General features: G+C 59.3%; 44 protein-coding genes and 2 tRNA genes (2 of these 46 cut by a window edge). 15 read left to right on the top strand and 31 right to left on the bottom strand.

What is annotated here, in order from left to right:
• Positions 1-299, bottom strand: the beginning of a protein-coding gene (rnc, locus tag OQH67_RS03515; protein WP_215434658.1) for a ribonuclease III. The gene continues 397 nt to the left of window position 1, outside the view; only the first 299 of its 696 coding nucleotides appear in the window; the start codon lies at positions 297-299; its stop codon lies off the left edge, out of view.
• 162 nt (positions 300-461) lie between these two features.
• Here rnc and OQH67_RS03510 point away from each other — a divergent pair, with 162 nt between their 5' ends.
• Positions 462-965 (top strand): flavin reductase family protein, encoded by a 504-nt coding sequence (locus tag OQH67_RS03510; protein WP_215434669.1) that lies wholly within the window; start codon positions 462-464, stop codon positions 963-965.
• A 55-nt stretch (positions 966-1,020) separates the two neighbouring features.
• On the opposite strand, the gene recF is transcribed toward OQH67_RS03510, so the two are convergent.
• From recF to cmk, 3 genes are read right to left on the bottom strand one after another with little or no spacing between them, the layout of a single operon-like run.
• A complete protein-coding gene (gene recF, locus OQH67_RS03505; protein ID WP_215434672.1) occupies positions 1,021-2,082 on the bottom strand; it encodes a DNA replication/repair protein RecF in 1,062 nt (353 codons plus the stop codon).
• A gap of 25 nt (positions 2,083-2,107) precedes the next feature.
• Positions 2,108-2,719 carry a lysophospholipid acyltransferase family protein gene (locus tag OQH67_RS03500; protein WP_067571919.1) on the bottom strand — a complete coding sequence of 204 codons (612 nt, stop codon included), beginning with the start codon at positions 2,717-2,719 and terminating at the stop codon, positions 2,108-2,110.
• Positions 2,716-3,357: a (d)CMP kinase gene (gene cmk, locus OQH67_RS03495; RefSeq protein ID WP_067571909.1), complete on the bottom strand. Its 642-nt coding sequence runs from the start codon at positions 3,355-3,357 to the stop codon at positions 2,716-2,718. Before cmk ends, OQH67_RS03500 begins: the two co-directional genes overlap by 4 nt.
• Positions 3,358-3,495: 138 nt before the next feature.
• Here cmk and OQH67_RS03490 point away from each other — a divergent pair, with 138 nt between their 5' ends.
• Positions 3,496-5,337 (top strand): bifunctional lysophospholipid acyltransferase family protein/GNAT family N-acetyltransferase, encoded by a 1,842-nt coding sequence (locus tag OQH67_RS03490; RefSeq protein ID WP_215434675.1) that lies wholly within the window; start codon positions 3,496-3,498, stop codon positions 5,335-5,337.
• A 56-nt stretch (positions 5,338-5,393) separates the two neighbouring features.
• On the opposite strand, the gene OQH67_RS03485 is transcribed toward OQH67_RS03490, so the two are convergent.
• On the bottom strand, positions 5,394-6,290 hold the full coding sequence (locus tag OQH67_RS03485; RefSeq protein ID WP_215434679.1) for a thiamine-phosphate kinase: 897 nt from the start codon (positions 6,288-6,290) through the stop codon (positions 5,394-5,396).
• A complete protein-coding gene (locus tag OQH67_RS03480; RefSeq protein WP_215434684.1) occupies positions 6,280-7,143 on the bottom strand; it encodes a CPBP family intramembrane glutamic endopeptidase in 864 nt (287 codons plus the stop codon). Before OQH67_RS03480 ends, OQH67_RS03485 begins: the two co-directional genes overlap by 11 nt.
• Before the next feature lie 204 nt (positions 7,144-7,347).
• Here OQH67_RS03480 and OQH67_RS03475 point away from each other — a divergent pair, with 204 nt between their 5' ends.
• From OQH67_RS03475 to hflX, 4 genes are all read left to right on the top strand, one after another.
• Complete coding sequence (locus OQH67_RS03475) at positions 7,348-8,730, top strand: ROK family protein (RefSeq protein ID WP_215434688.1); 1,383 nt, start codon at positions 7,348-7,350, stop codon at positions 8,728-8,730.
• 164 nt (positions 8,731-8,894) lie between these two features.
• Positions 8,895-11,480, top strand: a complete 2,586-nt coding sequence (locus OQH67_RS03470) for a serine/threonine-protein kinase (protein WP_215434692.1) — start codon at positions 8,895-8,897, stop codon at positions 11,478-11,480.
• 111 nt (positions 11,481-11,591) lie between these two features.
• Positions 11,592-11,723: a hypothetical protein gene (locus OQH67_RS03465; protein WP_257227008.1), complete on the top strand. Its 132-nt coding sequence runs from the start codon at positions 11,592-11,594 to the stop codon at positions 11,721-11,723.
• Positions 11,724-11,732: 9 nt separating this feature from the next.
• Positions 11,733-13,058: a GTPase HflX gene (gene hflX / locus OQH67_RS03460; RefSeq protein ID WP_215434695.1), complete on the top strand. Its 1,326-nt coding sequence runs from the start codon at positions 11,733-11,735 to the stop codon at positions 13,056-13,058.
• Positions 13,059-13,296: 238 nt separating this feature from the next.
• Here the strand turns inward: hflX and OQH67_RS03455 are convergent, their stop codons facing one another.
• The 3 genes from OQH67_RS03455 to OQH67_RS03445 form a co-directional block, all read right to left on the bottom strand.
• Positions 13,297-13,860 carry a Maf family protein gene (locus OQH67_RS03455; protein WP_215434697.1) on the bottom strand — a complete coding sequence of 188 codons (564 nt, stop codon included), beginning with the start codon at positions 13,858-13,860 and terminating at the stop codon, positions 13,297-13,299.
• Positions 13,861-13,910: 50 nt separating this feature from the next.
• Positions 13,911-15,491, bottom strand: coding sequence for a pyridoxal-phosphate dependent enzyme (locus OQH67_RS03450; protein ID WP_251828175.1), 1,581 nt, complete (start codon positions 15,489-15,491; stop codon positions 13,911-13,913).
• A 207-nt stretch (positions 15,492-15,698) separates the two neighbouring features.
• Positions 15,699-15,776: transfer RNA gene (locus OQH67_RS03445), tRNA-Asp, on the bottom strand.
• Positions 15,777-16,336: 560 nt separating this feature from the next.
• Here OQH67_RS03445 and OQH67_RS03440 point away from each other — a divergent pair.
• Complete coding sequence (locus OQH67_RS03440; RefSeq protein ID WP_215458882.1) at positions 16,337-23,065, top strand: autotransporter-associated beta strand repeat-containing protein; 6,729 nt, start codon at positions 16,337-16,339, stop codon at positions 23,063-23,065.
• A 247-nt stretch (positions 23,066-23,312) separates the two neighbouring features.
• Here OQH67_RS03440 and OQH67_RS03435 read toward each other — a convergent pair whose 3' ends face one another.
• Positions 23,313-23,882, bottom strand: coding sequence for a YdeI/OmpD-associated family protein (locus OQH67_RS03435; protein WP_215435659.1), 570 nt, complete (start codon positions 23,880-23,882; stop codon positions 23,313-23,315).
• 229 nt (positions 23,883-24,111) lie between these two features.
• On the opposite strand from OQH67_RS03435, the gene OQH67_RS03430 reads away from it, so the two are divergent.
• Positions 24,112-24,864, top strand: coding sequence for a L,D-transpeptidase family protein (locus tag OQH67_RS03430; RefSeq protein ID WP_215435660.1), 753 nt, complete (start codon positions 24,112-24,114; stop codon positions 24,862-24,864).
• A gap of 266 nt (positions 24,865-25,130) precedes the next feature.
• Here the strand turns inward: OQH67_RS03430 and OQH67_RS03425 are convergent, their stop codons facing one another.
• Positions 25,131-26,012, bottom strand: coding sequence for a diaminopimelate dehydrogenase (locus OQH67_RS03425; protein ID WP_215435661.1), 882 nt, complete (start codon positions 26,010-26,012; stop codon positions 25,131-25,133).
• A 203-nt stretch (positions 26,013-26,215) separates the two neighbouring features.
• Between OQH67_RS03425 and OQH67_RS03420 the strand changes: the two genes are divergently transcribed.
• On the top strand, positions 26,216-26,362 hold the full coding sequence (locus tag OQH67_RS03420; protein WP_231863900.1) for an entericidin: 147 nt from the start codon (positions 26,216-26,218) through the stop codon (positions 26,360-26,362).
• A 159-nt stretch (positions 26,363-26,521) separates the two neighbouring features.
• On the opposite strand, the gene OQH67_RS03415 is transcribed toward OQH67_RS03420, so the two are convergent.
• The 11 genes from OQH67_RS03415 to OQH67_RS03365 form a co-directional block, all read right to left on the bottom strand.
• Positions 26,522-26,671: an entericidin gene (locus OQH67_RS03415; protein WP_082770100.1), complete on the bottom strand. Its 150-nt coding sequence runs from the start codon at positions 26,669-26,671 to the stop codon at positions 26,522-26,524.
• Between the two features lie 207 nt (positions 26,672-26,878).
• Positions 26,879-27,481: a DUF4126 domain-containing protein gene (locus OQH67_RS03410; RefSeq protein WP_215435662.1), complete on the bottom strand. Its 603-nt coding sequence runs from the start codon at positions 27,479-27,481 to the stop codon at positions 26,879-26,881.
• A gap of 7 nt (positions 27,482-27,488) precedes the next feature.
• Positions 27,489-28,988 carry a flotillin family protein gene (locus OQH67_RS03405; protein ID WP_215435663.1) on the bottom strand — a complete coding sequence of 500 codons (1,500 nt, stop codon included), beginning with the start codon at positions 28,986-28,988 and terminating at the stop codon, positions 27,489-27,491.
• 33 nt (positions 28,989-29,021) lie between these two features.
• Positions 29,022-29,555, bottom strand: coding sequence for a hypothetical protein (locus OQH67_RS03400; RefSeq protein ID WP_215435664.1), 534 nt, complete (start codon positions 29,553-29,555; stop codon positions 29,022-29,024).
• A gap of 129 nt (positions 29,556-29,684) precedes the next feature.
• A complete protein-coding gene (locus OQH67_RS03395; protein ID WP_215435665.1) occupies positions 29,685-34,112 on the bottom strand; it encodes a M16 family metallopeptidase in 4,428 nt (1,475 codons plus the stop codon).
• A 107-nt stretch (positions 34,113-34,219) separates the two neighbouring features.
• On the bottom strand, positions 34,220-35,425 hold the full coding sequence (lpxK, locus tag OQH67_RS03390) for a tetraacyldisaccharide 4'-kinase (RefSeq protein ID WP_215435666.1): 1,206 nt from the start codon (positions 35,423-35,425) through the stop codon (positions 34,220-34,222).
• Between the two features lie 30 nt (positions 35,426-35,455).
• Positions 35,456-36,175: a zinc ribbon domain-containing protein gene (locus OQH67_RS03385; RefSeq protein WP_215458883.1), complete on the bottom strand. Its 720-nt coding sequence runs from the start codon at positions 36,173-36,175 to the stop codon at positions 35,456-35,458.
• 118 nt (positions 36,176-36,293) lie between these two features.
• Positions 36,294-36,650 carry a hypothetical protein gene (locus OQH67_RS03380; RefSeq protein WP_215435668.1) on the bottom strand — a complete coding sequence of 119 codons (357 nt, stop codon included), beginning with the start codon at positions 36,648-36,650 and terminating at the stop codon, positions 36,294-36,296.
• 69 nt (positions 36,651-36,719) lie between these two features.
• Positions 36,720-37,517, bottom strand: coding sequence for a carbohydrate porin (locus OQH67_RS03375; RefSeq protein ID WP_265145637.1), 798 nt, complete (start codon positions 37,515-37,517; stop codon positions 36,720-36,722).
• 2 nt (positions 37,518-37,519) lie between these two features.
• Complete coding sequence (locus tag OQH67_RS03370; protein WP_265145636.1) at positions 37,520-38,026, bottom strand: hypothetical protein; 507 nt, start codon at positions 38,024-38,026, stop codon at positions 37,520-37,522.
• A gap of 203 nt (positions 38,027-38,229) precedes the next feature.
• On the bottom strand, positions 38,230-39,288 hold the full coding sequence (locus tag OQH67_RS03365; RefSeq protein ID WP_215435670.1) for a ribonuclease D: 1,059 nt from the start codon (positions 39,286-39,288) through the stop codon (positions 38,230-38,232).
• Positions 39,289-39,413: 125 nt separating this feature from the next.
• On the opposite strand from OQH67_RS03365, the gene OQH67_RS03360 reads away from it, so the two are divergent.
• Complete coding sequence (locus OQH67_RS03360; RefSeq protein WP_215435671.1) at positions 39,414-39,743, top strand: hypothetical protein; 330 nt, start codon at positions 39,414-39,416, stop codon at positions 39,741-39,743.
• Between the two features lie 514 nt (positions 39,744-40,257).
• Here OQH67_RS03360 and OQH67_RS03355 read toward each other — a convergent pair.
• Entirely contained in the window at positions 40,258-40,614 is a 357-nt protein-coding gene (locus tag OQH67_RS03355) for a hypothetical protein (protein ID WP_215435672.1), read from the bottom strand.
• A gap of 46 nt (positions 40,615-40,660) precedes the next feature.
• Here OQH67_RS03355 and OQH67_RS03350 point away from each other — a divergent pair, with 46 nt between their 5' ends.
• Entirely contained in the window at positions 40,661-47,191 is a 6,531-nt protein-coding gene (locus tag OQH67_RS03350) for an autotransporter-associated beta strand repeat-containing protein (RefSeq protein ID WP_215435673.1), read from the top strand.
• Between the two features lie 125 nt (positions 47,192-47,316).
• Here OQH67_RS03350 and mazG read toward each other — a convergent pair whose 3' ends face one another.
• On the bottom strand, positions 47,317-48,126 hold the full coding sequence (gene mazG, locus OQH67_RS03345) for a nucleoside triphosphate pyrophosphohydrolase (RefSeq protein WP_215435674.1): 810 nt from the start codon (positions 48,124-48,126) through the stop codon (positions 47,317-47,319).
• An 87-nt stretch (positions 48,127-48,213) separates the two neighbouring features.
• Here mazG and OQH67_RS03340 point away from each other — a divergent pair, with 87 nt between their 5' ends.
• The 4 genes from OQH67_RS03340 (at position 48,214) to OQH67_RS03325 (ending at position 49,930) form a co-directional block, all read left to right on the top strand.
• Positions 48,214-48,513: a hypothetical protein gene (locus OQH67_RS03340; RefSeq protein ID WP_067571009.1), complete on the top strand. Its 300-nt coding sequence runs from the start codon at positions 48,214-48,216 to the stop codon at positions 48,511-48,513.
• On the top strand, positions 48,497-49,297 hold the full coding sequence (locus OQH67_RS03335) for a ComFC family protein (RefSeq protein ID WP_306511677.1): 801 nt from the start codon (positions 48,497-48,499) through the stop codon (positions 49,295-49,297). The genes OQH67_RS03340 and OQH67_RS03335 overlap by 17 nt, the downstream gene beginning before the upstream one ends.
• Positions 49,298-49,344: 47 nt before the next feature.
• A complete protein-coding gene (locus OQH67_RS03330) occupies positions 49,345-49,767 on the top strand; it encodes an acyl-CoA thioesterase (RefSeq protein WP_265145635.1) in 423 nt (140 codons plus the stop codon).
• An 87-nt stretch (positions 49,768-49,854) separates the two neighbouring features.
• Positions 49,855-49,930: transfer RNA gene (locus tag OQH67_RS03325), tRNA-Lys, on the top strand.
• A gap of 131 nt (positions 49,931-50,061) precedes the next feature.
• On the opposite strand, the gene OQH67_RS03320 is transcribed toward OQH67_RS03325, so the two are convergent.
• From OQH67_RS03320 to OQH67_RS03290, 7 genes are all read right to left on the bottom strand, one after another.
• Positions 50,062-50,964 carry a hypothetical protein gene (locus OQH67_RS03320; protein WP_215435676.1) on the bottom strand — a complete coding sequence of 301 codons (903 nt, stop codon included), beginning with the start codon at positions 50,962-50,964 and terminating at the stop codon, positions 50,062-50,064.
• Positions 50,965-51,227: 263 nt separating this feature from the next.
• A complete protein-coding gene (locus OQH67_RS03315) occupies positions 51,228-51,380 on the bottom strand; it encodes a hypothetical protein (RefSeq protein WP_215435677.1) in 153 nt (50 codons plus the stop codon).
• 698 nt (positions 51,381-52,078) lie between these two features.
• Entirely contained in the window at positions 52,079-53,665 is a 1,587-nt protein-coding gene (locus OQH67_RS03310) for a sulfatase-like hydrolase/transferase (protein ID WP_215458885.1), read from the bottom strand.
• Positions 53,666-53,943: 278 nt separating this feature from the next.
• Positions 53,944-54,516, bottom strand: coding sequence for a hypothetical protein (locus tag OQH67_RS03305; RefSeq protein WP_147549687.1), 573 nt, complete (start codon positions 54,514-54,516; stop codon positions 53,944-53,946).
• A gap of 162 nt (positions 54,517-54,678) precedes the next feature.
• Positions 54,679-55,362, bottom strand: a complete 684-nt coding sequence (locus tag OQH67_RS03300; protein WP_215435679.1) for a type II secretion system protein — start codon at positions 55,360-55,362, stop codon at positions 54,679-54,681.
• A 507-nt stretch (positions 55,363-55,869) separates the two neighbouring features.
• Positions 55,870-56,634 carry a triose-phosphate isomerase gene (gene tpiA / locus OQH67_RS03295; protein ID WP_215435680.1) on the bottom strand — a complete coding sequence of 255 codons (765 nt, stop codon included), beginning with the start codon at positions 56,632-56,634 and terminating at the stop codon, positions 55,870-55,872.
• A 52-nt stretch (positions 56,635-56,686) separates the two neighbouring features.
• A protein-coding gene (locus tag OQH67_RS03290) for a transcription antitermination factor NusB (RefSeq protein ID WP_215435681.1) crosses the window boundary here: on the bottom strand, positions 56,687-57,671 show its 3' portion. Its footprint extends 254 nt past the window's final position; 985 of the gene's 1,239 nt are visible here — the last part of the coding sequence; its start codon lies off the right edge, out of view — the gene reads right to left on this strand; its stop codon occupies positions 56,687-56,689.

Here is a 57,671-nt window from a genome sequence, read left to right as displayed (position 1 = left end):
TTGCCCAGGGTGATGTATTTGTCCAGTTCCAGGATGAATCCGTATTTGCCCAGATTGGCGCGGCTGACGGTGCGGGCCCGCAGCTGGGTCAGCACCCCCTCCGGAGCCTGGGGAAGGTGAAGGTAAAGATATTGCGTGACGGCCAGTTGCAGAATGGCGTCTCCCAGGAATTCCAGGCGTTCGTACGTGAGGCGCGTTTCCGGCCTGCTGTCCGTGCTGGGGTGGGTCAGTGCCTGCCTGAGCAGGTCGGGATTTTTAAAGCGGTAGCCCAGCTTGTCTTCCAGCGCAGCGTAATTCATTGGGAAAATGCTAGGGCCGCTCCACGGGAAAAGCAATTCCAAACAGGCTCATTTCCGGGATTTGGAGGGAGGGGGCGCTCCGCGTCATTCAGGCCGCGGCGCGGCTTTGACATATGAATGCCGGGGTGTAGGATGGAAGCGGCACAGATAATGATGAACACCATGAAAAAGATTGATCCAAAGGAAATTCGGGATAATGCCGTGCAGTTGATCGGGCACGACTGGATGCTGGTGACCGCAGGGACGCCGGAACATTTCAACATGATGACGGCAAGCTGGGGCGGCCTGGGTTTCATGTGGAAGAGGCCCGTAGCATTCGTCGTGATCCGCCCGCAGAGGTACACGTTCGGTTTTATCGAGAAGGGGGAGGAGTTCACCCTGTCCTTTTTCAGCCATGAATATCATAAGGCGCTGAGCGTTTGTGGAACCACGAGCGGCCGGGATACGGACAAGGTAGCCGCTTCCGGCCTGACGCCGTATGTTACGGAGAACGGCAACGTGAGCTTTGGGGAAGCCAGGCTGGTGCTGGAATGCCGCAAGCTGTATGCGGAGGCCCTGAAACCGGAATGCTTTCTGGACAAGGCCATTGCCTCGGAATGGTATGCGGCGGGAGATTTCCACAAGATGTACATTGTGGAGATACTGAATGCCTGGGTAGAGGAATAGCGCCGTTGGCGCGGTTTTCCGCCTGCCATTTCGGGTGTGGTACCGTCGGGGAAATTCAGCTCTGAACGGGCCTGAGGGTGGAGTTTTCCAGCTGGAAGGCCGGAAGAGGGCAGGGCGTGTTGTGCAGCCAGTCCAGGTGCGTGGTGGTGATGAGGCTCTGCGCGTCTGCGGGCAGGGCCTGGAGGAAGGCAATCCGGCGCGTAGGGTCCAGTTCTCCGAAGACGTCGTCAATGAGGTGGATGGGCGTGTGTCCCGTTTCTTCCGTAAGCAGGGATGACTGCGCCAGCTTCAGGGAAATGGCTATGGTCCGCTGCTGCCCTTCCGAGGCGAATTGGGCGGCGCTTCTGCCGTTGAGCGTGATTTCCAGGTCGTCCCGGTGCGGGCCGTTCTGGGTCTGGCCATACCGGATGTCCCGGTCCAGCCCGGCGCACATCCGTTCGTACAGGTCTCCTTCCTCCGCCGCCCGGTAGGCCGCCCCTACCTGTTCCTCCCTGCCGCCGATGCGGCGGTACGCCATGATGATGTGGGGCAGGAGAAGTTCCAGAAGGCTGGCGCGCAGGCTTCTCAATTCCGTGCCGTACAGGGCGAGCTGCCGCGTATAGGCGTCTATCTGGAGCCTGTCCCGGCTTTTGTGCTTGAGCAGATGGTTGCGCGTTTTCAGCGCCCTTCTGTAGCTGAACAGGGCCGTCCGGTAGCCGGGGTGCCACTGGGTGCCCAGAAAGTCCATGTATTTCCGCCGCGCATCGGCTCCGGCCCGTACCAGGGAGAGGTCGTCGTTGCCCATCCAGACGACGGGATAGCTGTCCGCCAGGTAGCTGCGCTGGTCCCTGCGCGGTTCCCCGTTCACCTGGAGGTCCGGGGCATCCGGAGCCCACAGGATGCGCCGGATTTGTCCCGGCAGTTCCCCCCGGATGCCGAAGGACTGCCTGCCGTGGGCCGCTAGGGGACCGGGGCGCGCCGTACGCGGGGATTGCAGGCGCAACAGGAAGCAGACCGCCTCCAGCAGGCTGGTTTTTCCCTGGGCATTGTTTCCCAGAATAACGGCTCCCTGCTGGGGTATTTGCCAGGAAAAGCTGCCGTAGCAGCGGAAGTCTATCAGTTTCAGCCTGGAGAGCATGGCCGGCGGGAGTCCGGGGAAGGGATTATTCCGTGGGAAGGGCCCGGATGGCATCCATCATTTTGTCCGTCAAATGCTGGTATGCCGCCTTGCCCTTGGCATTGAGTTCCGCCGGGGTGAAGGGAACGGGGTCTCCCACCGTCACGGTGACGGGGTGGATTCTGGGGAATGAGGAGCCGATGGGGAAGGACTCAAAGGCTCCGCTGATGCGCAGGGGCTGCACGGGGACTTTCGTTTTGCTCAGGATGAGGCCGATGCCGCCCATGCCGTCGTGGATTTCCCCGTCCGGCGTCCGGGAGCCCTCCGGAAACACGAGGACGCGCTTGCCGGATTTCAGCAGGCGGATGACGTGCTTGAGGCTGGCGGCGTCCGGGTTTTCCTGGTCGATGGGAATGGCCTGGCACAGGGGGAGCGCCCATTTGAAGATGCCTTTGAACAGGGTTTTGCGGGCAAAGAAATAGATGCCTTCCTCATAGGAGATGCCCAGCATGGGCGGGTCCAGAAAGCTCTGGTGGTTGCTGACGATCAGCACGGGGCCGTCCTCAATGAGCTTCTCCCTGTTGACGACCTTCCAGGAGAAGAAGGCCTTGGAGATGCTTTTGAACAGCGTGTAGAAAACCCAGTAGAAGGAGTTCATCTGGCGGAGAGTTTTTGTTGGATGTTGTCTGTAATGAAGTTGACGACCTGGTCAATGCTCATGTCGGACGTGTCCACCAGCAGGGCGTCCTGCGCCTGCGCCAGCGGCGCGGTGGCGCGGGAGGAGTCCTTGCGGTCCCGTTCCGCGATGGAGTCCGTCAGCCCTTCCGCGGCGCGGCGCGCGGCGCGGACTTCTTCCGAGGCGGTGACGAAGTACTTGAACGGCGTGTCTGGGAAGACCACGGTGCCTATGTCCCGGCCTTCCATGACCACGGGCTCCTGGCGATTGTAATCCCTCTGGCGGTTCACCAGCAGGGAGCGGACTTCCGGAATGGCGGCGATGGTGGATACGTGGTCGTTGACCTCCTGCCGGGTGAGTTCCTCTGTCAGGGGGGAGCCGTTGCAGAGGACGATGGAGCGGCTTCCGTCCTTGCCGAAGGAGAGGGGAACGGAGGGCAGGGCGGCCAGCACGGCGTCCGTGTCCGCCGGGTCTATCCCCTGTTCCAGCATGTACCAGGTGACGGCCCGGTACATGGCCCCCGTGTTGATGAAGGTGTAGCCGAGGCGGTCCGCAATGAGTTTGGCGACGGTGGATTTACCGGAAGCAGCGGGACCGTCAATGGCAATGGCTGGGTGCATGAGTGTTTTTTGTGTTGGAAATGGGGGCGGAAGCTGTACGGATTGTAGCTGCCGCCCCCGCGGAAATCAAGACTGCGTTCCGGACGGCATGGGAAAAAGAGTTTCACTTTTTCCCGTAAATCCGTTATACAGCAGGGCATGGGCCGGCTCAAGCACCCGAAGATGGTGGATATCAAAGACATTTTGGACGAAAATACGCGTCTCCCTTCCCTGGTGGCGGCGTCCGCTGAAAAGTTGCTGGGTCTGGAACGTTTGAACAGGGCGTACGACAAGATCGTCCGCGACAAGGAGTCCGGATCCCCGGAAAACTTCTTCCAGCTGGCTGCCAGGCATTTGAACCTCAAGTTGCAGCTGAGGCCCGGCGACCTGGAAAACATTCCCAAAAAGGGGCCCGTGGTTGTCGTCGCCAACCATCCCCACGGCCTGTCGGACGGCATCATGTTCGGGGAATTGCTGACCCGCGTCCGGGAGGATGTGCGCATTCTTGCCAATGAACAGCTTTCCCTGTGCCAGGAACTGGAACCCTGGCTGATCAAGGTGGACGTGTACGAGGATGAGAACGCCAAACGCAAGAACCTGTCCGGAATGCGGAAGATGATTGCGTGGCTGCGCAAGGGCGGCGTGCTGGGCATTTTCCCCGCCGGAACGGCTTCCAGTTTTTCCCTGATCCACAAGCGGGTGACGGACGATCCGTGGAACTCCAATATTGCCGCCATTATCCGGCTGACGAAGGCTACTGTGGTTCCGGTGTATTTCCCGGGGCGCAACAGCCTGCTTTTCCAGGGGATTTCTCTGATCAACCGCAAGGCGCGCGTCGCGTTCCTGCCGCGTGAAGTGGGCCGGGACGGCCGCCGCACGCACCGCATCGTGGTGGGCAAGCCCATTTCCTTCAGCCAGCTGGGGCAGTATGATTCCGACGAGGCGCTGGTTTCCCATTTGCGCCTGCGCACCTATCTGCTGGGCAAGGGTTATGAAAAGAGCCGCCGCCCCCATGTGCACAGGAAGGACAAGAAGGCGAAGATGGCTTCCCTGATTCCTCCCGTGCCCCCCAACGACATACAGGCGGAAATCGACGCCCTTCCTGCGGAGTGCCTGCACGCGCGGCAGGAGAACGGGGACTGGGACGTGTACGTGGCGGATGCCCTCCAGATTCCCAAAATCCTGATTGAAATAGGCCGCCTGAGGGAATACACGTTCCGCCAGGTGGGGGAAGGGTCCGGCAAGGCGTGCGACCTGGACACGTACGATAACCATTACAAGCACCTGTTCCTCTGGGACCGCGTCCAGAAGAAGATTGCGGGCGCCTACCGCATGGGAGAGACGGATAAAATCATTGCCCGCTACGGGGTGAAGGGGCTGTACAACGGAGAATATTTCTCATTCTCCCCGGCGGCTCTCAAAGTCCTGGACCGCTCCCTGGAGATGGGCCGCGCCTTTATTGTGCCGGAATACCAGAAAAGGCCGCTGGCTCTCGGCTTCATCTGGGAGGGCATCGGCCAGTTCATGGCCCGCAATCACCATTACCGCTATTTGTTCGGGACGGTGAGCATTTCCCGCGACTATTCCAATCTTTCCCGCGCCCTGATCGTTTCCTACCTGAAAGCGCATGAAATGGAGCCGGAACTGAGCCGGGAGGTCAAGGCCTACAATCCGCCGCGCAAGGCGGACCTGAAGAGGTCGGAATCCTGCATTTTGCCCATCGGCCTGACGGATGCGCAGGGATTGTCCCAGCTGGTGGCGGACGTGGAGGAAGACGGCAAGGGAATTCCCGTGCTGCTCCGCCAGTATCTCAAACTGAACGGGAAGATACTTTCCTTCGGTGTGGACAAGAACTTCGGCGATGTGCTGGACTGCCTCATTCTGGTGGATATTTTCAAGACTCCGGAACGTGCCATCAAGCGCTACCTGGGCAAGGCCACGTATGAACAGCTTCTGCCCTACATCCAGCAGGAGCAGGAAAGCGGGCAGCCGGCGGAATAACTCTTTTCAGGCCCTTTCTTCGGCTTTTTCCGGCCTCCTTTTTCCGGAGCCGCCGGTTATTGGAAATGCCTGTATCCTCCGGGAAGGGATGAGGAAGGTTCCGGCGTCATCTCACCGATGACGGTGAGGGGCGTTTCCGGGAAACATTCGGAGGCCAGGCGCAGGATTTCTTCACGGCGGCGGGGGGGGAAGGTCATCAACAGTTCGTAATCCTCTCCGTCCGCAACGGCCTGGGCAGCCGTGAATCCCTGCCGGACCGGCAGCAGTTCTTCCTGTACTCGGAATCCCAGCCCGGAGGCGGCGGCCAGGCGCGGCAGGTCGGCGCCGAGCCCGTCGGAAAGGTCCATCATGGCCGTGACCAGTCCGGAGGCGGCCAGAATGCCGCCTTCCCTGACTCTGGGCGTGAACGTAAGGTGGTGTGCCGTGGGGAAGCTGCCGCCCAGCACGCCCGTGACGGCAATCAGGTCGCCCGCATGGGCGGTGCTGCGCAGGACGGCCTTCCCTTCCGGGACTTCCCCGGTCAGGGCCACGCTGATGATCAGCCCGTCGGACGGCAGGCCGGAGCTTTCCCCTCCCGCCAGGCTGATGCCGAATTGTTCCGCCAGGCGCCGCATGCCCGTATAAATGCCTTCCACCTGGGAGACGGGGCGGTCCGCGTGAATCAGCAGGGTGACCAGCGCATGGCGCGGCACGCCCCCCATGGCTCCGATGTCCGATACGGCGCGCGCCAGAGCCTTCCTGCCGATCAGTTCCGGTTCCGTGCCGGAGAGGAAGTGCATGCCTTCCACCACGCAGTCGGTCTTCAGGAGCAGGTCCGCTCCCCTGGCGCCTCTGGCTACGGCGCAGTCGTCTCCGGGTCCGGTGATCAGCCCGTCGTTGACGGTCATCAGGGGAAGAAGGCGGCGTATGAGCGCGTCTTCCCCCACCTGGCGGATGGCGGGATCATGAGCCATAAGGCAGCAGCAGGCCGGGGTAGAGGATGTTGACCAGGGTGGCGGTGTTGAAAATGCAGTGGGCGATGATGGGCGTCCAGATGGATTCGGTGTATTCGTACAGCAGCACCAGGATGGCCCCGAACAAGGCCAGGGGAATCAGGGGAACCAGGCTTACGTGGATGATGCCGAAGAGAAGGGAACTGCTGATCAGGGCGAACCACGCTCCCGTGTATTTTTTCATGATGGGGTACAGGTAGCCCCGGAAAATGAGTTCCTCCACGATGGGCGCGGCAATGGCGGCGCTGAAGCAGATGACGGCAATGAGGGGGATGTTGTCGGAATGCCGGAGCACGGAGACGATGGATTGTTCCGCCGGGGCGTGGGTCACCCGCTCAATCCATTCGAACAGCCCCATCTGGGCCAGAAGGAAATGGAGCGCGAGAACCAGCAGGTAGCCGCAGACGGGCGCGTAAAGCAGGATTTTCAGGGAATGCTTCTTCAGTCCCAGGGCCTCCATTCTGCCGCTGTGGAACATGCGCACCAGCAGGACGAAGGCCAGAATGAGGTTCAGGCAGGTGCCGTTGAATACCTTGTAGCTGTCCAGCTCCATGTTTGTGGTGGTGGGCGGGGCGGAAGCGCCGGGAGGCGTGGCCGCGGCCATCAGGGCGCCCATGCTGAAGTACAGGACCACGATGCCGCACATTGCCATGTCCAGTCCGTCCAGATGATCGACGGGAATATTCCATTTCAGCGGACGCTTTATGCCGTGAGCCTGGGACTGGCGGCACACGCCCGCTGCTACGGCGATAAGCATGATGGCGATCAAGGTGGCCGAAAACAGGGTGATGAGCTGGTCCGTTAATTCATTCATGGGACAGATGAGCTTGGAATGACGCGCCGTTCCCGGCAACGCGGCGCTGTCCGGGGAAAGGTACATGCTTCTTTAGTGGAAATATGGCGATTTGCCAGAAGAAAGTGAGCTATCGCGCCGCGTTCCTGAAAAAAAATCATTCGGAAGGGAATGAATACTTTTCAAGGAAAAGCGGGTATGCTACGTTCGCAACGGATTATCGCCATGAATATTCAACCCAAAATCACGCCCGTGCTGGACCCCGGCTTTGTGCCGGCCGTTCTTTGGAATCAAGCATTTGAAGCCAAAGCTGCTGCCGATCCTGCCTCCCATCAAGTGGATATCGCCCTGACCCGCAATGACGGGACCTGCTTCCGCTGGTCCGGCAAGCTTCTCCCCCATACCGGAGAAAACGTTGCCCTGAATGAAACCTATGTGGAACGCATCGTGAAATTCCTGCTGTGGCAGAAGGGCGGCAACATCATCCTTGTTGCCGGTGATGACGCCATTGCGGACATGCTGGCCTCCCGCTACTGCAAGGGCGGCATCCGTGAGTTTGACTGGGACTTCATCGGCAAGAAGATTTACGGCTCCCCGATTGAGGTGAAGAAGGTATCCGTGGAGGAACTGCCTGAGGAATATTCCGGCTCCATGACGCTGGGCCGCAATCTGGACGGCTACCGCATCGGCTTTGACCTGGGCGGCTCCGACCGCAAGTGCGCCGCCGTGGTCAACGGGGAAGTGGTTTTCTCCGAAGAAGTCGTGTGGGACCCGTATTTCCAGAAGGACCCGCAGTACCACATTGAGGGCATCCAGGACTCCCTGGAACGCGCCGCCGCCCATCTTCCGCGCGTGGACGCCATCGGCGGCTCCTCCGCCGGCGTCATCATCAACAGCGAGGTGCGCACCTCCTCCCTCTTCCGCGGCGTGAGCCAGGAGGATATTGAAAAGACTCTGGGCAAGGTGTTCCGCACCCTGCAGAAGGAAAAATGGAACAACATCCCCTTTGAAGTGGTGAACGACGGTGAAGTGACCGCCCTCGCCGGAGCCATGGGCATGAACGACAACGCCGTGCTCGGCGTCGCCATGGGCACTTCCGAGGCCGCCGGCTACGTGGACCCGGAAGGCCACATCAAGCCCTGGCTGAACGAACTCGCCTTCGCCCCCGTGGATTATTCCGAGGAAGGCGGCGTGGACGAATGGTCCAAGGACATGGGCGTGGGCGCCCTCTACTTCTCCCAGCAGGCCGTGGCTCGTCTGGCCCCCCGCGCCGGGTTCCAGTTTGAAGGCATGCCCTTCCCGGAACAGCTCAAGAAGGTGCAGGCCGCCATGGCCGAAGGCGACGAACGCGCCCGCAAGATTTATGAAACCATCGGCGTGCACTTCGGCTATGCCATCGCGCACTACGCCAGGTTTTACGATATCCGCAACCTGCTCTTCCTGGGCCGTGTGGCTTCCGGGGACGGCGGCCAGATCATCATTGACAAAGCTGAAGAAGTGCTGCGCACCGAATTCCCGCAGTTGAAGATCCAGCTGCGCGTGCCGGATGAAAAGACCAAGCGCCACGGCCAGGCCGTAGCGGCGGCCTCTCTGCCGGCTATTTCCTGACAAACGGATGGAATTTATAGGAGGGACCCGGACAGGGTCCCTCCTTGCCATATACGGAGCATGCGTCCCCCGGCCGGTTTTTCCGGCTGTCCAAAAAACAAAAAAGAACGTGGAGAGGACGCCTCCGTTTTTCCATTCTTTCTTCCGCAGACGGCTGTGCATTCATGAGTTCCCAGCAAGACAACATCATCAATTGTCCGGAGTGCGGGCAGGCCATGGACATTTCCCTGCTGCCTCCTTACGCGAATGCCGTTTGTCCGAATTGCGGAGCCATGACCCGTGTCAAGACGCGCATGGGGCCTTACCGGATCACCGGGAAGCTGGGGAAGGGCGGCATGAGCGTGGTCTTCCGTGCGGAAGATTCCGTGCTGGGGCGTGAAGTGGCCCTGAAGGTATTGAATGAAACGTATGCGGGGGATGCCGTCCGCAGCGAACGATTTGAAAGGGAGGCCCAGATCATGGCCAGGGTATCCCATGAAAACCTGGTGCAGATTTATGCCGTGGGGCATGACCAGGGACTGTTTTACATTGCCATGGAATTGGTGGAGGGCAATGGCCTGGACTCCCTGATTACGGCGGAGGAACGCGTGCCGGAAGACAAGGTGCTGTCCATAGCCCTGGACATCGTGCGCGGCCTGGACGCCGCCTGGAATGCGGGCCTCATGCACCGGGACATCAAGCCCGCCAATGTTCTCCAGGCTCCGGACGGAGAAGCCAAGATCGTGGATTTCGGCCTGTCCCTGTTGCACAGCGAGTCCGACATGGAACGGGAAATATGGGTAACTCCCTATTATGCTGCTCCGGAAACCCTGTTGCGCGGGGAGGAAGATTTCCGCACGGACATGTACGCTCTGGGGGCTACCATGTACCATATGCTGGTAGGCGCCCCGCCCCGGGTGGATGCCTCCCAGTCGTCGGACATCCTGTTGGAAAGCAAGAAAAACCTTCCCCCGCTGGACCAGGTGGTGAACGACATTTCCCCGCTGACCTGTTTCATCGTGGACAAATTGATGGCCTTTAACAAGGAGGACCGCTTCTCATCCTATCCGGAGCTGATGGCTACCGTGGAACAGGCCCAGGAGGAATATGCCCGGGGCATGCAGGAGACCGGCCTGACCTGGGCGGAACGGCGTGCCTCTGATGCCCGGCGCGCCCGGCGCAGGAAGCACCGTCTGGTGTTTATTCTGTCCCTTGCTTCCTTGGCGGTTCTGGCTCTGGGGACGTGGGGCGTCATCTCCTGGCGCAAAGCCGCAAATGCCGCTTCCGCCGCTGTTCCTCCGGTCCAGCCCCCCACCGTGGGAACGGGAACGACCGCGGAGGATGCCGCTGCCGTGGAATCCAGGCTGGAGCGGAGCATCCGCTTCGGCAATTTGTTCAACGAGGCTCAGAAATCCGTGAACCGTGGGGATCTGGTGAAGGCGGCGGCCATGTTCGGAGATCTGGCGGACCAACCGGACTGCCCGCTTTCCACCGCCGTCTGGGCGGGAGTGAACCAGGTTTTGTGCATGTGGGCGCGGGGACAGTTTCCAGAAGGAGTCGTGCGGCTGGAAGAGCTGGGCAAAAAGGTGCGGGACTGCAAGGACCCTGTGGAGCTGGAACGCTCCCGGGACGTCAGCAACCTGGTCATGTACCTGGGCGCCAAGGACTGGAATTCCAGAATGCCCGGCCTGCGGAGCAATTCCGACCTGGCCGTGCATTATTATGCGGGAATGGCGCTCAAATGCTGGTACCTCGGCGGAATGTGGCCTGAATACGGAGCGTTCCGCGATCTTATTGCCGGAGAAACCGCCGACGACAGGGACCGGAGCGTACGGGAGCTGGCCTCCGCGTGGCTCAGCAACCTGAAGGAATATACCGTGCAGTATGAACGCCTGATACAGGTGAAGGACATGCCGGAAAAATCGGTTGCGGAAGTGGAGGCCAAACGGTCCGCCGCAGACTTTCTCCGTGAACAGATGATGACGGGGGAGATTCCCTCCCTGCCTCCGTCCTATGCCGCTCTGGAAGGAATTCTGGACCATCTCCGGATGCAGTACCAGAAGGCCAGGGACTGGGAGGCAGCGGAAGCCGTCCGGCTGGCCGAACTCAAGGAAAAGGAAGAGCGGAAAAAGGCGCAGGAAGAGGCCGCCCGGCAGGAAGCCCTGCGCGCCGCGCAGGCCCGCAGCTATGACGACATTTGCCGTGAAGCGGCCGGCATCATGGAAAAAACGGGGGATTATGAACAGGTTTCCACTGCTTATCGCAATGCGGAGGCGGTGGTTTCTTCCCCCATCGTGAAAAACAAGTTGGCCGCCCGGCGGGAAATGACGGACCGGATGAAGCCGCTGTTCTCCCGTCTAGAGAAGATTCTGCCCGAACTGGTGGAAAAGAAGCCGTGGAAGCCGCTCGTCCTGAAAAACGGGGACAAGGTCCGCGTGACGGGCATGGAGGGGCATTTGCTCACGGTGGAACCATTGGAAAGCAGGGAAGGCAGCGATGCCTATAAAGTCAGCTGGGATGACCTGGCATTCAATTCGCTGCATGCGCTGGCACGGGAATGCCGGCAGAAAAAGCCTGCGGAATTTACTCCTGTGGCGGATACATACTCCAAGCCCCTTCTTATTTTCGGGAGTCTCACGCAGACCATCTCCCTCACCCAGCAGGAAAATGCCCTGCTCCAGATGGACCGGGCCTTCATCGAACAATGGAATCTGTGGATGGCCGCGCTGGACGCGGAGGAAAAGCCCGAAGGAAACAATGATGCGGGATAGAGCCGGTTTGGGAAAAACGTCTGGAAAAGTGATCGCATCCGTCGTTGATCAGGCCGTTTATGCAGTAGAATTTGCTTGATTCCGGAGCTCCGTACGGGTTCTCATAGCTGCATGAGACTGATCGGTTTTCTGACGCTGGCCTGCGTGGCCGGCTTCCTTTCTTCCTGCGGCTGTAATTGCAACCAGTATCCGGAATCTGCGCTGAAGGATTACAAGCCTACTTCCAGCAAGCAATTCCGTTAACAGGCCCCTATGTTTGAAATCCGCGAAAAGCCGGAAATGGTGGAACGGGCCATGCTCGTTTCCATCTATTTTGATCCTTCCGAGGCCGAGGAAAAGCAGGCCATGCTGGACGAGCTGGAAGACCTTGTCTCCAACCTTGGCATCGGCATAGTGGGCAAGCACCTTGTCAAGTCCCGGGACATGCACGCCAAATTCCTGTGCGGCACGGGGAAGGCCCAGGAGGTGAAGCAGCTTGCCGTGGATTGCGGGGCGGACTGCGTGGTATTTGACAACATGCTGGCGCCGTCCCAGCAGAGGGAATGGGAACGGTTGATTGACGAATGTGTGATCGACCGCGAAGAAGTCATTCTGGACATTTTTGCCAAGCGCGCCCGTACGCGTGAAGCTACGCTCCAGGTGGAACTGGCCCGCATGCAGTACTCCCTGCCGCGCATGGCCCGCATGTGGAGCCACCTGGACCGCCAGGGCGGCGGTTCCGGAGGCGGGAAGGGCGGCGGAGGCGCCGCCAGGGGCGAGGGGGAGAAACAGATTGAAGTGGACCGCCGCCTGGCCCGGGCCAGAATTGAAGCCATCCAGAAGGAACTGGTCATGGTTACCCGGCAGCGCGCCACGCAGCGCAAGGAGCGCGAGCGGCAGGCCGTGGCCACGGCCGCGATCGTGGGGTACACCAACGCGGGCAAGTCGTCCCTGCTTTCCCTGGTGTCCGGCTCGGAAGTCATGGCCAGGGACATGCTCTTCGCCACGCTGGATACCACGACGAGGAAGATAGAACTGCCCAATGGACAGCCTTTGCTGCTGACGGATACGGTCGGCTTCATCCGCAACCTGCCCCACCGGCTGGTGGAGGCGTTCAAGTCAACGTTGGAAGAAGCCGTTCTGGCGGATTTTCTGGTGCAGGTGGTGGACGCCTCCGACCCGGAAGCCGTGCGCCATTATGAAACCACGCTGGAAGTGCTCGGGGAACTGGGCGCGGGGGACAAGCCCATGATCGTGGTTCTGAACAAGCTGGACCTGGTGCCGGAGGAGGAGCGGGCCGCGTTGACGGAGCGCCTGGCTCCCCATTTCAACGGAAGCCTGGTGTGCATGTCCGTGCGGGAAGGGCAGGGGACGGAAGACCTGCTGCGCGCCTGCGTGGAAATGCTGGAAAGCCGCGTCCGGCGCGCCCGGTTCCTGATTCCCTACACGAGGAGTGACCTGGCCGCAGCCATGCACAGCGAGGGCATGGTGATTTCCACGGAATATGTGGAGGAAGGAGCCCTGGTGGAAGCTGTTCTGCCCGTGGCGTTTTACAACAAGGTAAACCAGTTCCTGGCGGAACCTTCCTGCGAAGAATGAGCGGGAAAAGAGGCGAAAGCCGGGGAACGGGATCAGGAGAGGCAGGGAAGTCGGGAAGTACGGAATTCTTCCGTTATGTTTCCGTAAGGCCGTTTCATCGGGAAAGACGGTAATCTTCCGGTTCCGGGATGAAAGCCATCTTCCCGCGGAACGGAAAATTGGATGCGTGATTTCCGTTCCGAGTGGACGGGAGAGGCCGTTGTGCTTCCGATGGAATGTTTCCGGGCATCCGTTCCGGTCAATATCCCCAGGAACGCAGGCAATGCATCACGTCCGCCACCGGCAGGCCGATCACGTTGTCCGTATCTCCGCGCGTGGAGGCGATGATCATGCCTCCATGTTCCTGAAAGGCATAGGCTCCTGCCTTGTCCATCACATGAACCAGTTCCATGTAGCGGCGGATGTCTCCGTCAGACAATTCCCGGAAGGTGACTTCCGTCAGGACGGCGATGTCCTTCCTGCCCAGCGGAGACTGGATGGAGACTGCCGTGCACACATGATGCGTGCGTCCGGAAAGCATCCGCAGCATGGCGCGGGCGTCTTCCGCGTCGCGGGGCTTGCCCAGGGGAATGCCGTCCAGAAAAACGAGGGTATCCGCGCCGATGACGGTAGCCTGGGGATATTCCCGGAATACGGCCGACGCTTTGGCTTGGGCATTATACAGGCACAAATCCTGTGGCGGCATGGAGGCGTCCTTCAACTCGTCCGTGTCCCGGACGACGGTGGAAAAATCTACCCCTGCCGCCGTCAGCAGGTCTTTCCGCCGCGGGGACTGGGAAGCCAGAATGATGGGGGGAAGCATGGAAGGGAATAAATAGTAAGTGGCAGGGAATCGGGCCGGATGAACAGTTCCTAGTCGCCGGTTTCCCGTTTTTGGCTGCCGATGCTCAGGGCCCCCTTTCCCATGATCCGGTGGAAGGCTTCCGGAGAAATTTCCCGGATGGAGCGGATGATGTTCCGGGTGAATCCGGCCATGCGCTTCCGGATGGTTTCCCGGTCTTCTGCGGATTCGAATTCCATGCCTACCAGCGCGCGGCCTACGCGTTCCCCCGTGTAAGTGTAATTAAAGTAGCACAGGGATGCGAGATCAGCGATGCGTTCCATGAAATCCAGGAAGGCTCCGGCGCGTTCGGGAAACTCGATATGGACGAACAGGGGGTGTTCGCACAACTCCGCCTGATAATGGATCATGCGGAAGCGCACGTCGTCGTCTTCGCTGATGTCTTCGAACTCGATGCCCTTCTTTTTCAGGGTGGTGCGGATGGTGTCCAGATCTTCGTCGGAAGCGGCGATTCCGAACACGGGGTACTGCGTGTCTCCCTCCGTCTTGCCGTACTGCACGTCCACCAGCGTGGTGGCCGGGGGCATGTGGCGCAGGTACTTGAGCACCTGGCCGCGTTTGGAGGCCATGGAGATGCGCAGGTAGCGCGTCTCATGGTTGCCGATTCCCGCCTGGCGGGCGATCTGGGTGAGCTGGGTGAAATCCATGTTGGCTCCGGAAATGACGACAAAGCTCTTTTCGTCCGGCCTGACCTGTCCCTCGTTCCATTGTTTCATGAACCCTGCCAGGCTCATGGCTCCGGACGGTTCCGGAACAACGCGGGAAGATTCCCACATGGCCCGGATGGCCTGGCAGACTTCATTGTTGGTAACGGTGACGAACTCGTCGATCAAATCCCGGCACAATGGATAGGTATATTCCCCGGGAATATGTACGGCGGTGCCGTCGCAGAACACGTCCACGTAATCCAGATTCACGCGGTGCCCCTGTTCCATGGAAGTCTTCATGGAAGCCTGGTCCACCCCCTCCACGCCCACCACCTTGATATCCGGCCAGAACTTCTTCAGCCAGCAGGCCACGGATGCGGCCAGGCCGCCGCCGCCGATGGCCACGTAGGCGCGGTCAAAGGGGCCTTCCCCGCTCATCACTACTTCATCCGCCAGCGTTCCCTGTCCGCCCATCGTGACCAGGTCGTCATAGGGGTGGACAAAGGTGCTCCCGTGCGTTTCCGCGTATTCGTGGGCCGCGTCCGCGGTCTCGTCATAGCAGTCGCCGTGAAGGATGATTTCCACATGGCTGCCGCCGTGGCGGCGCACTTCCGTTTGCTTCACTTCCGGGGTGGAGCGCGGCATGAAAATGGTGGCGCGGCAATTCAGCACGCTTGCCGCCAGGGCTACCCCCTGTGCATGGTTGCCCGCGGATGCCGCCACGATTCCCTTGTCCCTGGCTTCCTGGCTCAGGGCCGCCATGCAATTGTATGCTCCGCGCCATTTGTAGGCGCGGATTGGCCCCAGGTCCTCCCGTTTGGCATATACCGGGGCATGAATGGCCGGCAGATTCAATTTCTGGAGGGGAGTAGGTTCGCCTACGGCATAAACCCGTTGGCGGGCTTGAAGGATTTCCTCAAAGAGGCGGTCCGAAAGTGTGCTCATGATTTGTATTGCTGGGAGGCATTCTAGCAAGCCCAAGCGCCATTTCCAGTAAAACATGATTCCCGTAAAATATGCCGGATTGGCAGGAGGCTTTCCGCATGCCTGAATCCGGAGCGGAAACATTTGTCCGGGGGTGCGGTACTTTGGGAAAGCTCCGGAGAAGGCACAAAAAAACCGCCCGGAGGCGGTTGTTTCTGCAAGGCAAGGTGGCGAAGCGGACGGGGCTCGAACCCGCGACCTCCAGCGTGACAGGCTGGCGCTCTAACCGAACTGAGCTACCGCTCCATGACCTTGGATTGTCTCGCCTTGCGGCAGGGACGTGGAGGCTTATACAGATACTCTCGCGGAGATGCAAGAAAAGAAAATTCTTTTTCAGAAACCAGCACGTCATCATGAGGATAAAGCTGGAAAAAGTTACGGATTAGAAATCCGGAGTCAATGACAATTTTTGAGGCCAAGGCTTTTAGCAAAATCAGAAAGGGTGGATATAGAAAATGCAAAACATATTAGGTCATAAGATAATTATTTTTGAACAATATCATTCTTAATATTTTATATTCTATCTAACATTATTGCGTAATTATTGCACGGATTTCTAATCCGGTAATAGTATTAGGTAATATATTTTATAATTATTAATTATCAATAGGTTCTGTATTATGCGACCACATCTGCCCCTGTCTCTTTTATCCGCTCTCCTTGCCTGCTTCATTTCTCCTGCATGGTCTGCCTATACCCTGGATGATAACGGAGAAACGACGATAACATTTGGTAATGAACAATATACGATCACTAATCCAGGCGGTTCTTCTTCGGAGCAGACTGATTCTCCGGGTACCATTTATATGACGGACATCACGGCAGCCGGTACTTATGAAGGGGGATATGATCGCACGCTGACTCTGGAGGGAGGAACATATGCCAGCGTCCAGTTGTGGAACATTGTGGGGGATGCTGCAGAAACTACGCTCAATGGAGACAACAAATTCACCATCAATATAGGTGCGGATACTTCCCTGACTTCAGGATTTCATTTCATGTTTTGGGCCAACTCTCTGCGTACGGTAACGGCCGATGTTACCCTGAATGTAGATGAAAACGCAGGTTCTCTGACGGGAATGACTTTGCTTGGGGATGGAAATGCAGGAGGTGCCGGAGTCAGGTTTGCTACAACAGGTACTCTCACCGCTACCATCAATGGGGGAGAGTGGACGGGCTGGACAACTGGCGCTCCTTCTGAAATTATCTCTTTCGCTTTAGGCTTGGAAGGTTTCCAGCATACTGGAGACGTCAATTTCACCATTAATGGAGGGGCCTTTACCGGGACTGTTTCAGCCGGGTCCGCTCGCGGCTATGTGGATGCCTCTACCATTCTGGGCGACATCAACCTGACCGTTACAGGGGGAACGTTCGGCAGCAATGTTTCCCTGCTGGGCATGGGAAAGGTAAATTACGGCAATACGGAAGAAGGGAAAAATTATGTAGGAAGACTGAGCATCAGTGGAGGCACGTTTAATGCCAATGTATTGGGGTTGGGAAAAGGCAATGAAATTTCCGTCAAGCAGAATGCTTCGGTTTTCCTGGATATCAGCGGAGGCATCTTTAATGAAAACGTATTTGCGCAGGGGGCTACCACTACTATTTCAGGTGGCACGTTTGCGGAAGGGAAGAAGCTGTTTGCAGGTGCCATGGTCAACTCGTCCACCTATAATTTGACTTCTACCAACATGACGCTGGATATGGGCAATGGCTCCGTAGCGGCCATGATTGCCGGGGGTACCTGGGTGGAGACGGGAGCGTCCACACTCAATATTACCGGTTCAACCAACCTGACTTTCAAATCCGGCACGTACACAGGCCAGATCTGGGGCGGCTCCTACATTAATGGAGCCGCTACCGCTGCCCTCACCGGAAATATTGGTTCCACCAATATTACGATTACAGGCGGTACATTCGATGGAGCGCAAATATCCCTGGGTACTTATGTGGAACGCAACAACACCAGTTCCGCATTGACGATAGGGGAAGCCAACCTTTCCATCAGCGGTGGAACGTTCAATAATGCCTCCATTTATGCGGGCGGTCGAAAGGTCAACGGCACTTCCCTGACCACGGCCCAGGCCAATGTGACGATTGAGGGGAATGAAGCCGTATTTAGCGGTACGACGTTTATTTCCGGGCAGGGCCAGGGGGACGTGGTGACCAGGAGCGTATTGAACCTCAACGGGGTGACCAGAGCTGACATGTTTGCTGCGGCGGCCATTACGGGTTTTGACGAAATCTCCGCGGGGGACGGGACGGACGCGGTGATTGCCAACGCGACGGTGCTGGACGGACGCGGCGCCTTCACCAAAAGCGGCACGGGCAAGCTCACGCTCTCCACGGCCACGGGCTACACCAACGCACTGACGGTCTCCGCCGGGGAGCTCCACTTCGGTCTGGCCGATGGCGTTGCCTTTGGCAACTCCATCACCCTGGGCGCCGGGGCGCGCCTCACTTCGGCCGGCGGCATGACCCTCTCTGCGGCCTCGGGCCTGACGCTGGACCTCACGGGCATGGGCTCCTCAAGCGCTGCGCTCATCCAGTCGGGCGGCACGCTCTCCTTCAATGCGGGCGGCACGCTCACGCTGACCATCAGCGGCGTGGACCAGACGATGGAAAACGACTACAAGCTCATCACCGCGGACAACTTCGGCACGCTGACGGCCAACAGCTTCCACTTCGACCCTTCGGGCCTCTCGGGCGACTACACCTACGCGCTGGAACTCACGGGCAACACGCTCTACCTGCGCGTCAAGGCGCTGGGAGAAGCCCTCAACTGGAACGGCGGAGCATCGGGCACCTGGATGGCCGCGGGAGGCGGGGACATCTGGCTGGACAAGGACAGCATGGCGGTGGTCTACGACGGCACGAAGGCGGCCAGCTTTGAAAACCTGACCGGCGTCACCGCCTCCACGGTCACCATCAGCGGGGATGTCAGCTCGCCGCGCATCACGGTCAACAACACGCAAGGGGCGCAAGGAACCGCCTACCTCTTCTCGGGGGACGGAGCCATTGTGGACGGCACGGGAGCCACGGAACTGGTCAAGCGCGGCACGGGCGAGCTGACCATTGAAAACACCGGCGCCAACACCTTCTCCGGAGGCACCACCATCATCGATGGGGCCCTCAACCTCAACACCGCCCAGGGGCTGGGTACCGGTACGGTCACCCTCAACGGAGGCCGGCTGGTGCTCAACGTCACCGATGCCAACACTCCGGGCCTGGTTGCCACCAACGCGCTGGTCTTTGGCGGGGGCGCCTTCGTGTACGGCACGGGAGCCTCCCAGGACATCTCCGGCCTCATTGACGCGGCCAACAGCACGGAAGTGCGCATCGACACCAACGGCAACGACATCTCCTGGGCCTCCTACAGCCAGGAACTGGGCAACGCGGCCCTCGTCAAGCTGGGCGGCGGCAGCCTGGACATCTCCGTCACCGCGGCAGCGCAGGACACCACCACCTACACGGGAGCCATCAGCGTCACGGAAGGCCAGCTCACCTACAACATCACCCTGCCCGCGGGCTCCCAGGCCACTCGGGTGTGGAGCGGGGCCCTCTCCATCGCGCAGGGGGCCGCCCTGCAATTCAACGAAGCGCGCGCCGTCAACAGGACCACGGTGCTCACCCTCTCGGGAGCCATCAGCGGAGCCGGGGACCTCATCCTGGGAGACAAGGAAGCCCCCACCAACCCCGGCGGGGGGCGCTACCAGGTCAGCGGCAGCAACACCGGCTTCACGGGCACCTTCAAGCTGGTGGGCAACGGCACCAACGCTGACTGGAACGAAGTGGGCTTCTCCAACGCCCAAGCCGTGGGAGGGGCCAGCCTGGAACTTGACGGGCGGGGCTTCTTTGTGGGCGGCGGCGACCCGGTAGGGGCCGACATCCACGTCACCGCGGCCGGAGGCTGGATCAACGGCAACTCCAACCAGACCCTCACTCTCTCCGGAGCCCTGACGGGTGAAGCGGGAGCCAACCTGGGCCTGCCCGCCGGAGCCAATCCTACACTCACTGTGGTCTTCACGGGTGATCTGACCGGCTATGAAGGCACGCTGCACTCCGGCCAGGGAGCCGGCGTCCTGGCCTTTGGCGCGGGGACGGCGGCCACCACGCTGGCAAGCGGGGAATTCATCCAGGCCGCCTCGCTGGGCGGGGCGGGCACCTTCCGGGTCAACTACAGCGGTACGGGCAAGGACCTGCTCTATGCGGGCGACATCATCGACACGGCCAAACTCGACGTCCAGGGCAGCGACAAGCTGGTGCTGACGGGAGCCAACACCAGCACGGGCGGCATAAGCATCGCCCAGAACTCGACCGTCCAGCTGGGAGACGGCAGCGGGGCCAACGCCGCCTGGGCCGGAACCATCAGCGGAGCGGGCAGCCTGGTGGTCAACACCACGGGTACCTTCCTGGTGGGCGACAGGGCCAACAACCTGACCGGCACGCTCACGCTGGCCAGGGGAACGCTGGACCTGGACAATGCCGCGGCCACCACCAACATCCTCATCCAATCCGGGGCGCTGAGCCAGGCAGGGGCCTACGCGGGAAATGCCTCCAACCGCGTCCATGTGGGAGCCGTGGCCAACTCGGGCAACATCGCCCTGGGCGGCCTGGACGCCTCCCAACTGGGCACGGTGGCCACGACCACCGCGGGAACCCAGCTCACCGGACTCAAGGCGGGCAGCACGTGGACAGTCAGCGGCGCCGGCAATACGCTGGCGGTGAGTGCGGACAACCTCTCCGGCGCCCCCTTCACGGGCACGGGCAGCCTCATCCAGTTTGACGGGGCCTCCGGCTCCATCGCCTTTGCGGAGGGCTCCACGCTCACGCTAGACCTCACCTCCGTGGCCGACGCCATGAAAACGGCCGGGGGCACGCTGGAAATCCTGCTGACCAACGGAACCATCACGGCGGAGCTGGCCGCCCTCAAAACCCACATTACCTCCAATCCCCTCTTCAGTGCGCTGGGCTTTGGCATCGTGGACGCGGACGGGGGCAACATCGTCATCTCCGGAGACACGGACCTCATCTACGTAGCCTCCGTGGACGGCACGGGCAGCGCGGATGCGCCCGTCAAAAACCAGGAGCTCAACTTCTACCAGGCGGTCATCGTCAACGAAGACCTCTACGTGGAATCCGACGGCACCATGGTCATCAAAAACCTCACGGCCCCGGGAAGCGGAGCCGGGCAGCAGGGCACGGGCAACCTCATCGTCACCAACACGGCGGACAACAAGGGAAGCATCGAGTTGCAAAACAACCTCTTCGACGGACCCACGGGAGTGGACACCGGCTTTGCGGGGGACATCACCGGCCTCAACGGGGCGGCGGCCAACACGGACCTGGTCAAGACGGGAGCCAACAAGCTCACGCTGACGGGAACGGTCAGCCTGGCCGGGGACATCATCGCCCAGCAGGGCGTCCTCCAGCTCGACGGCACGGCCGATGTGGAAACCCTGCGGCTTGACTCGTCGGATGCCGGAGCCCCGGCGTCCATCGGCATTGGCGGAAACACCACGGCCCAAACGCTGGCAGCTGGCACCTACGGAGGCACGCTGGACATCGGCACTTCCGGCACGCTCACCCTCACGGGGGCCACGGCAGCCCTGGGCAACACCGCCATCACCGGCAGCGGCACGCTGAAGCTGGCCCAGGGCTCCTCGCTGGAACTGGCAGCCAGCAGCTCCATGGACGGAGTGCTGCTGGAGCTGGACGGCCAGCTCACCGCCAACAGCGACGGAAACGTCAGCGGCCTCACGGGAGCGGGCGCCCTCACGCTCAACGGGCACAACTTCACGGTCAACGCGGCCCAGGGAGCCGCCCACGTCTATGAAGGCTCGCTGGGAGAAGGAACGCTGACCGTCACCGGCGGCGGCTCCCAGACGCTGCGCGCCTCCGGGGTGGACACGGACCTCAACATCGACGGAGGCAACCTGGTCCTGCAGGGCAAGGCGGACACCGACGGGGCGGCCCTCACCTACGCCGCGCTGGAAAACCGGGGCCATCTGACCATCCAGGCCAGCGACAACGCCATTAGCGCCTTTAACACCACCCTGAAGGTGGACGGGGCCACCTTTGGCAGCAACTCCACCACCACCTTCACGCTCAACTCCGACGGGAACCTGACGGAAAGCTTCATCCAATCCTCCGGCAGCATCGTGGTGGAAAATGGAGCCTCCTTCCACGTCACCACGCTGCCGGGAATCAACATCACCTGGAACCCGGGCAACCCGATGGAACTCTCGCTGATGGAACTCACCGGAACGGGAGACATCACGCTGGGGGACAACACGCTCACGGTAGGGGGCCTCTTCCTCACCTACTACAAAAACGCGCACCTGGTGCATGAAGGCAACAAAATCCTGCTCAAGGCCGAAGAACAAACCGACAACCCCTACGCGGTCCTGACGGACACGGCCAACTCGCTGGCCGGAGCCAACCTGGTGTGGGGAGCGGCGCGTTCCGGCCAGGTGGACCAATACCTCACCGGCTTCCTCTCGGCCATCAACGACGATTTGATCAATAACCCCGGATCGGTATCGCGCAAAATGGCCGCGGCGGCCGGCTCCACGGTCACCAGCCTCTCCATGGCCCAGAGGGACGCGCTGCGCGACCAGATGAGCTGGCTGCGCAACCGCACCAACCAAATGGGCGTCAACCCAGCCTACATCAACGAAGACCTACCCTACTTCCACATGTGGATGCAGGGGACGGGCTCCTACGCCCAGCTGGACACTAAAGGTGATGAAAGCGGCTACAAGCTCACCACCTGGGGAGGCACCTTCGGGGTGGACGTGGACCTCAGCGACTCCTTCACGCTGGGGGCGGCCTTCACGGCCAACTACGGCGACCTGACGGCCAGCGCGGCGGACACGGCCGATGGCCACCTGGACAGCTACTACGCCAACCTCTTCGGGCGCTACCAAAGTAAGCGCTGGGCCCACACGCTCATCCTGACGGGCGGGTGGAACGACGCCAAACTCAACCGTACGGTGGACTACGGAGCGGGCAGCTACAGAACGGAAGGCAACACCAACGGCTGGGGGATGGGAGCGATGTATGAACTCACCTACGACATCTACCTCAACGAAGACAGGAGCAGCATCCTGCAGCCCCTGTTCAACGCCTCGGTGGTGACCACGCGGATGGACGGCTACCGTGAAACGGGAGCCGGCAGCATGGGTCTCAACGTGGACAAGCAGGAGCTGACGACGGGCACGGTGGCGCTTGGCGGCCGCTGGATGGGTCTTGTAGGCAGCAACCTCTTCGGGAGGGAAGCGCTGGCGGAACTGCGTGTCAACGCGGCCCAGGACCTGGGCGACAGGCGCGGGGAAGCCAACGTGGGGCTCCTGGGCAACCCGGGCTTGCTGCAGAGGGTGCGCGGAGCCAAAGTCGGCCGCACGGCCGTGCAAATCGGAGCGGGCCTGAGCGTGCCGGTGGGGACGCGGGGAACGGTCTTTGTGGACGGCAACGCGGACATCCGAGACGGAGCCAGCTCACTGAATGGAAGCATAGGCTACCGCTACGACTTCTAAAAAAGGTTAAGGCGCCGGGGGAGCGGCGGAAACGCCGCCTCTGCTGGAAAAAGCCAGGGCCGCTGCGGATGAACCGCAGCGGCCCTGGTTGTGCAAAGAGGGGGGAAGGAATGGACTTAATGGACAGAGTGGACTTAATAGACGGAATGGTCCCTATAACCCCTATAACCCCTATGGACCCTAACAGCCCCTAATGAACGAAACAAACTCTGCAGAGAAAAAACAGCTTAAAAAACTATTCCGTTTTTTATTCTTCTAACAGTCTGCCTCCGTCATGCCATTCCCCGTACATCCTGTTGGCGCGGGTATGTTCCAGAAGCTTTTCCAGGCGGCTTTTAAACAGGTCCGGCTGGTTTTTCTTGATCTGGATGGTATCAATGCGCACATGGCGGTACAGACGCGGGAAGTTCAGAAAGTGGGCGTATGTTTCCGGTTCCCGGAGCAGGGCGTCCAGGATTTCGGAATCTATTTGGAAGGCTTCCGGGTCCATGTCCGGCAAACAATCTATTCCCCGCGGCGTCATCAATCCCATTCTGAGCAGGCGGCGGACGCGTTCCTTGTTCAGTTCCGACCACTTGCTTCCTTTGGCCCTCGGAGAAAGACGCTGGGCCAAATGCCCATCCAGCGTCTTTTTGCGCGTGCTGTCAATCCAGCCGAAGCAGAGGGCCTCCTCCACGGCATCCAGGTAAAGAACGGCGTGCGGAGAGGGTTTGCGGGTGATCGGAATCCAGCAGGATGAGGCGGTGCGGTGGTATTTTTCCAGCCATGCTCTCAATTCTCCGCGCGTAGTGATGGGAAGCAACTGGTCAATGTCCATATCGCATGAGGTAAAGAGGGGAGAATCATTCTGAGGCCGTACACGTTTCCGGTGTGTTTTCTCGGGGAAGGGCCGTTGCGGCTATTCCGGCTGTGTAAGCCCGGCTATGGAACAAGTCAATGCCAATCGGGGGGAAGGGAGCGCCTTTTTTTTGGAATGGTCTTTACAACATTAAAAGAATCAGTTGTTTTCTCCTTGTAAAAACAGAGGGGAAAGCTATACGTGTTTCATGAAGAAAAACGTGCTGCTGACCGGGCTGGGGCTGGTTCTGGCAGTTTGTGTGGTTATGGTTTCCAGGATGGCGTGTGCCAATGATACAGACAGCCGGGCTTCCGCCGCCCGCGAACGGGTAACGCCCGTCCTGAATTCCTTTCTGGGTCCCTGTGGAGCCAGGGTGGGGTCTCCCGTGTTTCTGCGTGCCGTGAAGGAGGATTCCCTGCTGGAACTCTGGGTAAAACCGGACAAAGGGGAGCGCTACGTACTCGTCAAACGCTACCCCATTGCCGCATGGTCCGGAGGGCTCGGCCCCAAGCAGAAGGAAGGGGACAGACAGACGCCGGAGGGATTTTATGAGGTGGTTCCCTCCGGATTGAATCCGCGCAGCAATTACCATCTGTCCTTCAACATCGGTTATCCCAATTCCTACGACCGTTTCCTGAACAGGACGGGAAGTCTGATCATGGTGCACGGCAGGGACGTTTCCATCGGCTGCCTGGCGATGACGGATCCGGGCATTGAAGAACTTTATACGATGGTGGAACAAGCCATGGCGGCCGGTCAGAAGAGCGTGCCCGTGCAGATATACCCCTTTGTGCCGACTCCGGCGCGGCTGATACAGGAGAAGGATTCTCCCCATGCGGCATTCTGGTCCCTGCTGGCCCGCGCGTGGAAGTGGACGGAAACCCGCCACGCCCCGGCTCCGGTGGTGTTCCGGGACGGCAGCCTGGTTTTGGACAGTGACGTCCCGTGTTCCGGGTCATGACCTGATGAGGGGCCAGGGAATTCATGAATTGCGGATGAGGCGATTCTTCGGACGGGTGCGGACAAGCTGTTTTAAGGGTGTGCATGCCAAGCATTGCCCGGGCGCTTCCTGCATGGAATGGCGAATAACGGCGGAATGGCTCTGCCGGGTTGCCATTTGAAGGAACAAGGGCGGAAAAAAGCCCCGGAACGGCAGGAATCCATTCCGGGGCATATGGAAAGACCGTCCACGCGGAGAAATCTTCTCCGTGCAGGGCGCGCCATCCGTTAAACCAGTTGCGCGATCAGTTCTTCGCGGTCGCCCGGCAGGAAATCCATGGGGGCGATTTCCGGCAATGTGTAGCACCCGGCGCCCAGCTTCATGCTGGCGCGTGCGGAGGCCACCATGACCTGGGCGGTCAGGGCCGGATTGTTGATGCGCATTTCAAATTTGAACATCTGGTTCTGCGTGGTTCCGGAAACGCCCTTGCGCTCCATCAGTACGCCGTGGCCCATGTCCTTCAGCGCGTCGATGTCCGGCACCTGCTGCACGCGGGTGTCGTCATGGCTGAAGTAGGAATCGGACTTGATGGCAAGTTCGACGTCGGAAAACTTCGCGCCCTCTTTCAGCACTACGTACACCATGCGGCGGTGGATGCCGGAGCCGGTGGGGATGGTGAGGGAAAGGGCGTCTTCCACGCCTTCCTTGGATCGCGCCACCACGCTGTGGCCCATGCTCATGCCGGGGCCGAAGTTGGTGTACGTGATGCCCTTGGGCGCCATGGCCAGCATCATGGAACGCATCACGGAATCGGTGCCCGGATCCCATCCGGCGGAAATGACCGCGACGGAGTTGTGCTTGATGGCCTGGGCGCCTAGGGAGCGGCGCAGGTCCACGATCTTGTCGTGAATGTCGAAGCTGTCCACCGTGTTGATGCCGCGGGCGAGCAGGGGCAGGGCCGTTTCTTCCACGCTGCGGGTGGGGGTGCACAGCAGGGCGACTTCCACGTGCCCCAGCTCCTCAATGTCCGCCACGGTCCTGATGCCGTGAACGGGTTCGCTGCCGGGGCGGCGCACAATGCCGACCAGTTCCATATCGGGAGCGGCGCGCAAGGCGTCCACGGAGTACTTCCCGATGTTGCCGTATCCTACGATGGCTACTTTGATCATCTTGGTAAATGGTATGGTTCAGGGAGCCGGGGGCAGGGTATCTGCCGGAGTGTTTCCCTCCCGTGACGGCTGTCATTTAAGCTTTGTCTCCGGGGTATGGCAAGAGCGGAGAATGACAGGGGGAGCTGTGCGGCATCATTGTGTGTTATTTGAACGGGAAAGCTCTGGAGGCAGTCTGAATCCTCGGAAACTCTTCCAATGAAATGATGAAAACCAAATTAATTATTTTAGGCGTCGCCACCCTTCTTGGGTGCGTTTCCTGCCATACGATCGGCGGTGTGGGCAGGGATGTGGAATCCGTCGGCAACGATATCAATTCCGCCGCCCGGGCTACAAGCCGTGCCATGTAGGACGGCCAACCGCTGAATATTCAGAAGCCGCTTCTCCGGAAAGGGAGAAGCGGCTCTTTTTGCGGAAAAGATGGGCCTTTCCGCCTGGATCGCATTCCAGGGGTTGTGCGCTGGAACGGGAAGTGTTCCGGAGTGGAGTTCCGAAAGCCGGGCGGCTTTTTATTGCTGCATGGAGCGGCTTGTGGCCTGGGAAGCGCTGTCTATTTTGCTGCCCATGGATTCCACGTCCTTTCCGATGCCGCTGATGGTGTTGCAGGAGGCAAGGCCGAGAGCCGTTGCGGCGGTCAGAAGAATGAGTTTGATGTTCATGGCGGTAGAATGGAATGAAATGTTGAAGGCCGCATGTTATCCCGCTTCCGTTTCCTTGTCAATGGGTCGAATGGTTGGAAGGGGCAGAAGGGAACCGGAACACCCTCCCGGTATTGAAGCCGGGCGGAATGCCGGTTTTCCGGGGATACGGCATTCATGGTTTGAGAGGGTTTTTCCCTCCTCCCGGGGGAAACATGGCACTTCGCTTCAGTCCTGAACTTCCACTTTGTCCGGAGTGCCGGCCTGTGCCAGTTTCCTTTTCAGGGAGATGGCGAACCTGACCAGCAGGTAAATGGCCGCTCCCAGCAGGAGGACGGCTAGAACGGGCAGCACGCAGGCCAGGATGGAGACAAGGGAGGCGGATACCGTTTCCGCCGTGGAGACCGCGGAATTTCCCAGTCCTCCCGTAGTGGCGGAGGCCGCCGCACGAATGGCCGCCATGCCGCCATGAATGACGCCCGCCGCTCCTCCGCCCGCAATGGCGGCCAGTCCCCACTGGAGCATGGGGTCCATGTGACCGATGAATCCGGCGGCCAGGATGGTGCCCGCGATGACGGCCGCGGGCGCTCCCAGCACGTCCAGCGTATTGTCAATGACAGGAAGGTAGTATCCTGCTATTTCCAGCAGGGTAGCTATGGAAAGCGTGATGAGGGCGGGGGTGCCGCCCAGCCACGCGAATTCCGGAGTAACGGTCAGAAAGCCCCCGTGGATGGCGATGGAGGCCACCAGCAGGGGCACGAAGATACGGAAGCCGCAGGCCGCTCCCAGCCCGATGCCGAGCAAAACGCCCATGACGGCTTCCATATTCATCTGAAAATCAGCTTAGTTTGACGGTGGTTTCCGTGGCCCCGGCCTGAACCGTAGCGGCAGGGGCTGGGGCGGGAGCCTTTTTCCCGTCCGTGGATTTGCCCAGGAAGGAGGGCAGTTCCAGTCCTACGCTTTTGCCCAGTTCATGCAGGGGCAGCGTGTCTTTCACCAGATTCTGGACGAATCCGCCTACGGAGGAGTCTCCGCCGTTGCCCATCACGATGACCTTGTCGAATTTCAGGCCCTTGACGGCTCCGGACTGGAGTTCCACGATTCTGGTGAGCTGTTCCGTCACCAGGAGGTTGGAGGCGGCGTCGGAAGAACCGGCTGCCTGTACAATCTGCCGGAAACCGCTGGCCTTCCCGGCCAGCACGGCTTCAATGGCGGCGGCTTCACCGCGGCCCACCATTTCCATGCCTTCCCCTTCCGCCTTTTTCTTGAGCAGGGTGGCCTGGGCCTCGCCCTCTGCAAGCTGGCGGATGGCTTCCGCCTCCGCCTTGCGCTGGATGAGCAGGGCCTGGGCCTTGCCTTCCTGTTCCAGTTTGAGCACTTCCGCAGTGGCCTGGGCCTGTACTTCCCTCTGGCTCTTTTCGATTTGGGCGGATACTAGGATGTTGGCTTCCTGGGTGGCGCGCTCACGTTCGGCACGCTTCAATTCCGCTTCCTTTTCAGCCTGGTAGGCTTCTTCCAGGGTCTTGGCTTCCTGCACCTTCTGGGCCACTTCCGCCAGTTTTTTGGCTTCCGCCTGCTTCACTTGCAGCTTGGCGGCGGATTCCGCAATCTTGATCTGGGCCTCGTTCTGCCCTTCGATGGCGACGGCGCGGGCGTTCGCCACCTGGACGGTCTGGTCCTTTTCCGCTTCCGCCTTGCCGATTTCACCGCGGCGGGTTTCTTCCGCCACCTTGATGGTGGCGTCATTGATGGCGCGTGCGGCGGCTTCCTTGCCCAGGGCGTTGATGTAGCCGGAGGCGTCCTGAATATCCGTGATGTTGGCGTTGATGAGGTGGAGGCCCACCTTGTGCAGTTCCACGTCCACGCCTTCCGTAATGCCCTTGATAAGTTTTTCGCGGTCGGAGTTGATTTCCTCAATGGTCATGGAGGCAATCACCACACGCATCTGGCCCATGATGATTTCCGCGGCCAGGTTGCGGATTTCCTCCCGGGTGCGGCCCAGCAGGCGGGCGGCGGCATTCTGCATGATTTCCGGCAGGGTGGAGATGCCCACGATGAAGGAGGAGGGAACGTCCACGCGGATGTTCTGGGAGGACAGGGCGCCCTGCAAGGGCACGTCAATGTTGATCGGGTTCAGGTCCAGGTAGCTGTACGACTGGAGCACCGGCAGCACGAAGGTGGAGCCGCCGTGGTAGCATTTGGCGGGCTGCCCCGTGCCCACCTTGCCGAAGACGATGAGGATTTTGTCCGGCGGACACATGCGGTAGCGGCTGAACAGCCAGGAGGCCGTCAGGATGATGAAGAGAACCAGAATGGCAATGGGGATTATCTTATCCATGGTATTGTAATATGGGTGGTATGTTTGGGGTTGTTAATGAAGAGGTTTTACAGTGACTACGCCGGCGGCGACGGAAACCACCTCCACCGGCGTTCCGGCCGGAAGCGTTTCCTCCCCCTCCTGAATAGCCGGGAGGTACAGAAGCTGGCTGGGGTGGGCGATTGTCACCTGGCCGCCGCGCTGGCGGCCGCCGGGAATGCTGATGTACACGGAGCCGGTCATGCCCTTGAGCGTTTCATAGTTCAGGGTTCCGTCGGACTTGAGGCTCATGATGAAACGCATGGACAGGCCGATGATCAGGAACATCAGGATGCCCGTGAAAGCGGCGGCGGCTATGGAGGCGGCCATGCCCCAGCCCAGACCCTGGGCCAGCACGCCGCCCCAGCCGAAGCCCAGGAAGAAGCCTATGCCGGATTTGACGGAGAGCAGCCCTACGTCGGCGCCTCCGGAGTCCGCGTCAAAGTCCAGGTCATGTTCTCCAAGACCGAAGAGGGACAAAAGAAACAACAGCGCGCCTATGCCTGTCGCGGCAATGGCGATGATGAAAAAGATGGAGTAATCAGTCATAGGGTGGATTGATTAAGGGGAGTATCCATATTTGCGGCCCGCTTGTCTATGGAAAAAGACGGGCATGCGGGATTCCCGCCGGGAGGGAAGCGCTCTTTCCGCCGGGCTTCGGCATGTCCGGAAATTCCGTCATTTCATTTCCACGACGGCTTTTTCCCCTTTTTTGAGTTCCAGTTCCCGGAGCAGAAGAAAATCGTTGGTCAGCAGCCCCATCTTGTCCACGGGGGTGGCGGCGTCTCCCACCGTGACGGTGGCCGTTTTGGTGCTGATTCTGTTGGGGAACCAGACACCCAGCCTTCCCTTGGCGTCCTTGTTGGCCGTGACGGTGAATCCCTTGGCGGCGTCCTCCGGATCGTTCCAGCTGATGTGCCAGGGGGACTTGGCGTGGGATTCGTCCAGGCGGGCGACCCAGGCGGGGTCTCCGTAAAAGGCTACCGTATCCCGGTCATGAATCAGCCCCATCTGGTCCTTGCCCATGCCGTAGCCGGCTGCGGCCATGCCCTTGGAAAATTCAGGGTCGTCCTTGATGCCGCTGATGTCCGGAGAATTGAAGTGCACGTCCATGAGCTTGGGAAAGCGGGTCATGGTTTCGTCCAGAATGAACTGGTTGTTCAGGTACCAGGCCTCCGCCAGGCTGGAATTGTCATGGTTGCTGAAAAGCATGCCCAGGGTTCCCCAGCCGCCCTTGCCGTACCAGGAAGGAACGGTGTAGCCCACAAGCTGGTTGAAGCCGTAGCGGCTCAGGGCGGTGACGGCCATGGAGTTTTTCGTTTTCATCACGTCTCCCACCAGGCAGTTGCCCGCGGCCAGCCAGACGGCGGGGCCCGGGCCGGGCTTGATCACGGGAGCCTTGCTCCGTTCAATAAAGGCCATCAGATCGTCTTCCTTTCCGTTGAACAGCACGCCGCGTAGGAAGGTGGTGAATTCCTGGAACTGCTTTTTGTTCAGCACATGAAACTGGTTGTTCCCGGATACGATGATTCCCTTGCCGAAGGGCATTTCCAGATTGAACTGGGTGGCATGGGACGCGGTGGCGAAGAACTGGGGGGCGTTTTTCTCCCAGTATTGCGTGAGCTTGGGCGTCACGCCCAGGGAATCCTGGTCTCCCTTTTCCTGTTCGCGCAGGCCGCGCGTGTAAAAGGACGGCGTCACTTTTTCCTTGTATCCGCGCTGTTCCGCATACTGGAAAGGCTGCCAGTCCAGAATGCACATGCTTTCGCTAAACCGTCCGGAGTCGATGTTGGTAGTGCCCATGGCGCGGGTCATGACAAGGGGGGATTCCGCGGAGGCTATGCGCATGGCGTCTTCCGGCGCGTACCCCGTGACGATGCCCCAGATGCAGTCCCCGTAGGGGTCGTCGTCCAGGCGGCGCGTGAGGCGGTGCAGGTCATTGACCACGGTTCTGTCTATCTCCTCCGGGCGCGCGACGACGGCCAGAAAGCGGGGAGCCATTTTCTTGAGGGTGTCCAGTTTGGCGAACATGGAGTCCTTCACGGTGACGATGGCGCCGCCGTGCCTTTCCGCCAGCTTGTCCGCCACGTCTTTCCATTCCGGCATGGCCGCGGTTTCCTCCGAGATAATGATGGCGTAGTCATTCCTGGCGTTTGCCTCCTTTTTAGCGACGTTTGCGGCAGTGGCGTGAATGCAAAAAGCCGCCGTGGAGACGGCGGCCGGGGCTTTTTCGGATTTGTCCGCCTGCTTTTCGGCAGGCGGAGCTTCCGTAGCCGGATGATCCGGCAGAATGTTCAGGTTGAGGTGGTCCCCCTTGCCGAAGATGTCCCTGGCAAGCTTGTTCACTTCATCCACCGTGATGGCCTTGACGTCCGGAATGCTTTCCCTCTGCTGGGCGAGGCGGTCCGGTTTGGCCTGGGAATCCTTCAGCAGGCCCGTCCAGTAGCCGTTGTCGCGCTGGGCGCGCTCCATGGAATTGAGGATGGGGTTGCGCGCCCGGTCCAGTTCCTCCTGCGTTATGTTCCCCTTGCCGAGTTCGGTCGCGATTTTGGCAATGGCGTTGCGGACGGCGTCCTTGTTGCGCATGACGCCGGAGCTGATGGTGAAGATGTAGCCGTCGTCCGGGTAGGTTTCGCTGATGTTGATGCCGGTGAAGGGGGAATAGGTTTCTCCCATGTCTTCACGGATGCCCTTGAAGACGCGGTCGTAAAAGACGGCCTTGAGCATGTTCAGCCTGCGGGCCAGCTTTTTGTCTTCCCCGCCGGGCGTTTTCCAGAAGAGGCAAACCAGCGTCTTGTCAATGGAGGAGTCGTACTCCAGATCCCTGGAGAAGTTGAAGTCCGCCATGGCCGGATGGCGCAGTTTTTCGTCCAGCGCCGCCGGAGCGTCCGCTCGCTTGGGGAGGGCGCCTACCGTACGTTCCAGCATGGGGATGATGTCCTCCGGCTTGAAATCACCGGTGACGGTCACTTCCATGTAGTTGTTCTTCAGGGGGGCGTCCACCCAGTCCCGTACTTCCTTGATCTGGTAGGATTCCAGCTGTTTCTGCGCGGGGAAGGTGAAGCGGGGATTGTTCTTGTACAGGATGGCCGGGACCTGCGTCTTCATGGCTCCCTGCGCTTCGTGAGCCAGCTTGTTGTAAAGCATGGGGATGGCGCGGCGGAGCTGGACGACGCCGTCCTCGCGGTAGCCGGGGTACATCAGGTAGGCCGTCTGAAGCTGGAGCTGGGTTTCCAGGTCTTTCCGGTTGGTGTTGCCCGTCAGCACGAAGGAGCGGTCCGTCATGGAAAAGCCCACGCCGACTTTTTTGCCTGCCATGACGGCGGCCAGGTCGTCATTGGAGTGGTTGGTCAGGCCGCCGCCGTTCATCACGGCGCCCGTAAAGATTTCCAGCCCGGCGGCTTTCTCCGGCCTGCTCAACTCACCGCCGTCCACGGCAAAGGTGATGTTGATGGAATCCTTGTCGAATTCCGTAGGCTTCAGGTTGACGCGCACGCCGTTGGAAAGGGTAAGCTGCGTGACTCCCAGGTCCGCGGCTTCTTTTCTGGCCGTTACCTTGCCGGGTTCTCCGAACTTGTAGGAGAATGCCTTCTGCTCGTCCACCCTGTAGGGTTCCACCTTGGCGGCCTGGGCTTCCCGGTAGGTCTTCATGGCCTCGGCGGAGCCCTGGGCGTTTTCCTTGTTCGACGTGACGATTACGCGGGGATGGGCGTTGCTCCAGGCTTTTTCCAGGGCGGCTTGGCATTGTTCCGGAGTCAGGTTTTCAATGACTTCCCTGGAGATGGACCAGTCTTCCTCAGGCGTCGTGAAGACCATGTCTTGCGCCGCGCTCTGAGCGATGGCGGAAGCCAGGTCCTCGGACTTGGCCGTAGGCCAGGATTTGATGGCGTTTTCCGCGGCGGAAATGCTGTTGCTGCGGGCTTCCGCCAGCTCCTCCTTGTTGAAGCCGAATTCCACGGCGCGGCGCAGTTCCTGCTCCATGGTGGTCAGGGCCGTCTTCCAGTTCTTGTAGTCCGCCCGGGCCTGGATGGCGTCCACCTCCGCTGTTTCCAGCAGTTCCATGCGGCCAGCCTCCGCGGAAATGAAGGGGCAGTCCGTGTTTTTCGCCATCTTTTCCAGGCGGCGGTTCAGCATGGCGTAAGCCATGTTCAGCGGAATGTCCCTGGTGCGGTTGGCGATGGTATCCGGCTTCTTTTCATAGGGCCGCACGAGGTTGATGCTGATTTCCGTGGCGGTGGCCTCCTTGTTGGTGATCCAGTGGCTGGTGGCCTCCGCTGCCGTCTTGAGGGTTCCCCGGTCGGCCTTGAAGGAATAATCGTCCTTCTTCATGGAGCCGAAGTATTTTTCCACCCATTCCTTTCCCTGTTCCGGGGTGATGTCCCCGGCGATGACAAGCTGCATCTGGCTGGGAACGTAATGGGTCTGATAATAGTTCACGAACTTTTCCCGCGGGGCGTTCTGAATCACTTCCAGCGTGCCGATGGGGTAGCGGTGGGGAATCTTCGTGCCGTCCAGCATGATGGAGAATACCTCCTTCATGACCCGGTAGCTGGCGGAGTCGCGCGCCTTGTATTCGCTGGTGATGATGCCGCGTTCCGCATTGACGGCGCTTTCCTCCAGCAGGGCGCCGTCCGCAAAGTCGCGCATGATGGTGAAGGCCAGGTTCACGGTGGATTCCTTCATGCTGGGAACGTCCATCGTGTACACGGTTTCGTCAAACGAGGTGTAGGCGTTGGCGTCACCGCCCAGCCCCAGGCCTTCCTTCTGCATGGCGGGGATCATTTCTCCGCGCTTGAAGTGCTTGCTGCCGTTGAACACCATGTGTTCCAGGAAGTGGGAAATGCCCTGGATATCATCCGTTTCATTCAAGGAGCCGGTATTGACGCGCAGGCGTATGCTGAAACGCCCCTTGGGTTCCGCATTCGGGCGGATGAAATAGGTGAGCCCGTTGGGGAGCTGCCCCTTGATCAATTGCGGGTCCTGCTTAGGAATGCCGGCTGCCGCCTGGGCTGGAGCCTTGGCCAGTGCCTGGGATTCTGCGGCCGGGGAAGCCGCCGCTAGGACGCATGCCGCGGCCAGAATGGAAGTAATGGTGAATGCCTTCATGGGAGAATGTTGTTGTCATGTTTCACATGGTTTTCCGGGCAAGTCAAGCGGGCTTTCCTGCATGAAGGAGGTGAAATTTCCGGTCTGCCGGGAAAACGAAAGTCTTTTCAAAAGGAAGAAGAGGGAGTCCATTCGTCCCGCGGCCGGGGTTCGGAAATGCCGCAGATGCGGTCCACGCAGCGGTTCCAGGCTTCCTGTCCCTGATAGATCTCTACTTCGATGCGGAGGAAGTAGATGGGGACTTCCGGGTCTTCCTCCGGCTTTTCCAGCCGCACGGCATCTTTTTCCGTGGTCACGATCATATCCATGGCGCGGTCCGCGCACCGGTCGTAGAATTCTTCCAGTTCCGACTGTTCAAACCAGTGGTGGTCCGGAAATCTGCGGCAGATTTCCACATTGGCGCCCAGGGAGCGCAGGGAATCCTCAAAGCTTTCCGGCCGGGCGATGCCGCTGAGGCAGGCCACCCATTTCCCCTTGAGCACTTCCAGCGGCAGGCGTTCCCCGGTGAAGACGTTTTCCAGGTACTTGGGGCCGTGGTCGCTGACGATGATTTCCGCCACGGGGTTATAGCGCCGGATTTTGGCAATCAGCTCGTCCTGCGGCTTGCCGCCGCATTTGGTCAGCACGATGTAGCTGGCGCGCGCCAGGCTGCTTTTGGGCTCCCGCATGGTGCCGCGCGGCAGCATGGCCCCGGTGCCGAAGGGGGCGCCGCAGTCCACCAGCACGATGTCCAGTTCGTGGGCCAGTTTCAGGTACTGCATCCCGTCGTCCAGCAGGAGGGTGTCGCAACCCAGATGTTCGATGGCGAAAATGCCGGACTTGATGCGGTTCTTGTCTACCAGCACCGCTACGCCGTCCAGATTCTTGGCCAGCATGAACGGTTCGTCCCCAGAATACAGGGGGCTGAGAAAGCGGGTGCGGCCGTCGCTGGCGATTTTAGGCAGGTTTTCCACCTGCCTTCCGTCCTTGTCCTTCCATTCCTGGGCTTCGTCCAGTTCCGCGCTCTTGTAGCCGCGGGTAAGAATGGCCACCTTGCGGCCGCGTTCCGTGAGCGTGCGCGCCAACAGTTCCACCACGGGCGTTTTTCCCGTGCCGCCCACGGTAATGTTGCCTACGCTGACGACGAGCGTTCCCAGCCTGGCCTGCCTGGCAATGCTGGAATGGAACAGGTACAGGCGCATCAGCACCACCAGCTTGAACAGCCAGGAGGCGCCTCTCAGCACCAGGCGCATCATCGTGGCGCGGAATCCCCTGGCGCGGCCGAAAATAACTTCCGTCCCCCACTCTTCAAACTCTTCCGATCTGGATTTCATGATATGCCGGCGGCGTGTGCGCGGAGTCCGTCAGTGAAGGATGCGGTGGCAGTTGTCGCAGTAAACGGTTTCATGGCCGCCGAGCACTTTCATGCGGGCGTTGTCCGTAACGACCATGTGGCATCCGCCGCAGTGGCCTTTTTCATCCATGGGGACGATGACCGGGACGCCCTTGCTTTTGGTCATCCGCTCATATTCTCCCAGGGAATCTTCGGGAATGGCGGCGGCCAGGTCCGCGCGTTCGGCGGTCAGATTGTCCAGAAGCTGCTTGTCCGTTTCCGCGGTCCGGTCGAAGCGCGCCAGAATCTCTTCCATTTCCTTCTGGGAATCCTGCACCTTGAGGATTTTTTGCGCCAGGCTCTCTTTGGCCGTTTCCAGGCGCTCCATCAGTTCCAGTTCCGCGTTTTCCAGTTCGTCAATGGCCGCTTCCGTCTTTTCCACCTCCTGAATGCACTTCTGGTATTCCTCATTCTTGCGGGTATTGGACTGGAGGGTCTTCATCTTGCCGATGTAGGAACGCTTGTTTTCAATCGTTCCCTCCACGTCCCGTATATCCTTTTCAAGGCCGGCAACCTCCTTCTTGGCGTCCAGGGCCTTCTGCTTGATGGCCTCCATTTGCCGGAGAAGGCGCGTTCTTTGTTCCGGCAGGGCGGCCAGTTCCTTGCGGAGCCTGGCAATGCGCGCATCCTTTTCCTGCAGGATCAGCAGCTGGTCTAAGTCGGCATGATTCATCGCCTGCCAGCCTACCATGCGTGGCGGGAGCGGAAAAGATTTTTTCACGGATGCCGGGAGGCCGGGCATACATGCCTCCGGATTTGAACGTTCGCGCCGTCCGGAAAGGCGCGGATGGCCGCCGTTCCCATGGAAATCACGGACTTTCGCCCGGTTCCTGCGGAACAATCAGAAAGCGGCCGTCCGGAAAAAGGCGGAAGACCTCCGGAAGAGGGCGGCAGGGACCGTTTTCCGGAGAACAGAGAGGAATACTGATGCACGGAGCGCTGCGAAGGGAAGCCGTGCCCGGATGCAGGCGGCCGAGTGCTTCCAGAAGAGCCCTCTGCTGCTCCGGCGTGCTGCCCCGCCGGGGACGGGAAGCGGCCAGTTCCGCGAACTGCCCGGCGATTTTATCCTCCTTCTGGCGGCGCTGCCATGAGGTAAGAAGACAGAAGGCGGGTATCAGCAGGACAACCGCCAGAAAGAGAATGAAGGAATGGCTGCGGGGAGGCATGAAAAAGAGGAGGCTGCTCTCCAGCATAGGGAGGAGCGGCTTCCGCTCAACGGAAAAAGTGAAAAAATCTTAGAACGTCAGGATGGTCTGCACGCGGAAGACGCTGGCATTGCCGGTGTCGTTCCTGCCAGCCGGGTTGGAAATCCACAGCAAGGAGGGCTGGATCAGGAACCAGGGAGTGACGGAAATGTTGTAATGGCACTCCATCACCACTTCCTTTTTATTCCTGGGCCGGCCTTCCGCCATGCTCCCGTCGTCCGGGCGGGTGACCGCCAGCGCCATGCCGAACTGGTTGGCTTCCCCTTCCGGACAAATTCCCAGATGCTGGAGGGGCTGGCTGCATACGAAGCCGCCGGACCACTGGACGGCCGCGCCGCAGGCGTTGTCCCGCGTGGAGTCGCTCCAGCCCGCGCGGCAGAAAACTTTCCAGGGGCTGGAACCCAGTTGTTGTTCCGCGTTGATAGCTATTCCGGCCACGGTATGCAGGTTCTTCTGTTCCTCATCTTCCGGCAATTCATTGATCCGAGCGACAAAGGGGGTCAGCTTGACGGCTCCGGAATCATGCACCCATCCGAGTTCCGCCAGCAGGTTGAAATTCTTGCCGTCCGTTCGTTTCAAGGGAGACGCGTTTTGGGGGCAGCTGGTGAAGCTGCCACCCAGCATGGCGTACCACTGGTCGTGGAACTGGTGCTGGAGGACCAGCCCCAGGTTGGAGTCCGCCATCGGGATAGTCTGGTTGTTGACGAAGGGCGACGCGCAGAACTGCCCGAATGAGGAATTGGCGTAGCTGTTGGTATCGAAATAATTCGTCTGGTTCACCACTCCGGCCACCAGGACGCTTTTTCCCCGGTTGAAAGATTGGAGCAACGCTATTTCCGGCAGAAAAAGATTCTTTCCCCGAAAATATCCGTATGGGTGTCTCCCGTCAGGCCGATGGCGTCGTTCATGTTGCCGCCCCTCCAGGTGCGGCCGTTCAGGGCGGCGGAGCCTGAAAGCTCCAGTTTCAGCCAGGTATCCTCCTGCCGCGGGGACTTGATGAGGCGGTAGTTGGCATGGGCGTGCAGCAGGTACCAGAGCTGGGTGCCGGGCTTGCCGGGCGCCGGGTTGTGGATGGAATTGTAGGAAAAGGCGTTTTCCACCAGGAATTCCAGCCCCGCCTTGTAGGCGCGGGTGTGCAGGCCGCCCAGGGTGCGCGTGAGGGCGTCGTTGGGGATGGGAGCGGTTTCGTCCCCGTAATCCGCGCCCAGCAGGTTGATGTCCGCCAGAAGCTGCCCCTGGGGTTCCGGTCCGGAAGATTGGAGCATGTCCGTGCCGGCCTGTCTCCCCTGGGCGGCAAGAGCGCCCGAAAGGCTGAGAATGATGAGTGTTCGGTGCATGGCTGTTGATAGAGTTTCCTGTGAGGAAAGAGAGCGGCGGTGTGAACGGAGCCTGCACATCCTACGGGAAATCCCCTCCGGCGGAAAAGAAACAAATCCCGCCGTTTGAGTCATGACACAGGGAGAGATTTCTTCCGTAAACAAGGTGTTCCAGCTCCGGGCGCGGAAGAAAAAAACACGGCGAAACGCGCGCGGATGCTCCGTCAGAGGCCGAGGGCTTCCTTCTGCCAGTTCAGCAGCGTGGCCATGCCTTTTTCCTTGTCTTCGGCGATGGCTTCCAGGGAGGCGCGGGTAATCAGGAAGGAGCCTTCAATGTCCAGTTCTTCCGCCTTTTCATCCCTTATCTTGCAGAGGCGGGCCAGGTTGGCTTCAAACTGCTCGGAATGCTGGCGGCGCTGGATGTGGGGACGGCACGGATAATCGTCTTCATCCAGCAGGTAGAATTTCTGCACGGCGTCCGTGAACCGGTTGCGCCTGTGGGCGTGGAAGCGGGGGGAGGGGGAAACGGGCCTTTGTTCCTGAAGGGCCACGCTCCACTGGATCAGGTCCGCATTGGAACAGACCATGAAGGAGGGCCTGTCCCAGCTTTTGGCTTCGGAATCCCGCCAGGCCCACAATTCCCGGAGGGCGGCCAGCCCTTTCCTGTTCAGCTTGCCGCTGCCCTGGATGCGCCAGGGGTCCGGATGACCGGTCAGGTAGCGTTCCCGCGCGCGTTCCATGGAATGGCGGCAAATCTCCTCAAACCAGCCCACGCGGCCTTTTTCCCGGAGGGCGGTCATCAGCTTGTCCGCCATGTCCAGCATGTAATTGACGTCATTCAGGGCGTAGGTAACCATCGTGGGGGAAAGGGGGCGCCGGGCCCAATCCGCCTTCTGGGAGGACTTGCTCAGCGTGACGCCGTGGAAATGTTCCACCAGGGCGGCCAACCCGAACTGGCGGAATCCCAGCAGGCGCGCCGCCGTCTGGGTGTCCCAGATCATGGCGGGCAGCGTTTCCCAGGCGCGCTGGAACAGGCACATGTCATAATCGGCGCCGTGCATCCATACTTCCGTATCCCGCAACCAGTTGTAAAACGGGCTCATGTCTTCGATAGCGAGGGGGTCGATCAGGCAGGAGCCCGTTTCATCGGCATACTGGATCAGGCAGATTTTTTCCTGATAGCGGTGCAGGCTGTCGGCTTCCAGATCCAGGACAACCCGCCCTTTTGGCTGTGCGGCAGCGCGTTTGCGCCATTCCAGTAGTTCCTCTTTCTCGCTGATCATTTTGTTGTAACCGGGCGGAATTGAACCATGTATCCGGACTGGGGGCAACTGGAAATGCAAAAAAAGTGACGATGGGACAATGATGTGTTGCCTATTTCCCGAAAATAAGGCACGAAGAAAGGCGTATGGAAGAGGAAGCACCAGGCGCCGAACGCAACCACGGGGAACAGCCCCTGGAAGAACTGATGAAACGCTGGAATCTGACCAACCATGATCTGGTCGCCATTTCTACGGAGCAGCTCACCCACAAGCAGGTCCAGAAGGCCCGCCAGGGGCGGCAGCTGACGCTGAAAATGATGCAGAAGGTGTGCCGCGCCCTGAACGTGGCCATCTGGGAAAAGCTTACTCCGGTACAGAAGGAGCAATACTTCGAGTACATGCACAAGCACGTGTTCAATTACGCCAAGGGGTATGATCCCCTCTGGAAGGACCCGAACCTGAACATGATGGCCTGAGGTTCCTTTTCCGCTGCACAAGTCCGGGAATCTCCGCTTTTTGCACGTTCATGCCTTCTGTCCGGCGGTTTTTCCCGACTGTTGTTTTTTCATTTGGTTCCAGGGAAGTGGAGAGAGGGATTCCCTATTTCTTGATATGATTTTTTGGGAAAAAGGTTTGCGGAAGAGCCTTTTTTCACCAGCCTCCATCTTCACGCGGAGTTTTTACTGCCAATGGGAACGGTCGATAAATAATAATGAAGGCTTTGGCTTCTACCGCGGATTTGCAATCCGGGGTCAACCTGTAATTTTGAGGAAAAAGCGTTTGGGTCAAATTTACACCCGTTTATCCAGATGTTCTCTCTACCGGGAACAGCAGTTTCCCGGTTTTCCCGGATCAATGACGCCCGCAGCAGCCCGGAGAGGAATTCTCCTTTCTTTTCCGCCGTTCGGAGTTTTATTAGGAGCGGGAGACGTTTAGAGATAGCGGGTTGAGCCGGGCGGAGAATGGAAGCGGATGGGCTGGTTTTCCGGATTATGGGTACTGAATCAAGCCGGAGGAAAGCCGGATTGTTTCTGCCGCCAGGACTTTCCGGATTGCAAATCCGGTATTCATTGCCCCGCCGATGACGACTTCATTGAAAAATGAAAAAGCTTCCGTGATGCGCCCGGGTTCCGGGGCATGTCGTTTCCTGCATGGGCGGAGCATCGCCGTTCTTATTGACAGCTGTGAAAGCCGGGTGTATATGGCGCGCACTTTTGCCTGAGCCTTGCATAAGGATAAACTAATAACCATGAAAAACATTGCTTTTCTTATCTGCTGCACTGGAATTTTATCAATATTTCTTGATAAATCTTTTGCAGAAGGTTCTCCGGTTCTGTCCGGAAACACTCCCGCAGGTCAACGTGATGCAGCCGTGCTGTCGGATGGTGAATATATGTTGACTGTTAATGATTACAAGGAATTGAAGGAAAAGGGAGGGCTGCTGGTGCAATACCCGGCCCGGCAGAAAAAATTATGGGAGGGCGTTACTTTTTACTTTGAAAACAGGACGGGAAGAAAAGTGGACGCCGTGTTGGAATCTGCGGACGGCCATTCTGGAACCGGGGAAGCGGTGCATCTGGTGAGGATTTCCCCTTCTTTTCCGCTGAAACCGGGAGAGGAATGGCATCTCAGACGGGAACTGCGTTCCGATGAGCTTTTCAACGGGAAAGTGGCGGTTTCCCATATTGGGCAGGAGTATACGTTCCAGGACGACAATGACGCCGCGGTCAAACTGGTTCACGGCGTGCTGGCAAATGCTCTGGTTTCAGGGAACAGCCGTCCGATGATGCCTGTTCCTTCCACTGGAAACCATCTGCACCCGTCTTCTCCGCCTCCCTATCATGCGGATGCGGGAAAGGATGGTTCCAGGCCGTCATCCGGGAAGGATGAGGAACAGGATGAGGAGAAACAGGGGGACGCAGACGGGCCGGAACAGGAGCCCCTCCGGCAGGAGGTCCCGGCCTGTTCGGCGGCGGGAACCTGGAGGAATGCCGCGGAATCTTTGGCCGCCGGGGCGGACATCGTTGTGCCGGCAGGTGGGGCGGCCCGTCCGGAAGAGGGTTACGACGGCGCCGTAACGATGGAGGGTTCCGGAGACATTTTCCTGGAAAGTTCCAACGTGAGCGATGCCGGAAACAAGGATAAATATTACCGGATGGACATCAATCTGGCAGGTGGAGCGGATTCCAGGGTTTACCTGGGATTTTCCAATTCCACGGCCCGTACGGCTTTCCTGCAGGGCAGGATTGCGGGAACCGGAACCCTGGTGCTGGAAAACACCAGCCGCGCCCGCGTTTCCATCTTTGACCTGACCGGGGCGGATATGAGCGGTTTCAGCGGAACGCTGGAAACGGCGGCTCCCCGTTCCAAAATGGACGGCAACGGCAATTACAACACTCCCGTCCAGGTCCAGGCAGCGGGCGACATGCACTCCACCGTGGTGGACCTCTCCCTGATCCGCCAGGGAGGAACGAATCCGGGCGACCTGGACAACTGGCTGACGTCCGGAGTCGGCACGCCCGCCTATGTGGTGCTGAAGCTGGAAGGGGATTTGAGCGTCGCCGGACTTGAAGGGGACACGGCAGGCGGCTCCTCCCGCGTCACGGTCGGCAACGGAAAGACCGCTACCCTGACGGTCGATAATGCGGAAGACCATGAATTCAAGGGAATCATCGGAGGAGCAGGGGCGGACGGAGCCTACCATGCGGGCACTGCGGACAGGGACAGCTACACCACCGGAAAGGTTATTGAAGCGGACGGAACCGGAATCATCAACCTGGTCAAGAAGGGAACCGGCACCCAGACTCTTTATGCGGCCCATCTGGGCAGCCTGGATATTCAGAACGGAACGCTCCGCATAGGGGAAGGCGGCGGCATCACGCTGAAAGACGGTTTTTCCATGTCTTCCGGCGCACGGCTGGACATCGCCTCCGGCGCTTCCCTGACCCTGAACGGAAGCGCCCGTGCGTCCGAACTGGCCCTGATGTCCATTCAATCCTCCGGAACAATCACGTTCGGCCATGAGCTGGTCATGGACATGGAGGGAACACTGGAGCTGGATTCCTCCGTCCAATTTTCCCATGGAAGCATGCTGACGGTGAATGCCCCCGGGCCGGACGCGGAATCCGGAATCTCCCGGAAGCTGGTTTCCGTGACTGACGGGCATGCGCTGTCCCTTTCCGAAGGAGTGCACAAGGAAATAATCCGGTATGCCGAGGGGAAGGATGCGGACGGCAACCGGATTTACCGGGACATCGACGTGTACGGCGGCATTACGCTGAACGTTCAGGGCAGCGACAGGTGGCAGATGCTGCTGACCGGGCTGGATTCCTCCTCGCTGACCGGAACCTTTTTCGATACGGACAAATTCACCTATTACGTCTGGCAGGGAAATGCCGCCGGCTCCACGGAAGGCAATGTATGGACGGACGGCTCTTCCGGCAGCAGCCCGTGGGAGGGCGGCCTGACGTTTCGGAATGGAGACCGGGAAGTCTGCTTCGGCATGAAGGACTTGTCCGGAAAGGACATCAACAGCTTTGACGTTTACATCGACGGCACGGTGGGCATCTCCAGCATGACGGTAACGGTGGACAAGGCGGCGAATGACGGCCTGGGCTACCGGTTCCATGCGGTGGCGGAAGGCGGCGGCATTGCGGATGCCGGGGCGGATACTCCGGGCCGTCTGCGCAAGGAGGGACAGGGAATGCTGACGCTGGCTACCTGCAATACGTTTTCCGGAGGCACGGAGATCCTGGAGGGCAGCATTCTTGCGGCGCGTGAAGGAGCGCTTGGCTCCGGCAGCATCCGCATGGCGGACGGGACGCAGCTCTACATCAATTATCCGTTCGCGAACGAACTGGACAGCTCCTACCGCAATCCGACAATTTCCAATGACATTCAGATAGGCGCCTCCTCCAAGGACTCGGCCCGGATTATCATCGGCTATTCTCCGATGTCCCTGGCGGAACGGGATGAAAACTCGGAAAACAACTCCGGCTACCAGTGGGACTACCTGACTTCCCGCCACTGGCGCACCCTGAGTCTGACAGGAAGGCTGAGCGGGTATGGGGAGCTGACGCTGATGGGCTATACCTCCACTACGTCCAACGGGGCGGACAAATGGGCGAGCATGTTCCACATAAGCGATGAAAACCTGCCGGAAGGGGAAAAATCCGATTTCAGCGGCACAGTGAAGCTGGACAACTACATCCTGTATTCCACGGCCAAATTCTCTGCCAATGCCAATGCCAACAACGACCGCCTTGACGTCCGCAAGCCGGGAGCGGTTCAGCTTTCCATAGAAGACGACGCTCTGAGGAACGCCAGGGTGAACCTGACGCGCGGGCATGTGGTGAATGCCTCCGACAACGGAACCACCTTTGAAGGCAAGGAGCGCATGGACCTGTACCACATTCTCCTGGTCCGGTCGGATTCCGTTCTGGCGGGATTGCAGGGAGACCTGATCGGCAAGACGCAGGACACGGAATACTACGGCGGCGCCTATTCCATCGCCGGAGAAGTGGACACCCTGCGCGTTCTGACCAATTCCACCAGTACGCTGACGCTTGATGTGGGGGAGGCGGATGAACTGTATTTTGCCGGCGTTTTCGGAACGGCTTCCGCATACGGTTCCACTTCTTCAGGGAAGGTCACTGCGGCCGGCAAGGAGACGCTGTCTCTGGTCAAGGCGGGGAAAGGGTCGCAATATATCCACACGGCCACCGTCCGCCATCTGACCCTCCAGGAGGGAACGCTCGGATTCAACAATCTCAAGGTAAATACGAGTGCCGTCCTGCATGGAGGAACTACGCTGAAACTGGGCGTGACGGAAGGCGTGGCTTCCGGAGGCGTTGTGCAGGACTGGGGCGAAGGGATGGGGAACATGACGATCAATTCCGGGTACGCTCTTCACATCGTCACTTCCGCTTCCAGGGAAGTGGCCGCCGGGGACGGCGTGATTCAAGTGCCGGAAACCGCCGTGGTGAACGGTTCCGTTTCAATTTCCGACTCGGCCTACCTGTATTTTGACTGTGACATTCTTCCGGTGGAACAGGCGGAATATCCGCTGCTGTCCATCACGGGCGTGGAGGGGATAGCGGATTCCGGCCGCCTGAATCTGGACGGAGATGTGCTGGTGCGCTTTTCCGGATATAACTTCAGCGGCACGAGCACGATTGACAAGGAATACTACCTGGTAACCACGGAAAACGGCATTTTTGTCAACGGCAGCCTGGGAGGATTCCAGACGCGTACGATTTCCGTGGGCGGCGGCTATTTCGGCATCATCAAGATTACGGAGGATTCCATGAATCTGGTGATGACCGTCACCAATACCCCCACCCGCACCTGGTACAATGGGGAAAGCGGGGAAAATGACGAGGCCGTGGCAGCTACGGACAATGTCTGGTTTGCCAATACGGAGGCGGAGGGCCAGGGAACGGACCGGGACCACTGGCTGGAGGGGCTGGACAAGAACCTGGGAGTGAACGGTTTTTACAGGGATTCTTATCACGTCGCCTTCGGCGGGGAGGGAGATGGAAAGACGGGGGCTGTGGAAATGGACGGAGGAGAGGAATATAACGTCGTGCAGATCAGGGGAACGGTGCGGCCCGCATCCATCCGGGTCAAGGACGACGTCAATTACATTTTCCGGGCCCATGCCGGAGGAGGCATGATTGCCGACGGCCCGCTGCCGGACGATTACGGAAGCAGTGACTGGAAAACCATTCTGACCAAGGATGGAAAGGGAACGCTCCTGATAGAGACGGCGAACACCTATTCCGGAGGAACGGAAGTCAATGGCGGCAGGATCGTCATGCGTGACTCCTCCGCGCTGGGAACGGGGGAAATACGGATGTTTGACGGAACTTCCCTGGCTCTGGATTATGCCAGTTCCGGATTTGTCCAGCAGGTGGCGTCCCTGAACAACCTGTTGACGGTTGCTGAGGATTCCCGCGTAACGGTGACTCATACGGACAGGGTGGTCGGCGCCGTGATTTCCCGGGTTCAGGGCGGTGCTGCCGCCAACCTGTTTTTGCAGGATTCCACCGATCATGCCAATAGCGTTTTCCGGCTGGACGACGGCTCCGGCTTTTCCGGAACCGTCAGCATGGGAGCGGCTGCCGGGGCCAGCGGGGTGGTGCAGGCCTCCCTGGCGCAGAACAAGTGGAACCATGCCTCCTTTGACCTGAGCTTGAACGGAGCGAAAACGACGGTGCTTCACCTCTATCCCATGGATGAGGGCCATGAATGGAGCCTGGCCGGAGTGGCGGGGATGGATGAGGAATCCGCCATTACGGCGGAGAAAAGCGCCGGAAGGGATTCCTCCGTCACGCTGCATTTGTCCACCCAGAGGCAGGACCGCGTTTACAATGGCGACATGGGATTCGGGCGGTATGTGGATATGTACGACAACGGCCTGATGAACGATTCCGGCTATATCAGCCTGATCAAGACGGGAACGTTCTCCCAGACTGTCGGGAACGCCCGCCTGGCAGGCCTGGACATTCAGGAGGGGATCATCAGGGTGGCGAAGACGCTTTTCCTGACGGGGGAATTGAATGTTTCTGAAAACGGCAATCTGGTCGTAGGGGGCGGAAGTTCCAAAAACGTGTATGATTATGACTTGCAGGTGAATGACGGAGGCGTGCTGCGGCTGGGCAGCGGGTTCGGCTCCCTGTCCGGAACGGCTTATACGGAAAACGGCGTTGCCAGGGTCGGCAACATGATTCTTCTGAATGGCGGGGGCACGTTGGGCATGCTGGATGCCGACTGGAGCACCACTTATGAAATGGTGGTGGACGCCGGGAGCGCGGACTTCGTACTGGACACGACCGGATATGATCCGGACACCATGACCGCGTCCGGGGACAGTCATGTGATGACCTTCAACGGGGAAATCAAGCCCGGCAAAACCTCCGGGACCATCAGCATCAGGAACGACAACGCCGAACGGAATGGCCGCGTGGTGCTGGGAGGCGCCAATACCTGGGACGGCACTTTCCGCGTGACGGACCATGCCGCCCTGGAACTGGCCCATGCGGAAGCCCTCAACACGAAGGCCGGAGTTGTTCTGCAAGGGGCGGACTCCCGGCTGGACGTCAAGGCCGGGGTTGTTTCCTACGTCAGTTCCGTGGAGCTGAAAGGGATCGGGGCCTCTGTCAATACGCTGAACTCTTCTTCCCCGGCGGATGCCTCCGTGACGGTGACGGCGCGGACCGGGGCGGGTTCCTCCTCCGTGGCCGGGGCTTCGTTCGGGTCCTCCGGCGGGTACGGCATTGTCCGGGGCGGAAGTTCCGCGGACCGCGCCCTGTTCCATGGCGTGAATGTGGATGTCAGGACCGGAGCCACCCTCTCCCATACGGAGTTTTCCGGGTCTCTGCTGGATGTCGCCGCGGGGCAGCAGGCCGTCATCACCGACATGCTGATTCATGCTGTGGACTCCGGCATCAGGATGGGGGAATTTTCCTCCCTCACCGTTTCTTCCGCGGCCTCTTCCGTTGCCGGCCTGAACATCAGCTATGCAGACGGCAATTTCTCCATGACAAATGCCTCCACCTGGACGACCAATGCGCTGATCACCGGAACGGGACAGGCATCCCTGGACTTTTCCGGAGGGGTGAATCTGCTGCTTACGGAATGCAGCGGCAACTTGATTGACCAGTTGACGGCCTCCCGGGTGAGCACCATCAACTTTGTCCTGTGTGACAGGGACCTTTTGGGCAGCGCTTCCAACGCCGATTTCTCCACGGTCTGTGTGCTGTACGATACCGCTCTGAAAAATGCCGGTTTCGTGCTGGACAATGAAGGCACCTGGATGAATGACGGTGTGGTTACGCTGGTGCGTCCGGTTCCCGAACCCGCCTCCGCCGCACTGGGCCTTCTGGGGCTGGGGGTGCTTTTGCTGCGCCGCCGCAGGCATTGAGCGGCCGCCGGGCTCCTGTTCTCCCTGTTTCCCTTCGGATTCAGGGCCGGGAGAGCGGCGCATAAAAAATCCGGGAACCGCGGAGAGAAACGCGATTCCCGGAAGAGAAATAGCTGGGAACTCCGTTATTCGGCGGATTTCGCCTGCTGCCAGCGGGCTTCCATGGCGTCCAGGTCCGCCTGGTCCAGTGTGAGGCCGTCCCTGGCCAGCAGGCGTTCCATTTCATTGAAACGCCGTTCGAACTTTTTGTTGGCGCCCGCCATGGCCACTTCCGGGTCTATTCCCTTTTTGCGGCACAGGTTCACCACGGAAAACAGCAGGTCCCCCAGTTCTTCCGTGAGGCGCGGGTCTTCTTCCGGCAGGGGCAGTATCTCCTCGCATTCAGCCGTTTCTTCCTTCACCTTGTCCAGGGCTCCCTGGGCGTCCGGCCAGTCAAACCCGGCTTTCGCGGCTTTTTTCTGAAGTTTCCAGGCCCGGAGAAGGGCGGGCAGCCCCTTGCCCGTGCCGTGCAGGTAGGGGGTGGCTTCCGCCCCTTTTTCCTGTCTTTTGATTTTGTCCCACTGGGTCAGGACGGCGTCCGTCGTATCCGCCCGGGAGCTGGCGAATACGTGGGGGTGGCGGCGGATGAGCTTTTCACTGACTTCGGCGGCCACGTCATTGAAATCGAACCGTCCGTTTTCCTGGGCGATTTCCGCGTGAAAAACGACCTGAAGCAGCACGTCGCCCAGTTCCTCCCGCATTTGTTGCCAGTCGTCCCTTTGGATTGTGTCCACAGCCTCGTACGCTTCCTCAATCATGTTGGTGATCAGCGATTTGTGTGTCTGTTCGGCGTCCCAGGGGCAGCCTTGCGGCGCGCGTAGGCGCTTCATGATGGAGATGAGGCGCTGCATCTGGAGGGCAGGCTCGTGGCATTCAATCATTTCAGTGTCGTTCATGACAGGGGCCATACTAATCCCGCGGGGGCGGATGACTAGCAAAAATTCCGCTTTACCCGGAAGGAATCTCCCTGCACACTCGCCCGCATGGAAGTTCACACGTGGAAAGAACGCACGGATGAAGGAACCCTGGTGTACAGGGCATGCCACCACGCCAACAAGTGGAAGCTGGAATGCGCCCCCAAGGTGGGCCGTGCGGAACGCGACGATGTGGAATGGGAACAGGTGGAATTTACGCGTGACCTCTGGATTACCCTGCGCGACCTGCTGTGGCGCAAATACCAGCGCAAGCGCTGCCCGTGGCGTCTGATTGAGGCCATTGACAAGCTTCTGGAAGACATGCCGGAGGAAGAATCCGCCGTCTCTCCGGATGAGGAGAATGAATAGCGGGTTTTCCCGGGAGCTTTTGATACGTGGGGGAATGCTGGCGGGAATATTCAGGGAATGGACTTCCTGGGTATATCCTTTTGTCTGTGAGCTATGCGGTTGCCGCTGCCCGGACGGAAGATACGTCTGCCCGGCATGCCGGAAGCGTTTTATTCCGATAGAGCCGCCCTTCTGCGCCGTTTGCGGGGAGCCGGCGGAGGGTTCCTTCATTCCCGGCGGGATGTGTGCCCGCTGTGCCGTGGACGCCCCCTCCTTTGAGGAGGCGCGCGCCGTGTACGTCAATGACGGAGAACTGAGGGAACTGCTCCTTTCCTTCAAATATGCCGGAGCCCTGCATCTGGCCGGGACTTTTGCCGGGATGATGGCGGAAGCCGTGCGCGAAAACCGCCACTGGTTCGGAGGGAGGGAGTGCCTGCTGGTCCCGGTCCCCATGCACCGGCTCAAACTTGTCCGGAGGGGATACAACCAGGCGGAGGAACTGGCCGTGCTGCTGGGGAAGGAGCTTGGCTGGGCCGTCAGCCGTGTGTTGAAACGCCTGCCGGACCGGATGCCCCAGGCAAGCCTGGCACGGGAGCAGCGCCTCAGGCACGCCCGGAAAATATACGCCGTGCATGAAAGCAGGTTGAAACGCCGTCCCGTCAGGGGCCGGGACATTCTTCTGGTGGACGATGTGTTCACCACCGGGGCCACGGCGGACGCGTGCTCCCGCCTGCTGCTCCGCGCCGGAGCCTCTTCCGTCTGCGTACTGACCCTGGCGCGCACGCATCACGCATGGCATGGCTGAACCGGAATTTTCTTTCAAGGCCTCTTCATCCTTCCTACAATGAGACCATGAATCCGGAGCTGGCGTTTCAAACGAAAGACGAGGTCATGTTTTATGATACGGATTGCGGAGGCGTGGTCCACAATCTGGCCTATCTGCGCATGATTGAAGCCTGCCGTACCAAGTTGGGGGTAAAGCTGGGCATGGACTATAAAATCATGGGCGACCTCCAGCAGTTCACCGTGGTGGTGCGTCATGAAATCGACTATGTTCGGCCTGCCGTGCTGGGGGATACGATTGTGACGACGGGGTGGCTTGAGTCCGTGGAAAGGACCAGTTTCTGGTGTGATTTCGAGATGCGCCGCGCTTCCAACGACGATTTGCTGGTGAGAGCGCATCAGAAGCTCGCCTTCGTGCAAATGCCCCAGGGCCGTCCCGTACGCATTCCGGCGGAATGGCGCACCCGGTGGCAGGCCTGCATGGAGTCCTGATTTTTTTTCATTCCGTGCCCCATTTTGCTCTTGCCATGTGCAGAAAGGTGGTGTTTACTGCTCCCGCCCTTCCAGCAAGGGTAAAGTGCTTGGGTAGCTCAGTTGGTAGAGCAGTAGACTTTTAATCTATTGGTCCCGGGTTCGAGTCCCGGTCCAAGTACCATCTCTTTTCCAAATTGAAACTCCGCGGGGAATCATTCCCCGCGGAGTTTTTTTATCGGTTATACGGGCCGGAAGGCTTATGAAAATGTTCCTCAAGGCCCTGTTTTCTGAATGAACCAGCGGAACCGGACATCAGGCGCAGGAATCCCGGTCTTCCGGAAAGTCCGGGCGGCTTGCCTTTCCGGCCAGGCTTTTTTCTATTTTATGAAACAGCAGAAAGTGGTTTTTCAGGTGATACAGCCATGATTTGACAACGGCCAGTTCATGGTCTTCCAAGACCACGGGCGGAGACAGAAGCGGGGTTTTCTTCACGGCCACTTCAATCAGGCCCACGATTTCATTCCTGTGGCACACCACGGGAACGGCAATGTATTGCAGATATTTTTTCTCCGGAGGCTGGTTGCGCTTGCGGAAGAAAAAGCGCGCCACCTGACGGGGCGTGGAGAGAACCAGGGGATTGAGACGGTGCTCCAGGAATAGCTGTTCATCCAGCATGGAAGGGGTATTGGTGACCGGCCGCGGCAGTTGTGCCAGAATGGACGGAGTACCGTCATTATGGTCTCCCTGGGCGTATCCAGCTACGCTGAGCAGAGTTTGATCTCCCGTCTTTTCCGCCTTGATGTAAAGCACTTCGAAAATGAGGGATTTTTTATATTCCGCCAATGCGGCGGCAATCGTGGAGCACAGGAAACCGCTTCCCTGGCCGAAGTCCCAGGGCATCTCCCGTGAGCCGTCCAATTTGTTGGCAAAGTTTTCATATTCTTTGCTGAGGGCGGTACATGCCTTTTCATAGAGGGCCGCAGTCTGGCGTTTGCGGATGCAGGACTGTTCTTCTTCATCCCCTTTTTTATTGAGCATGAGCTGGCATTCCACATGCCAGACGATGAAGGCAAGACCCAGAATGATGAGAATAATGATTTTTCCGGTATGACCGTTTTCTATCGGCGTACCGCCGACGATGGAGATGAAGATCACCAGAATGGGCTGGAATATGTTCGCTTTTTTAAGGAAAGAGTTATTGGTTTCTTTAGACATGGCGACATGCAGGAGAGAGGAAATTCAGGGGGGCATTCTGCGCAAAATACATTTAAAAAAATCTTCGGTGCTTATATCTCAAAAATATTCCATATTGTAAAAATAATTTAAGATTTGAATATGAAGAATGGAGTATTCATCTGAAAGAAGACTCATGAAAGTTTAATTAAACTGTATTTATAATCAATGAGTTTTTCTTAATTTAGAAGTATTCTAATACTATATCATCTTGAAACGGAATGCTTCTGTAGTTTCAATAATTGTTAGAAAAAAGGAAGAATTGTCGGTTTTGGAAACGCAGCGGTAAAAACAGGTCTCATCCTTGCAACTTTTGCAAGGGAAGGGAAGAAGATCGGCAGGCTGTTTGTCAAGGGAAACTGCGCGATGCACACTTGACGGAACAGCAGTTTTTTCATGAATTCCGGTCCAAGGGGGCTTTTTGTGAGAATTATTGAGAATGAAAATATAAGGGATGATAAAATCACGGAGGAATTACTGATCCGGCATGTGCTTTTTTCCTTTCTTTTTTCATGTCTCCAGCCAGTGAGGAAATCTTGTCAGGTGGACAGTATCTCCCGAAAGGTCGGGAGAATAAAGACAGAGGTGCACACCGCCTTGCAAGGAGGAATGGGCTGCTTTTCATGGAACTGCGAATAAATTTCGTTTTCTGCAAATTATTCACTATTTCGTGAATTTTTATTTTGATAAAGTAACGAGAAAGGTATTTTTTGCGCTGTTTCTTCTTCCTTGGAGTCCTGTACATCTGTTGTTCCGGGGAAGATAACGCTTGCATGAACGTTCTTCAGACGGGGGCGGTGTTTTTCCCGGAGGAACCGCGCTTTTGGAAAAGCCCGTCTCTGCGTTTTCCGATGAAAGGCAGAAGTCCCGGAGATTTGTTTAATAATGCCGTTTTCTTTAACGGGAACTTCCTCTGGATGTATTCCGGGTGTCCGGAGAAACAGTTTCCGGAGAGTTTCCAGTAAGGGCCGTTCGAAAGGGGAATGGCTCCGGATTAATCACGATTTTTCCGCAAGAGGCGTTTCAACCGGGGAGGCCGGAGAAGGGAGGTGTTCCGGTTCTGGCAGGTTTTTCCTGACTTGCGGGAGTGGGGGGATTATTCGGCATGCGTTTCCTGCGCCCACTTCCTGTACTGCCCGGAGAGTTGTTCCACCAGAGCCTTGTGCTGGGGAGCCAGGTTATTTTGTTCCGTCCTGTCCCTGATGTCGTAAACCTGCCAGGGACCCCGGTTGGGAGCCACCAGCTTGAATTTGTCCGTCAGGGCAGCGCGGTTTCTCTGGTGCTCCCAGAAGATGGTGCGGGGAGGGCAGGTGTTGGGAATACTGTCCCATACCTTTTCCGGCGGAATGGAAGCGGGTTTGGACCAATAGGAGTTGAGCGGCTTGCCGTCCATGTGGCCGGGGACGGGCAGTTTGGCCCAGGTGAGGCAGGTGGGGGCGATGTCCTGGAGCAGGAACGGGGAGTGATAGCGTGTTCCGGAGCGCAGGACCTTGGGGTAGCGGATGATGAAGGGGGCGGAGAGACCGCCGTCAAAGGTTTCAATCTTGTACTGGCGGTAGGGCGTGTTGGATACGGCCGCCCACATGGGGCCGTAACCGTCCCGGCAGCCGACTTCCCCCAGCAGGCCGATGGGCAGCGCGGTTTTTTTGTTTTTGTTGTTTTGCGGCATTTCCGCCGTCGCTCCGTTGTCCGACAGGAACATGACGATTGTGTTGCCGCTGAGATGGTGGCGGTCCAGGGATTCCAGAATTTTCCCGATGCCCCGGTCCATGATGGAGATTTGCGCGGCGTAGGTGGCCATGCATTCGGCTATGTATTCCTTGCGTTCCGCAGAAGTTTTTTCATAGCCGGCCGGATTGAATTTGTTGTGCATCCCCAGCTTGGCGGAAGGGGGGACGATGCCCAGGCGTTTCTGGTTTTCCAGCCGTTTGGCGGCAATGGAGCCGGGAGATTTGCCTTCGTACAGGGGCAGCATTTTTTCTATTTCCCCCCTGGGGGCCTGGAGGGGTGTATGCGGAGCCGTGTAGGCCACATAAAGGAAGAAAGGAGCCTTGGCTCTGGCGGCATCGTCAATGTATGCCAGGGCGGTCTTGGTGATGTCCTCCGTCATGTAGAAGTCATCGGGCAGGTCTTCCGGCTTGAGCAGTCTGCCGTCTTCTCCGAAGGGACGGTCCGGCATGGGCTTGTAATAGTCCGCCGCTCCGCCCAGAAGACCGCGGTAGCGATCGAAGCCGCGGTCCCAGGGATAGGTCCCCCGCACTTTCCCCAGATGCCATTTTCCGGACAGGTAGGTGCGGTAGCCGGCTTTTTTCAGCAGTTCCGGCAGGGTGGGGATGTCCGGCTTCAGGCGTCCCCGGTAGCCGGGGCGGCCGCTGTCGTCGTCCAGCAGGCCCACGTCCACCTTGTGCGGCTCGCACCCGGTCATGATGGAGGCGCGGGAGGGGGAGCAGCGGGAAGCCGTGTAGCACCTCGTGGCCTGCATGCCCTGCCTGGCGAGGGAGTCGATGCTGGGGGTGGGTATTTCGGAACCGTAGCAGCCCAGATCGGACCAGCCCATGTCGTCGGCCAGGATGAGGACAATGTTGGGCCGGCCGGCGTGGCCGGCTTGCAGGGAAGCAAAGGCTATTGCCAGGTAGGAGATAAGCCGGATTGAACAGCGCATAAGGGAGGTATAGGAAATCATGTGAGAGAATAAAAGCATTTTCTGCCAGCCTTCTTTAAGCGGCTCAAGAAGGAACAGACGGAGCATGCCGGCGGTGCGCCGGAACGGGAAAAACATGCAGGGCGTTTTACTGTCCATGGCATGGCTGTATGAGAGTATGCCGGATATTCCTTTTTTCCGAAGGGGGTGCCGCCGTTCCCGGTCATCAGCCCGGTTTCCCCGGAATCTTGTTTTCCGCGGGAGCCATGAGGATTCCGGCGGTGAAGAGTGCCGGATCCGGCGTCAGGATTCAGTCCGTGCTACCACCACAGAATGGCGCAGAGCAGGATGGCGGCTCCATAGGCCATGCCGCCCAGGCAAAGGGGAGTCCACCAGGAGGGTTTGGAACAGATTTTGTTGACCATGTCCCGGTAGAGATAGGGTTTTCCTATCCAGAGGAGGGAGAGGAAGATAACGATGTAGCACCAGACGGGGATGAGCAGACGCGTGACCGGATCTTTCAGATAGGCGGCAAAGAGGAGGGGGGAGGCCACCATCAGTCCGAAGAGGCCGAGAGCCCGCGGGAAGAGCAGGTTTTTCACCTGGGTGATCATCAGGACCAGAAAGACGGGGCAGGCAAGCTGGAGCAGCCACCGGATGCCCTCGAATTCCGCCAGATCCACGCGGAGGGAACTCAGGATTCCCAGTCCCTGGGGAGCCACCAGCAGGAAGAACCAGAACAGGCCCACCGCCAGCAGAATCTGGGCGAGCAGATGGTTGCGCGGAGAAGCCAGCAGGAACGCCTGCGTTTGCTGTCTTTTCACCAAGGCGAACAGATGGCCGAGCAGCAGGACGGAACCCAGGATGTACCCCGCCACATGCAACGGTATCATTTCATACGGATGCTCAAAGGAGGTATACGGGTTCATCTGAACGCTAACCTTAATGATTATCCCGTATTCGTAAAGGCGAATCAGCGGGAGAAGGAAGAAAATGCCATCACTTTCCGGCTTCCGGACTGTAGAACGGGCCTTCCGGCAGGGGAGAAGAGTTTCTTACGAGTCCTTGGTGACTTTTTCAAACGTGGGGTCCTCAACGGGCGCTATTTTTCCGTCTGCGTAAAGTACCATGATAGCTCCTTGGTGGCGTTCCAGAGCGGGAACCACGATTTCATCAAAGTCCTGCGAGGTGATGACGCTGCGGCCGTCAATGGGGTTGCCGTCGCTGAGCCACGGCTTGTTCCTCAGGGCCTGCCCGCGGGCCACGTTCATGGGGCGGCCCTTCCGGTTGTCCAGCCAACTGGTGTAGGAGACGGTGTCCGGCCCGGCGGGCTGGTTGGAGTCGTTGGAGTTAAAGTAGGCAAGGTGCTTGTCATTCTTGCAGCGGAAGGTGTCCGGGAGCATGTGGGGGTCCTTGTCCGTGAGGGGGATCAGGTCCGGCTGGCCGGCGTTGACGATGGGGGCCAGGGCGTCCCACCAGTTGCGGCAGGCCTTGGCGCTCAGGAGGCTGTCCTTCATGCCGCTGGAGGGAAGCTTGCCCCCGTTCTGGGCCGCGAATTCCTTGCCCCAGTCGCTCAACCGGTGAAGATTGTCCGTACAGCGCGTCCGTGCCGCCGTTTCCGTGGCGTGGGAATATACCGTGTAGGAAATGCCCGCCAACAGGGCGAGAATGGCGATGACCACGAGAACTTCAATGAGCGTGAAACCTTTGCTGCGTGAGGTAAATGAGCGGGCTTTCATGATTTCCTGCCATTGTACATGATTGTCGCCGCTTGAAAAGCCAGAAACTGTTTCCGCCGGTGAAAAGCCGCGCCTGTTTCCAATCAGCTGCATGGGCGGCTGTCCTGATGGTATGTGAGTGCTTTATGAAATATTCCGACGGATATTACCGGGAAACCGTCCCCGGATATGACACAGGGAAAGGCGGGAGGCCGGCTTCACGGAGCGGATGCCCCAGGTCCCCGCCAGCGCCGCCGCCGTGATTCCGCCTTTTTATGGGCTGCGATGACGATGGGGAACGCCTTTTTTCCGGAAAGACGGGGTTTCCGTCCCTCTCCAGGAACGTGCCTGTCCGAAGGGAGGCCGGTGCATTCTGCCCGTGTAAGGCATGGGCGCCGCGCCGCTCAGGGACCTTTTGCCAAACCGTGCATCCGGGACGGAGATGGCGGGGGCATGTGCCCCGGAAACGAAAAAGGCCGGTCCCCGAAGGGACCGGCCTGGTGGTAAAAAGGAATGGTGCGAGGCCGCTTATTTAGCGGCTGTGACCAGCGCGGCGAAGGATTCCGGCTTCAGGGAAGCGCCGCCCACCAGGGCGCCGTCAATGTCCGGCTGGGCCATGAGTTCTTCCACGTTTTCCGGCTTCACCGAACCGCCGTACTGGATGCGTACCTTGGCGGCGGTATCTGCGCCGAAGACGTCCGCAACGACCTTGCGGATGAAGGCGTGCGCTTCCTGGGCTTCCTTGGAAGTGGCGGTCAGACCGGTGCCGATGGCCCAGACGGGTTCATACGCAATGACCAGGTTGGCGACTTCTTCCGGCGTCAGGTCCTTGAGACCGCCCTTGAGCTGGATTTCCAGCACGGGTTCCAGAATACCTCCCAGGCGTTCGTCCTTGGTTTCTCCGATGCAGAAGATCGGGGTGATTCCGGCGGCGATGGCCTTCTTGATCTTGGCGTTGATGATGGCGTCCGTTTCACCGAAGTACTGGCGGCGTTCGCTGTGGCCGAGCACTACGTACTTGAGGCCCAGCTCCTGGAGCATGCTGGTGGAGATTTCACCGGTGTAGGCTCCGTTGTCATACTGGGAAACGTTCTGGGCGCCGATGGCGATGCATCCGCAGCCGCCCAGGGCGTTCAGCACGGAGGGGATGGTGGTGAAGGGGGGAACGATCACGGTGTCGCAGGCGACGTCCTTCCCCTTGAGGATGGTTTTGAAGCTTTCGATGAATTGGGCGCCTTCAGCGGGGCCGATGTTCATCTTCCAGTTGGCGGCAATAATTGGTTTGCGGGACATAAATGGAATGAATTAATCAGGAGCAGGCATTGTTGACAAATCGGGGCCGAGGTCAAGCACAGATCAAGAGGGCCGCATATGCTCCGTCCGATTTTTCCTCCTGCGGAAGGACGAGTTTTTCTTCTTTCAGGGTCCATTCCGGGTGGTCCTTCAGGAATTCCCGGACCAGCAGTCCGTCTTCCTCCGCGTCAATGGAACAGGTGGAATAAACAAGCCTTCCTCCCGGTCTGACGGCGCGGGAGGCGTTTTCCAGAATGGTCCGCTGGAGGGCGGCCAGCCGCCGGATTTCCTCCGGATTCAGGCGCCAGCGTACGTCCACGCGGCGCTGGATGACGCCTGTGTTGGAGCAGGGAACGTCCAGCAGTACAGCGTCAAAACGCTTTTCCCATTGCGGAGGGCAGGGCTGGGTCCAGTCCGCCTGGGCCGTGGCCACGGAGGGGGAACCGTACCTTGCCAGATTTTCCCGCAGGACAGGCAGACGATGTTCGTGAAGGTCCGTGGCGGTGAGGCGCGCTTTTCCTCCGGTGGCGGCGATGATGGCCGCGGATTTTCCTCCGGGGGCGGCGCAGGCGTCCAGGATTTCCTCATCCGGCTGCGGCGCCAGCAGGTCGATGGCGTAGCGGGTGGAGGGGTCCGCTACGTACAGGGCACCGGAGTTGACGTCTTTCAGCGGCAGGAGGCCTTCCACGGAGAACCAGCCGGGAGCGCCGCCGAGCGGGACGAGGCCCTCCGGGGGGTCATTCAAGGGAATGAGGGAATTGGCGCGCACGTAGAGCCGCGGCGTGGTGTTGTTCCATTGAAGGAGCTTCCGGGCGGCTTCCGGACCGAACTGGGCCGTCCATTTTTCCACAAGCCATCGCGGGGTGGAATAAAGGATGTGAAGGGGGAGTTTTTCCCGTTCCGCCAGAATGGCTTTTTCCTTCCGCAGCGCATTACGCAGGATGGCGTTGACCAGCCCCCGCAGGCGGGACGGCGCCAGATTGACGGTTTCATACACGGCGGCATGGTCCGCCATGCCCAGCAGAAAGAGCTGGCAC

Source organism: Akkermansia biwaensis (assembly GCF_026072915.1).
In the GTDB taxonomy this organism is placed as follows: domain Bacteria; phylum Verrucomicrobiota; class Verrucomicrobiia; order Verrucomicrobiales; family Akkermansiaceae; genus Akkermansia; species Akkermansia biwaensis.
This window is presented reverse-complemented; position numbering and strand designations above follow the sequence as displayed.

Coding starts and splice junctions, on each gene's coding strand:
- OQH67_RS03510 (WP_215434669.1), top strand. CDS start 462: ATGAAAAAGATTGATCCAAAGGAAATTCGGGATAATGCCGTGCAGTTG.
- recF (WP_215434672.1), bottom strand. CDS start 2,082: ATGCTCTCCAGGCTGAAACTGATAGACTTCCGCTGCTACGGCAGCTTT.
- OQH67_RS03500 (WP_067571919.1), bottom strand. CDS start 2,719: ATGAACTCCTTCTACTGGGTTTTCTACACGCTGTTCAAAAGCATCTCC.
- cmk (WP_067571909.1), bottom strand. CDS start 3,357: ATGCACCCAGCCATTGCCATTGACGGTCCCGCTGCTTCCGGTAAATCC.
- OQH67_RS03490 (WP_215434675.1), top strand. CDS start 3,496: ATGGGCCGGCTCAAGCACCCGAAGATGGTGGATATCAAAGACATTTTG.
- OQH67_RS03485 (WP_215434679.1), bottom strand. CDS start 6,290: ATGGCTCATGATCCCGCCATCCGCCAGGTGGGGGAAGACGCGCTCATA.
- OQH67_RS03480 (WP_215434684.1), bottom strand. CDS start 7,143: ATGAATGAATTAACGGACCAGCTCATCACCCTGTTTTCGGCCACCTTG.
- OQH67_RS03475 (WP_215434688.1), top strand. CDS start 7,348: ATGAATATTCAACCCAAAATCACGCCCGTGCTGGACCCCGGCTTTGTG.
- OQH67_RS03470 (WP_215434692.1), top strand. CDS start 8,895: ATGAGTTCCCAGCAAGACAACATCATCAATTGTCCGGAGTGCGGGCAG.
- OQH67_RS03465 (WP_257227008.1), top strand. CDS start 11,592: ATGAGACTGATCGGTTTTCTGACGCTGGCCTGCGTGGCCGGCTTCCTT.
- hflX (WP_215434695.1), top strand. CDS start 11,733: ATGTTTGAAATCCGCGAAAAGCCGGAAATGGTGGAACGGGCCATGCTC.
- OQH67_RS03455 (WP_215434697.1), bottom strand. CDS start 13,860: ATGCTTCCCCCCATCATTCTGGCTTCCCAGTCCCCGCGGCGGAAAGAC.
- OQH67_RS03450 (WP_251828175.1), bottom strand. CDS start 15,491: ATGAGCACACTTTCGGACCGCCTCTTTGAGGAAATCCTTCAAGCCCGC.
- OQH67_RS03440 (WP_215458882.1), top strand. CDS start 16,337: ATGACGGACATCACGGCAGCCGGTACTTATGAAGGGGGATATGATCGC.
- OQH67_RS03435 (WP_215435659.1), bottom strand. CDS start 23,882: ATGGACATTGACCAGTTGCTTCCCATCACTACGCGCGGAGAATTGAGA.
- OQH67_RS03430 (WP_215435660.1), top strand. CDS start 24,112: ATGAAGAAAAACGTGCTGCTGACCGGGCTGGGGCTGGTTCTGGCAGTT.
- OQH67_RS03425 (WP_215435661.1), bottom strand. CDS start 26,012: ATGATCAAAGTAGCCATCGTAGGATACGGCAACATCGGGAAGTACTCC.
- OQH67_RS03420 (WP_231863900.1), top strand. CDS start 26,216: ATGATGAAAACCAAATTAATTATTTTAGGCGTCGCCACCCTTCTTGGG.
- OQH67_RS03415 (WP_082770100.1), bottom strand. CDS start 26,671: ATGAACATCAAACTCATTCTTCTGACCGCCGCAACGGCTCTCGGCCTT.
- OQH67_RS03410 (WP_215435662.1), bottom strand. CDS start 27,481: ATGAATATGGAAGCCGTCATGGGCGTTTTGCTCGGCATCGGGCTGGGA.
- OQH67_RS03405 (WP_215435663.1), bottom strand. CDS start 28,988: ATGGATAAGATAATCCCCATTGCCATTCTGGTTCTCTTCATCATCCTG.
- OQH67_RS03400 (WP_215435664.1), bottom strand. CDS start 29,555: ATGACTGATTACTCCATCTTTTTCATCATCGCCATTGCCGCGACAGGC.
- OQH67_RS03395 (WP_215435665.1), bottom strand. CDS start 34,112: ATGAAGGCATTCACCATTACTTCCATTCTGGCCGCGGCATGCGTCCTA.
- lpxK (WP_215435666.1), bottom strand. CDS start 35,425: ATGAAATCCAGATCGGAAGAGTTTGAAGAGTGGGGGACGGAAGTTATT.
- OQH67_RS03385 (WP_215458883.1), bottom strand. CDS start 36,175: ATGGTAGGCTGGCAGGCGATGAATCATGCCGACTTAGACCAGCTGCTG.
- OQH67_RS03380 (WP_215435668.1), bottom strand. CDS start 36,650: ATGCCTCCCCGCAGCCATTCCTTCATTCTCTTTCTGGCGGTTGTCCTG.
- OQH67_RS03370 (WP_265145636.1), bottom strand. CDS start 38,026: ATGCACCGAACACTCATCATTCTCAGCCTTTCGGGCGCTCTTGCCGCC.
- OQH67_RS03365 (WP_215435670.1), bottom strand. CDS start 39,288: ATGATCAGCGAGAAAGAGGAACTACTGGAATGGCGCAAACGCGCTGCC.
- OQH67_RS03360 (WP_215435671.1), top strand. CDS start 39,414: ATGGAAGAGGAAGCACCAGGCGCCGAACGCAACCACGGGGAACAGCCC.
- OQH67_RS03350 (WP_215435673.1), top strand. CDS start 40,661: ATGTTGACTGTTAATGATTACAAGGAATTGAAGGAAAAGGGAGGGCTG.
- mazG (WP_215435674.1), bottom strand. CDS start 48,126: ATGAACGACACTGAAATGATTGAATGCCACGAGCCTGCCCTCCAGATG.
- OQH67_RS03340 (WP_067571009.1), top strand. CDS start 48,214: ATGGAAGTTCACACGTGGAAAGAACGCACGGATGAAGGAACCCTGGTG.
- OQH67_RS03335 (WP_306511677.1), top strand. CDS start 48,497: ATGAGGAGAATGAATAGCGGGTTTTCCCGGGAGCTTTTGATACGTGGG.
- OQH67_RS03330 (WP_265145635.1), top strand. CDS start 49,345: ATGAATCCGGAGCTGGCGTTTCAAACGAAAGACGAGGTCATGTTTTAT.
- OQH67_RS03320 (WP_215435676.1), bottom strand. CDS start 50,964: ATGTCTAAAGAAACCAATAACTCTTTCCTTAAAAAAGCGAACATATTC.
- OQH67_RS03315 (WP_215435677.1), bottom strand. CDS start 51,380: ATGAAAAAACTGCTGTTCCGTCAAGTGTGCATCGCGCAGTTTCCCTTG.
- OQH67_RS03310 (WP_215458885.1), bottom strand. CDS start 53,665: ATGATTTCCTATACCTCCCTTATGCGCTGTTCAATCCGGCTTATCTCC.
- OQH67_RS03305 (WP_147549687.1), bottom strand. CDS start 54,516: ATGATACCGTTGCATGTGGCGGGGTACATCCTGGGTTCCGTCCTGCTG.
- OQH67_RS03300 (WP_215435679.1), bottom strand. CDS start 55,362: ATGAAAGCCCGCTCATTTACCTCACGCAGCAAAGGTTTCACGCTCATT.
- tpiA (WP_215435680.1), bottom strand. CDS start 56,634: ATGTCCCGCAAACCAATTATTGCCGCCAACTGGAAGATGAACATCGGC.